47 protein-coding genes, 4 tRNA genes, 3 rRNA genes and 1 pseudogene (2 of these 55 only partly in view) are annotated in these 57,671 nt (G+C 48.4%); 34 read left to right on the plus strand and 21 right to left on the minus strand.

Going from position 1 to position 57,671, the window contains the following annotated elements; genetic code table 11:
- Together wrbA and JMW05_RS09400 are read left to right on the plus strand one after the other, a co-directional pair.
- Positions 1-310, plus strand: the end of a protein-coding gene (wrbA, locus tag JMW05_RS09395) for an NAD(P)H:quinone oxidoreductase (protein WP_201505020.1). The gene continues 323 nt to the left of window position 1, outside the view; 310 of the gene's 633 nt are visible here — the last part of the coding sequence; its start codon lies off the left edge, out of view; the stop codon is at positions 308-310.
- 42 nt (positions 311-352) lie between these two features.
- The gene (locus tag JMW05_RS09400) at positions 353-832 is read left to right on the plus strand and encodes a hypothetical protein (protein WP_201505021.1); all 480 of its coding nucleotides are present in this window, start codon (positions 353-355) and stop codon (positions 830-832) included.
- 102 nt (positions 833-934) lie between these two features.
- On the opposite strand, the gene JMW05_RS09405 is transcribed toward JMW05_RS09400, so the two are convergent.
- On the minus strand, positions 935-1,618 hold the full coding sequence (locus tag JMW05_RS09405; protein ID WP_227691572.1) for a DUF3108 domain-containing protein: 684 nt from the start codon (positions 1,616-1,618) through the stop codon (positions 935-937).
- A gap of 453 nt (positions 1,619-2,071) precedes the next feature.
- Between JMW05_RS09405 and JMW05_RS09410 the strand changes: the two genes are divergently transcribed.
- Positions 2,072-2,362: a co-chaperone GroES gene (locus JMW05_RS09410; RefSeq protein ID WP_201505023.1), complete on the plus strand. Its 291-nt coding sequence runs from the start codon at positions 2,072-2,074 to the stop codon at positions 2,360-2,362.
- Positions 2,363-2,424: 62 nt separating this feature from the next.
- Entirely contained in the window at positions 2,425-4,074 is a 1,650-nt protein-coding gene (gene groL / locus JMW05_RS09415) for a chaperonin GroEL (RefSeq protein WP_201505024.1), read from the plus strand.
- A gap of 120 nt (positions 4,075-4,194) precedes the next feature.
- On the opposite strand, the gene yaaA is transcribed toward groL, so the two are convergent.
- The gene (gene yaaA / locus JMW05_RS09420) at positions 4,195-4,992 is read right to left on the minus strand and encodes a peroxide stress protein YaaA (RefSeq protein ID WP_201505025.1); all 798 of its coding nucleotides are present in this window, start codon (positions 4,990-4,992) and stop codon (positions 4,195-4,197) included.
- Positions 4,993-5,333: 341 nt separating this feature from the next.
- Here yaaA and JMW05_RS09425 point away from each other — a divergent pair, with 341 nt between their 5' ends.
- The 5 genes and pseudogenes from JMW05_RS09425 to JMW05_RS09445 form a co-directional block, all read left to right on the plus strand.
- On the plus strand, positions 5,334-6,488 hold the full coding sequence (locus JMW05_RS09425) for an NAD(P) transhydrogenase subunit alpha (RefSeq protein WP_201505026.1): 1,155 nt from the start codon (positions 5,334-5,336) through the stop codon (positions 6,486-6,488).
- Between the two features lie 100 nt (positions 6,489-6,588).
- Positions 6,589-6,918, plus strand: coding sequence for a proton-translocating transhydrogenase family protein (locus JMW05_RS09430; protein ID WP_201505593.1), 330 nt, complete (start codon positions 6,589-6,591; stop codon positions 6,916-6,918).
- Positions 6,919-6,923: 5 nt separating this feature from the next.
- A complete protein-coding gene (locus tag JMW05_RS09435) occupies positions 6,924-8,312 on the plus strand; it encodes an NAD(P)(+) transhydrogenase (Re/Si-specific) subunit beta (protein WP_201505594.1) in 1,389 nt (462 codons plus the stop codon).
- 485 nt (positions 8,313-8,797) lie between these two features.
- A complete protein-coding gene (locus JMW05_RS09440; RefSeq protein WP_227691497.1) occupies positions 8,798-9,190 on the plus strand; it encodes an acyl-CoA thioesterase in 393 nt (130 codons plus the stop codon).
- Between the two features lie 48 nt (positions 9,191-9,238).
- Positions 9,239-9,484 (plus strand): annotated as a pseudogene (locus JMW05_RS09445) (PhzF family phenazine biosynthesis protein); the annotation flags it as partial.
- A 172-nt stretch (positions 9,485-9,656) separates the two neighbouring features.
- Here JMW05_RS09445 and JMW05_RS09450 read toward each other — a convergent pair.
- From JMW05_RS09450 to ptsP, 3 genes are read right to left on the minus strand one after another with little or no spacing between them, the layout of a single operon-like run.
- Positions 9,657-11,453: a fructose-specific PTS transporter subunit EIIC gene (locus tag JMW05_RS09450; RefSeq protein WP_199507847.1), complete on the minus strand. Its 1,797-nt coding sequence runs from the start codon at positions 11,451-11,453 to the stop codon at positions 9,657-9,659.
- Between the two features lie 4 nt (positions 11,454-11,457).
- Complete coding sequence (gene pfkB / locus JMW05_RS09455) at positions 11,458-12,414, minus strand: 1-phosphofructokinase (protein ID WP_201505027.1); 957 nt, start codon at positions 12,412-12,414, stop codon at positions 11,458-11,460.
- A gap of 3 nt (positions 12,415-12,417) precedes the next feature.
- Positions 12,418-15,312, minus strand: a complete 2,895-nt coding sequence (ptsP, locus tag JMW05_RS09460; protein ID WP_201505028.1) for a phosphoenolpyruvate--protein phosphotransferase — start codon at positions 15,310-15,312, stop codon at positions 12,418-12,420.
- Positions 15,313-15,900: 588 nt separating this feature from the next.
- Here ptsP and iscX point away from each other — a divergent pair.
- Complete coding sequence (gene iscX, locus JMW05_RS09465; RefSeq protein ID WP_201505029.1) at positions 15,901-16,101, plus strand: Fe-S cluster assembly protein IscX; 201 nt, start codon at positions 15,901-15,903, stop codon at positions 16,099-16,101.
- A gap of 112 nt (positions 16,102-16,213) precedes the next feature.
- On the opposite strand, the gene dapE is transcribed toward iscX, so the two are convergent.
- Complete coding sequence (gene dapE, locus JMW05_RS09470; RefSeq protein WP_201505595.1) at positions 16,214-17,413, minus strand: succinyl-diaminopimelate desuccinylase; 1,200 nt, start codon at positions 17,411-17,413, stop codon at positions 16,214-16,216.
- 119 nt (positions 17,414-17,532) lie between these two features.
- Complete coding sequence (locus JMW05_RS09475; protein WP_201505030.1) at positions 17,533-18,243, minus strand: 2OG-Fe(II) oxygenase; 711 nt, start codon at positions 18,241-18,243, stop codon at positions 17,533-17,535.
- Between the two features lie 94 nt (positions 18,244-18,337).
- Here JMW05_RS09475 and JMW05_RS09480 point away from each other — a divergent pair, with 94 nt between their 5' ends.
- The 20 genes from JMW05_RS09480 (at position 18,338) to JMW05_RS09575 (ending at position 37,718) form a co-directional block, all read left to right on the plus strand.
- The gene (locus JMW05_RS09480; protein WP_201505031.1) at positions 18,338-19,213 is read left to right on the plus strand and encodes a 23S rRNA (adenine(2030)-N(6))-methyltransferase RlmJ; all 876 of its coding nucleotides are present in this window, start codon (positions 18,338-18,340) and stop codon (positions 19,211-19,213) included.
- Positions 19,214-19,222: 9 nt separating this feature from the next.
- Positions 19,223-20,107 carry a CDP-diacylglycerol--serine O-phosphatidyltransferase gene (gene pssA / locus JMW05_RS09485; RefSeq protein WP_201505032.1) on the plus strand — a complete coding sequence of 295 codons (885 nt, stop codon included), beginning with the start codon at positions 19,223-19,225 and terminating at the stop codon, positions 20,105-20,107.
- Positions 20,108-20,909: 802 nt separating this feature from the next.
- Positions 20,910-21,941 (plus strand): ubiquinol oxidase subunit II, encoded by a 1,032-nt coding sequence (gene cyoA / locus JMW05_RS09490; protein WP_201505033.1) that lies wholly within the window; start codon positions 20,910-20,912, stop codon positions 21,939-21,941.
- A 14-nt stretch (positions 21,942-21,955) separates the two neighbouring features.
- Positions 21,956-23,959: a cytochrome o ubiquinol oxidase subunit I gene (gene cyoB, locus JMW05_RS09495; protein ID WP_265090601.1), complete on the plus strand. Its 2,004-nt coding sequence runs from the start codon at positions 21,956-21,958 to the stop codon at positions 23,957-23,959.
- Entirely contained in the window at positions 23,956-24,663 is a 708-nt protein-coding gene (gene cyoC, locus JMW05_RS09500; protein ID WP_227691498.1) for a cytochrome o ubiquinol oxidase subunit III, read from the plus strand. Before cyoB ends, cyoC begins: the two co-directional genes overlap by 4 nt.
- A complete protein-coding gene (cyoD, locus tag JMW05_RS12110; protein ID WP_201505034.1) occupies positions 24,660-25,235 on the plus strand; it encodes a cytochrome o ubiquinol oxidase subunit IV in 576 nt (191 codons plus the stop codon). The genes cyoC and cyoD overlap by 4 nt, the downstream gene beginning before the upstream one ends.
- Positions 25,236-25,388: 153 nt before the next feature.
- On the plus strand, positions 25,389-26,291 hold the full coding sequence (cyoE, locus tag JMW05_RS09510; protein ID WP_201505035.1) for a heme o synthase: 903 nt from the start codon (positions 25,389-25,391) through the stop codon (positions 26,289-26,291).
- Between the two features lie 753 nt (positions 26,292-27,044).
- Positions 27,045-28,583 (plus strand): 16S ribosomal RNA (locus JMW05_RS09515).
- Positions 28,584-28,735: 152 nt separating this feature from the next.
- Positions 28,736-28,812 (plus strand) — tRNA-Ile (locus JMW05_RS09520).
- Between the two features lie 7 nt (positions 28,813-28,819).
- A tRNA-Ala gene (locus JMW05_RS09525) sits at positions 28,820-28,895 on the plus strand.
- 314 nt (positions 28,896-29,209) lie between these two features.
- Positions 29,210-32,069, plus strand: a 23S ribosomal RNA gene (locus JMW05_RS09530).
- Between the two features lie 109 nt (positions 32,070-32,178).
- Positions 32,179-32,292 (plus strand): 5S ribosomal RNA (gene rrf / locus JMW05_RS09535).
- The 16S, 23S and 5S rRNA genes sit together here with 2 tRNA genes alongside, the layout of an rRNA operon.
- A 119-nt stretch (positions 32,293-32,411) precedes the next feature.
- Positions 32,412-32,942 carry a shikimate kinase gene (locus JMW05_RS09540; RefSeq protein ID WP_201505036.1) on the plus strand — a complete coding sequence of 177 codons (531 nt, stop codon included), beginning with the start codon at positions 32,412-32,414 and terminating at the stop codon, positions 32,940-32,942.
- 111 nt (positions 32,943-33,053) lie between these two features.
- Positions 33,054-33,476, plus strand: a complete 423-nt coding sequence (locus JMW05_RS09545; protein WP_201505037.1) for a GFA family protein — start codon at positions 33,054-33,056, stop codon at positions 33,474-33,476.
- A 618-nt stretch (positions 33,477-34,094) separates the two neighbouring features.
- Entirely contained in the window at positions 34,095-34,817 is a 723-nt protein-coding gene (locus JMW05_RS09550) for an FRG domain-containing protein (RefSeq protein ID WP_201505038.1), read from the plus strand.
- A 1-nt stretch (position 34,818) separates the two neighbouring features.
- Positions 34,819-35,325 (plus strand): YfbU family protein, encoded by a 507-nt coding sequence (locus JMW05_RS09555; protein ID WP_201505039.1) that lies wholly within the window; start codon positions 34,819-34,821, stop codon positions 35,323-35,325.
- 102 nt (positions 35,326-35,427) lie between these two features.
- Positions 35,428-36,084: a hypothetical protein gene (locus tag JMW05_RS09560; RefSeq protein WP_201505040.1), complete on the plus strand. Its 657-nt coding sequence runs from the start codon at positions 35,428-35,430 to the stop codon at positions 36,082-36,084.
- A gap of 31 nt (positions 36,085-36,115) precedes the next feature.
- Complete coding sequence (locus JMW05_RS09565) at positions 36,116-36,532, plus strand: OsmC family protein (protein ID WP_201505041.1); 417 nt, start codon at positions 36,116-36,118, stop codon at positions 36,530-36,532.
- Positions 36,522-36,995: a flavodoxin family protein gene (locus JMW05_RS09570; RefSeq protein ID WP_201505042.1), complete on the plus strand. Its 474-nt coding sequence runs from the start codon at positions 36,522-36,524 to the stop codon at positions 36,993-36,995. The genes JMW05_RS09565 and JMW05_RS09570 overlap by 11 nt, the downstream gene beginning before the upstream one ends.
- A gap of 54 nt (positions 36,996-37,049) precedes the next feature.
- Positions 37,050-37,718, plus strand: coding sequence for a DUF938 domain-containing protein (locus tag JMW05_RS09575; protein ID WP_227691499.1), 669 nt, complete (start codon positions 37,050-37,052; stop codon positions 37,716-37,718).
- Positions 37,719-37,806: 88 nt separating this feature from the next.
- Here JMW05_RS09575 and JMW05_RS09580 read toward each other — a convergent pair whose 3' ends face one another.
- On the minus strand, positions 37,807-38,601 hold the full coding sequence (locus JMW05_RS09580; protein WP_227691500.1) for a dienelactone hydrolase family protein: 795 nt from the start codon (positions 38,599-38,601) through the stop codon (positions 37,807-37,809).
- Between the two features lie 344 nt (positions 38,602-38,945).
- Between JMW05_RS09580 and JMW05_RS09585 the strand changes: the two genes are divergently transcribed.
- Positions 38,946-41,033: a catalase gene (locus tag JMW05_RS09585; RefSeq protein ID WP_201505043.1), complete on the plus strand. Its 2,088-nt coding sequence runs from the start codon at positions 38,946-38,948 to the stop codon at positions 41,031-41,033.
- 301 nt (positions 41,034-41,334) lie between these two features.
- Positions 41,335-42,105 (plus strand): MBL fold metallo-hydrolase, encoded by a 771-nt coding sequence (locus JMW05_RS09590; RefSeq protein WP_201505044.1) that lies wholly within the window; start codon positions 41,335-41,337, stop codon positions 42,103-42,105.
- 93 nt (positions 42,106-42,198) lie between these two features.
- Here JMW05_RS09590 and JMW05_RS09595 read toward each other — a convergent pair.
- The 7 genes from JMW05_RS09595 to leuS form a co-directional block, all read right to left on the minus strand.
- A tRNA-Lys gene (locus JMW05_RS09595) sits at positions 42,199-42,274 on the minus strand.
- 22 nt (positions 42,275-42,296) lie between these two features.
- Positions 42,297-42,372, minus strand: a tRNA-Lys gene (locus JMW05_RS09600).
- A gap of 171 nt (positions 42,373-42,543) precedes the next feature.
- The gene (locus tag JMW05_RS09605) at positions 42,544-44,550 is read right to left on the minus strand and encodes a MacB family efflux pump subunit (RefSeq protein ID WP_201505045.1); all 2,007 of its coding nucleotides are present in this window, start codon (positions 44,548-44,550) and stop codon (positions 42,544-42,546) included.
- A gap of 66 nt (positions 44,551-44,616) precedes the next feature.
- Complete coding sequence (locus tag JMW05_RS09610; protein ID WP_201505046.1) at positions 44,617-45,921, minus strand: efflux RND transporter periplasmic adaptor subunit; 1,305 nt, start codon at positions 45,919-45,921, stop codon at positions 44,617-44,619.
- A 188-nt stretch (positions 45,922-46,109) separates the two neighbouring features.
- Complete coding sequence (gene holA / locus JMW05_RS09615) at positions 46,110-47,174, minus strand: DNA polymerase III subunit delta (protein ID WP_201505047.1); 1,065 nt, start codon at positions 47,172-47,174, stop codon at positions 46,110-46,112.
- Between the two features lie 19 nt (positions 47,175-47,193).
- Positions 47,194-47,865 (minus strand): LPS-assembly lipoprotein LptE, encoded by a 672-nt coding sequence (locus tag JMW05_RS09620; RefSeq protein ID WP_201505048.1) that lies wholly within the window; start codon positions 47,863-47,865, stop codon positions 47,194-47,196.
- A gap of 34 nt (positions 47,866-47,899) precedes the next feature.
- Positions 47,900-50,578 (minus strand): leucine--tRNA ligase, encoded by a 2,679-nt coding sequence (gene leuS, locus JMW05_RS09625; protein WP_201505049.1) that lies wholly within the window; start codon positions 50,576-50,578, stop codon positions 47,900-47,902.
- Between the two features lie 250 nt (positions 50,579-50,828).
- On the opposite strand from leuS, the gene JMW05_RS09630 reads away from it, so the two are divergent.
- Complete coding sequence (locus JMW05_RS09630; RefSeq protein ID WP_201505050.1) at positions 50,829-51,197, plus strand: Spx/MgsR family RNA polymerase-binding regulatory protein; 369 nt, start codon at positions 50,829-50,831, stop codon at positions 51,195-51,197.
- Positions 51,198-51,321: 124 nt separating this feature from the next.
- A complete protein-coding gene (locus JMW05_RS09635; protein ID WP_201505051.1) occupies positions 51,322-51,690 on the plus strand; it encodes a hypothetical protein in 369 nt (122 codons plus the stop codon).
- A 92-nt stretch (positions 51,691-51,782) separates the two neighbouring features.
- On the opposite strand, the gene JMW05_RS09640 is transcribed toward JMW05_RS09635, so the two are convergent.
- The 6 genes from JMW05_RS09640 to JMW05_RS09665 all read right to left on the minus strand — a co-directional run.
- Entirely contained in the window at positions 51,783-52,016 is a 234-nt protein-coding gene (locus JMW05_RS09640) for a hypothetical protein (protein WP_201505052.1), read from the minus strand.
- A 37-nt stretch (positions 52,017-52,053) separates the two neighbouring features.
- Positions 52,054-52,965, minus strand: a complete 912-nt coding sequence (argB, locus tag JMW05_RS09645) for an acetylglutamate kinase (protein WP_201505053.1) — start codon at positions 52,963-52,965, stop codon at positions 52,054-52,056.
- Between the two features lie 72 nt (positions 52,966-53,037).
- A complete protein-coding gene (locus JMW05_RS09650; protein WP_201505054.1) occupies positions 53,038-54,768 on the minus strand; it encodes a phosphohexomutase domain-containing protein in 1,731 nt (576 codons plus the stop codon).
- Positions 54,769-54,789: 21 nt separating this feature from the next.
- Positions 54,790-55,254, minus strand: coding sequence for a dUTP diphosphatase (gene dut, locus JMW05_RS09655; protein ID WP_201505055.1), 465 nt, complete (start codon positions 55,252-55,254; stop codon positions 54,790-54,792).
- A 125-nt stretch (positions 55,255-55,379) separates the two neighbouring features.
- Positions 55,380-56,780: a magnesium transporter gene (mgtE, locus tag JMW05_RS09660; protein WP_201505056.1), complete on the minus strand. Its 1,401-nt coding sequence runs from the start codon at positions 56,778-56,780 to the stop codon at positions 55,380-55,382.
- Positions 56,781-56,937: 157 nt separating this feature from the next.
- Positions 56,938-57,671, minus strand: the 3' end of a protein-coding gene (locus JMW05_RS09665; RefSeq protein WP_201505057.1) for a UvrD-helicase domain-containing protein. Its footprint extends 1,300 nt past the window's final position; only the last 734 of its 2,034 coding nucleotides appear in the window; its start codon lies beyond the right edge, outside the window — the gene reads right to left on this strand; its stop codon occupies positions 56,938-56,940.

Genomic DNA, 57,671 nt, shown 5'->3' on the forward strand with positions numbered 1-57,671 from the left:
CGGCAATCTGCAAAACAAGCCCGCGTGTGTGTTTACAACGTCAGGCTCGACCCATGGCGGGCAAGAAACCACGCTACTGACCATGATGCTGCCCTTAATGCACCACGGCATGATGATGATTGGCTTGCCGTATTCTGAGCCTGCGCTTAAACGCACGGTGCGTGGCGGCTCACCTTATGGTGCCAGTCATGTCAGTGGCGTGATGCATGATCAGCCGATTGAAGAAGATGAGCTTGAACTCGCCGTTGCTCAAGGGCATCGTCTGGCCATCAGTGCCGAGGCGCTTGCACAAGCCAACTGGACGCGCTAAGCTGCGCACCTTATACATTCGACTCAATGAGCAGACCCGCCCATGCCCGATACCCCAGATAACGCCGCACGTCCTGTCACCCTGCCGAGTGCTAAGAGCACACCGCCTGCTGCCCAGCGCATCACGCCGTGGCTGCAAGGGGCGTGGCTGACGTGGCTGGTCTATCGTTTGCTGTGCCTGCCGACGCTCGTGCACTTGGTTAATGTCAATCATCCAGATATCTTAGGCGGCATGGTGTGGCAGGGATTGTGGCTGTTGCCCGCGTTTATACTCACGCCATGGATGTGGCGTGCGCGTTCGCCTTATGCGTTATTGCTCGGCAGCATGCTGACGCTCATCTATTTGGGTGCCAGTGGCGTGGTACTCTTTATCCGCGTTTATGGTAGCGGCATGGCGGAGCTGATGATTTATATCGTTGATTTTGTGCTGCTGCTGCTTATCAATACCTGCTTATTTATTTTATTAAAGCGCTTGCCGTCGATGAATAAAGTGGTCAAAAAACCACGACCACCGCGTTACTAGACGCTATGTCTAGCAGTATTGATAACATACAAACGAAAAAAAGCGGCTTATTAATAAAGCCGCTTTTTTTATAGATTGTTTTTGCCTAACGGTGTTGATGGTTTAGTTGACCTTGGTCAATTCCAAGTCCATTTTTTTACCGTCATTGACCTGCATGACTTTTACAGGCAAGTAGTCGAGACTGGGCGCAAGCCAAAAGCTGGTGCTGCGGCTGCTGTCATCATGGACGCGGTCGACACGCACGGTATCAAAAGTCCCTGCGGGCACGGTGATTTTGGTTGAGCCTGACTTTTTAAATGGCGTCTTTTCGACCTTGTCTTTTTTGGCAAGGTAATAGTTGCCTGAGAACTTACCGTTTAACAGCTCTTGGCGAATTTGCGCCTCTAGGCTTAAATCATCAAAGGCTTGCTGCGGCATCGATAGGGTATTGCTATCGCCCTTATAGCTGCTGACCACTTGTTTTTTGCTGTTATTAAAGCTCAAGTTGTGCGTGCTGCCGATGCCAAATACTTTGTAGGTGGTGCTGGCTTTGGTTGGGCGCACTTGATTGCCACTGATACTAAAGCTGCTGCTTTGCGCAGCACTTGCCACACCCGCCACGCGTGCTTTGACATTGTACTGCCACGTGTTGCCCGAGTTGCTCAAGGTGCGGGTCGCCGTGCCTTTGTATTTGTCCTCAACCGTGAAGTTGTAGCTTGCGCTGCTCGGCTCCAAGGTTTTGGCACTCGCGATGCTAGGAGCGGTGATGCTGGCGATACCAAGCGCGGCGACGCCCATACCTGTCATGCAGGATTTTAACCAAGTTTTTGTCGCAAGATTGACCTGCGCGCTGCGATGTCTTGTCATAATCCATCCTTATTGTCTGGTGCAAAAGCGGGGTAATTGTGCCCTCTATAGTGGTTATACTTTGTTACATATTCAAGCCCGCTGCCTTACAGCGCTGTGGCGTTTTTGTTGCCGATATTGCTACAAGCTCACCTGGCGGCGTGTTCAAAGCATCCGTACTTTCGCCCGCGCCAGATGGTGTGGCGGCTGGCGCCGTCTTGGGTCTTGAAAAATAAGCATAGCTGAGCGCGTAAATCTGCGCCGAATACGTGCAAATTTTTTGCCAAAAATTTATGGATGCCACTTGAAGCAACACGCCTAAGTCCCCACTATTGGCAACAAGCTCGATAAGAAAATCGAGCCCCCTTACTTAAATAATTTCACAATCAACGACTGATTTTTGGAGTCATACAGATGAACATTCGTCCTTTACATGACCGCATTGTTGTTCGCCGCGTAGAAGAAGAGCAAAAAACCGCTGGTGGCATTTTACTGCCAGGTTCAGCACAAGAAAAACCCTCTCAAGGTGAAGTCTTGGCTGTGGGTAATGGTCAAATCCGTGAAAACGGCGACGTCCGCGCCCTAGATGTGAAAGTTGGCGATACCGTATTGTTCGGTCAATATGCAGGTCAAACGGTGAAAGTTGACGGTGAAGAATTATTAATCATGAAAGAAGCCGACGTGCTTGGCGTACTAGAAGCATAAATGCTCGCCGAGTAGCACACGCACAACCTTATATAATTAGATGATTCTTGGAGTAATATCACATGGCAAAAGATGTAAAATTTGGTATTGACGCACGCAAACAAATGATGGACGGCGTAAACGTACTGGCAAACGCAGTACGTGTGACCCTAGGACCAAAAGGTCGTAACGTGGTCATCGACAAATCATTTGGCGCACCAACCATCACCAAAGACGGTGTCTCGGTTGCCAAAGAAATCGAACTTGAAAACAAATTTGAAAACATGGGCGCGCAATTGGTACGTGAAGTTGCCAGCCGCACCAATGACGTGGCGGGTGACGGCACGACTACCGCAACCGTATTGGCACAAGCCATCTTGCAAGAAGGCATGAAGTCGGTCGCTGCGGGCATGAACCCAATGGATCTAAAGCGCGGTATCGATAAAGCAGTACGCGCTGCGGTAGCACAAATTCAAGAGCTATCAACCCCAGCCAACGATGCCAAAGCCATCGCGCAAGTCGGCTCTATCTCTGCCAACTCAGACACCAAAATCGGTGAGCTGATCTCGCAAGCGATGGAAAAAGTCGGCAAGCAAGGCGTCATCACTGTTGAAGAAGGCTCAGGCTTTGAAGACACGCTAGAAGTGGTCGAAGGCATGCAGTTTGACCGTGGCTACATCAGCCCATACTTTGCGAACAAGCAAGACAGTCTGACTGCTGAATTTGAAAACCCGTTCATCCTATTGGTTGACAAAAAAATCGCTAACATCCGCGAAATCGTGCCATTACTTGAGCAAGTCATGCAGCAAAGCAAGCCATTGCTTATCATTGCTGAAGACGTAGAAAACGAAGCGCTAGCGACATTGGTTGTCAACAACATGCGTGGCGGTCTAAAAACGTGTGCGGTTAAAGCCCCAGGCTTTGGCGATCGTCGTAAAGCCATGCTACAAGACATCGCAACCTTGACAGGCGGTACGGTCATTTCTGAAGAAATCGGTCTGAGCCTAGAGAGCGCGACACTTGAGCAGCTAGGTACCGCGAAAAAAGTCACGGTCGGTAAAGAAAATACCGTTATCGTTGATGGCGCGGGCAACAAAACCGACATCGAAGAGCGCGTTGAGTCTATCCGCCGTCAAGTCGAAGAGTCTAGCTCTGACTATGACAAAGAAAAGCTACAAGAGCGTATTGCTAAGCTATCAGGCGGCGTTGCTGTCATTAAAGTCGGCGCAGCGACCGAAACTGAAATGAAAGAGAAAAAAGACCGCGTTGACGATGCCTTGCATGCAACTCGTGCAGCAGTAGAAGAAGGCGTCGTACCTGGTGGTGGCGTTGCGCTCGTACGTGCGCTTAACGCGTTAGCTGACCTAACTGGTGACAACCAAGACCAAGACGCAGGTATCAACATCCTACGTCGTGCGATGGAAGCGCCATTACGTCAAATCGTTACCAATGCAGGCGAAGAAGCGTCAGTTGTAGTGAACGAAGTGAAGAACGGCAGCGGCAACTACGGCTACAACGCCGCATCAGGCGAGTACGGCGACATGCTCGAGATGGGTATCCTTGACCCAGCCAAAGTATCACGCTCAGCGCTAGAAAACGCGGCATCAGTAGCGGGTCTAATGCTCACCACTGAAGCCATGATTACCGACTTGCCAGAGAAAGATGACGCGATGGCAGGTATGGGTGCTGCTGGTGGTATGGGCGGCATGGGTGGTATGGGCGGCATGATGTAATCGTCCCTAATACTGCTATAAAGCTGGTTGAACCCATCAGCCAAACAAAACCCCCGATAGGCAATCGCTTATCGGGGGTTTTTATTGCCAAGCGTATCGCTTTAAATAGGACAGCTGTCCTTACTGCGCATCCGCATCGCGGCGGAACGTCCACGTCTTAGCATCAGACGCCGCTTCGCAGTAATAATAGCCTGCCAAGTTAAACCCCTTTAACCCTTCAGCCTCAGTAATCTTATTCTCGGCGGCGTATTTCACCATCAGACCGCGTGCTTTTTTGGCATAAAAGCTAATCACTTTATAGTTGCCATTCTTTTCATCTTCAAAACGCGGGGTAATCACCCGTGCGCGTAGGGCTGCCTTTTTAATCGCCTTAAAGTATTCATTGGATGCCAGATTGACGAGTACAGGCTTGTCCTCATCGCCTTGTACCGCTTGCACGCGCTCGTTGACCACTTGCGTGATGGCGTCATCCCAAAACGTGTATAGGTTTTTGCCTTTGGGATTCTCTAATGCTGTGCCCATCTCTAGGCGGTATGGCTGGATTAAGTCCAGCGGTTTTAACACGCCATACAAGCCTGAAAGGATGCCCACGTGCGCATTGACATATTCGGCTGCGGCTTTGTCCAGCGCATAGCCGTCTAAGCCTGTATACACATCGCCATCGAACAAGTACAGCGCAGGCTTGGCATTGTCGGTGGTAAATGGCGTTTGCCACTGCTGGTTACGCTCAGCGTTTAAGGTCGCCAAGTCGTTTGAGATGCCCATCAGCTCTTGCAAGTCCAGCGGGTCTTTGTCTTTTAAGACGTGCATCAGCTCGCTGGCGGGTGCAATCAGCTCAGGCTGCGAAAATTCAGTTGCCGCAGCGGGCACAGCGTCTGTTTCGTTCAGTGATTTTGCGGGGGAGAGTAAGAAGTACATGATTATTCCTCATCAGCTAAAACGGGTTTAAAAATAAGTCAGGTCAATATACCAATAAAACGGCGAGCAGTAATGTAAAACCGAATTTATCACTTAGTTTTAAGGTATCGCGCACAGCCAAGACAATACAAGGATTATTTATATAATAAATGTTCGTGATGGCTACTATAATTCCATTTATTTACTTGATAGTATTTGTGAGGTTACTACCTTTGCGAAATGATGGTGTCCGAGTCCTAAAGAATACCGCTCTTTTGCTAAACAATATTGCTCCAATTCTAATCTGAATATCGTCTGATGCATTATCCGTGCGATGCCGTCACTCACTACAAGGAAAGCGTATGAACATAGGTGTTATCCGTGCCACCAGTGCCCTAGAAAATCGCGTAGCACTCACCCCTGACGCGGTCAAAAAATTACAAAAGCTGGGGTTTTCTGTAGTTGTTGAAACAGGGGCAGGTGTGGGCGCTTATTATACTGATGCCAGCTATCAGGACGCGGGTGCCAGTATCGCGCCAACGAGCGCTGAGGTCATCAAGTCCGCAGATATGATTACTGTGGTAGATGATTTGTCAGCCAATTTGGTAGAAGGCATGCGCTCAGGACAACTGCTGATGGGTATGCTCGACCCGTATCGCAATACTCAGCTAAACACGTATGCAGAAAAAGGGGTTTCGGCATTTGCAATGGAGCTGCTGCCACGTACCTTGTCGCGTGCTCAGAATATGGATGTACTGTCTTCACAGGCCAATCTTGCAGGCTACAAAGCCGTGTTACTCGCAGCCAATACCTACTCGCGTCCTTTTCCGATGTTTATGACGTCCGCAGGCACGGTAAAACCCGCCAAAGTTGTTATTTTGGGTGTCGGTGTGGCAGGTCTACAAGCCATTGCCACGGCAAAGCGTCTGGGCGCGGTTGTTGAGGCCAGTGATTTACGCCCTGCGGCCAAAGAACAAGTGGAATCATTGGGCGGTAAGTGGCTGGATGTGCCCATGAGCGAAGAAGAAGCCCAGCAAGCAAAAACCACGGGCGGCTATGCATGGACGCCGTCAGCGCAATACATCAAAGACCAAGCGGCCGTGGTGGACAAAGCCTTGCGTGCGGCGGACATCGTTATTACGACCGCGCAAATACCCGGACGCCAAGCCCCAAGGCTGGTACATAAAACGACGCTCGACACTATGAAAGCAGGGGCCGTAATTATTGATATGGCAGCTGCGACGGGCGGCAATGTCGAAGGGTGCATTGCGAATGAAACCGTCACAACTGAGCAAGGCGTACGCATCGTAGGGGCAGCGAATATTCCGTCCATGCTCGCAGCGCAGGCTTCTGACTTATACGCCAATAACTTGGTGAACTTTATTACAACGCTTATCAAAAGTGAGGCGTCTGATGGTGACAAAACAACACTAACTTTACACCTTGATATGAATGATGACATCCAAGGGGCATTGGCCGTGACCCATGCAGGGCAGATACGCCTCGCACCACGCTAATGACGCAGCGACGCATTGACAACACAGTTTGACAACTTTAAAGGGATTTTAGGAGAATCAGATGATAGCGACCGTTTTGGGTGTAGCGCACGCTGGAGACATGGGTAGCACACCATTTGTAGCGATTTTTACCATTTTTGTGCTGGCGATTTTTGTGGGCTATTACGTGGTATGGGGCGTCACGCCTGCGCTGCATACGCCGCTGATGGCAGTGACCAATGCGCTATCAAGCATTGTGATTGTGGGCGCGATGCTACAAACCGCGACGATTGATGGTAGTGACTTTAGTGCCACCAGTCTGTTGGGTGCTTTTGCTGTATTTTTAGCCAGTATTAATATTTTTGGTGGCTTTGCGGTCACGGAGCGCATGCTGTCTATGTTCAAACCCAAAGCCAAAAAAGTAGCAGCCGACACTGGGAGCGACGCATGAATTCTATGAATGTCATCGCTGCCAATGCAGACTGGTTTTATCTTGTCGGTGCGATATTGTTCGTATTGACGTTACGCGGCTTATCTAGTCCCAAAACCGCTATCCGTGGCAACCGTTTGGGTATGGCGGCCATGACCATTGCGGTGATTACGACCTTTTTCTTAGCGGATGGCCCTATACTTTGGCTGATTATTGGTGCCATGGTGCTGGGTGCGCTAGTTGGTTTATGGAAAGCCAAAACCGTCGCTATGACGCAGATGCCAGAGACCGTCGCGCTGATGCACTCATTTGTAGGTTTGGCGGCAGTTGCGATTGCTTTGGCAACCGTATTACATACCGAGCAAGCACACAGTACGGTAGCGCGTCTTGAATTGTTCGTCGGCTGTTTTATTGGCGCGATTACCTTTTCGGCATCCGTATTTGCCTTTGGTAAACTGGCGGCAAAAAGCTGGGCAAAAACAGTGGCTGGCAGCTGGGTGAAGCCCGTGCAGGCGCTGTTATTTATTGCCATGATTGGCTTTGGTATTCTGTATTTTACGACTGATTCTTTGACCGCATTTTATATCATGACGCTATTGGCGGTAATTTTTGGCTGGATGTGGATTGCACCGATTGGTGGCGGTGACATGCCTGTTGTGGTATCGCTGTTAAACTCATTCTCAGGCTGGGCAGCCGCAGGTATCGGTTTTACGCTTGGCAACTCCATGCTGATTATCGCAGGCTCTTTGGTTGGCTCATCAGGCGCTATCTTGTCGTATATCATGTGCCGCGCGATGAACCGTTCCTTATTAAATGTTTTGTTTGGAGGTATGGGTACGGCTGCTGCTGTTGCTGGTGACGACGATGGCTCGCCAAAAACCTACAAGTCTGGTTCAGCAGAAGATGCAGGTTTCTTAATGGCCAATGCCAGTGATGTGATTATCGTACCAGGCTACGGTATGGCTCAAGGCCGCGCGCAGAATGCGGTTAAAGAAATGTACGCGCTATTAAAAGATGAAGGCGTCAATGTTCGCTTTGCGATTCACCCTGTCGCAGGGCGTATGCCAGGACACATGAACGTGTTACTTGCCGAAGCAGACGTACCTTATGATGATATTTTAGAAATGGATGAGATTAATTCAGACTTTGCCAGTACTGATGTGGTGTTGGTGATTGGTGCAAATGACGTGGTCAATCCATCTGCCAAACAAGACCCAGCCTCACCGATATTTGGCATGCCCATCCTTGAGGTGACCAAGGCACAAACCGTGATGGTTATCAAACGTTCAATGAGTACAGGCTACGCAGGTTTGGACAACAGCTTATTTTATATGGACAAAACCATGATGATATTTGGAGACGCCAAAAAAATTGTCGAAGAAATGGTGCGTAGCATCAACGGTACGGGTCACTAACAGTTATTCACTTACTGTGGCCTCATTGCCGTATTGAGTCTTGAACTAGGGCGTGTCATCATTTAGATAGCGAGGCTTAAAGTGAGATAAATCGTCGCCAAATAAGGAAAAAATTGCAGAGAATATCGGTATATTCACAAGATTTTTGACGCTGTTTGGCAAGATTTAGCCAGTTTAAGACCGCTAAATGATTTCATGGGCTAATTGATGATACGCCCTAGATTTTATCATCAGCCTAAAAGACTGCTTCGGCAGTCTTTTTCTTTTATACTTTATAAAAATAACCAAAAACATGACAAGGACCACCTCAGCACATGAACATGCTTATCCGTTTTTTTATCATGATGGCACTCTTAAAACAGTAGCTAAAGCACACCCAGTCATCAACAACTGAGTCAGCCGCATCACCATCGCAAAGCATTCAGCTTAACCATGAGCAATTGTTTTCGCCCATCTCTCGCAGCTATCGGGTTTTGCCACATGACATGGGCTGGCGTGATCATTTGCCAAACTATCGCTATCTGTCTTTTATTGAGCTGAACATCACCAAATGGATAGTCGAATGCTGTCATCACAAAGGCATACCCAATCTGTTCTGGATTATCTCCATGCAAGAGATGGTCTATTTAAAAGAAGTGCGTTTTTTAGAAAAGCTCACGGTAAAAAGCCAGCTAGAAGGGTGGGATAAAAAATATCTGTATTTTCAGCACCATTTTTTTGTAAATAATAGCTTGATGGCAATTGGCATGACCAAGTTTATGCTAAAAACCAAAAAAGAACTCAAGCTTCCGCAAATTCTGGTCAATGAAGACAGCCATCCCAGTGCCGTGATAGATACGTGGAACGCGCATCAAACCGCCATCAAATCGCAAAATTAAAAAAACTAAAACCTTTAAAAGTACCAAAATAAAAGTATCAAAATATCAGGCATCAATGAAGACCCCGTTTGCGGTAGTGGCAATGGCAGTGTGGCAGCATTTATGAGACACCATGCGGTCTTTGATTATGCAGAAGAAGAGGGGGCAGATGGTCTCACAATACAGTCTAGCCAAGGTCAGGTATTGGGTCGAGACGGGCACATCCGCCTACAGATTCAGCAAGCGGCAGTTTTGGTCGGCGGTCAAGCGGTGACCTGCATTGATGGCAGCATCCAATTGCCGTCGCTTAAATAAGTTTGCCCTTATGTGATGGCGCATTAAACGCATTTTTAGCTACCCTTAGCTACTTTAGGCAGACACAAAAAAAGCTGGGATAAGTCCCAGCTTTTTTATCGAAGGTCAATGGTTTTTAGCAGTACAGGTATAAAACAGCCTATACCTCGTACAGCGCATACATAGGCTGTGCTTATACAGGTTGAGTCTCCAGACTGGGCGCAGCTTCTTGCCGTTTTTTAACAACTGCATACACCACACCAGTAACAATACTACCGGCAGCAATCGCCAACAAATACAGCATGGGCTGAGTGATGGCATTGGGTATCAACAGCACAAACACCCCGCCATGTGGTGCCATTAGCTGGTTGTTAAATAGTGCCACCAGACCACCAGTCAACACTCCACCCACGATACAGCTGGGAATCACCCGTATCGGGTCTTTGGCAGCAAAGGGTATCGCCCCTTCCGAGATAAAACACAGCCCCAATACAAACGCCGCCTTACCCGCATCACGCTCTGGCTGGCTAAATTTATTTCTAGCGACCAAAGTCGCAATGCCCATACCAATCGCAGGCACCATACCGCCCGCCATGGTTGCCGCCATTGGCATATAAGTTTGCGTGGTCAGCAGCCCAACGGTAAAGGTATAAGCAGCTTTGTTAATTGGACCACCAAGGTCTATACACATCATGCCAGCCAGCACCATACCCATCAGTACCGCATTGGTCGTGCCCATATTGTTCAAGAAGTTTTGCATGGCTTCAAAGATTTGCGCCACAGGGTTGCCAATCACATAAATCATCGCCAAGCCAACAATCAAAGACGCCAGCAGGGGAATGATTAAAATGGGTTTTAAGGCCTCCAAACTGGCGGGCATTTTTAACTTTTTGGCGATGAGTAATGCCACATAACCGGCCAAAAATCCAGAGACAATCCCGCCCAAAAACCCTGCTTGTAGCTGACTTGCCAGCACCCCACCTATCAATCCGGGCGCCAGCCCTGGACGGTCGGCAATGGAGTAGGCGATGTAGCCAGACAGCATAGGCACCATAAGTAAAAATGCCGCATCACCCACTTGCTTGAGTGCTGCCGCCAGTGTGCCCGGCTCTTTAAATGCCTCGATACCAAACACAAACGACAGCGCAATCAACAAACCACCGGCAACCACCATAGGCAGCATGAAAGACACACCTGTCAGTAGGTGTTTATAAACGCCTGCTTTTTCTTTTTTCTCAGCGCCTTGAGCGCCGCTACTGACATCAGCAGCTTGATTGGCAGCAGTCAGCACTTTGGCTTCAGTGATCGCTTGCGCAAAAGCTTTATCGGTCTGTTTTAAGGCAAATCCGGTGCTACAGCGGTACACACGTTTGCCCACAAAGCGGTCAGTATTCACTTCAATATCTGCCGCCAGTATCACAATATCTGCCTGCTCAATGTCTTCATCAGACAAAATATTTTTTGCCCCCACCGAGCCTTGGGTTTCCACCTCAATTTCATAACCCAGCTTTGCGGCGCCTTGTTCCAAGGCTTCAGCCGCCATAAAGGTATGCGCGACCCCAGTTGGGCAGGCAGTGATGGCAACAAAACGGGTAGGGTCGCTTGTCGAGGGATTTATAGAGGGGCTGCTTGAGGGGCTACTAGAGAGGCTTGCTGCTGGCTCGCCTGCTTGACCTGTTTCCAAGTCTGCTTCATTAACGCTTGCATGACTTAATGCCGTCGTTAATAACGCCTGAGCATCTTGCTGGGCATTGGCTAAATGAATATTCGCCACAGGCTTGCCTTGTAGTTTTCCGACAGACTTTAGCGGCTCGCCCACCACAATCACCGCATCCACCGCACTGGCATCAAAGGTTTTGGCAGACTCAGAAATAAAATGCTCATAGCCAAGCTGGGTTGCCACACTGGCAAGTTTTCTGGTCAAAATCAACGCATTAATGGGCTGCGTGCTGCTATGAGGAATAAATAAAATGTGTTTAATATCTTGCATCATACTAGCCTAATGGGTGGACAGTGACTTGCTGCTGCAAATCGGTAATAGAAGAAAAATCAGAAATGCTAAAGCCCACTTGCGTCACCGCATGACTGGCAATCGCAGTAGCTTGAGTCAAAATTTGTTCGGCACTATCATCGGACAACAAGCCATGCACCATACCGGCTAATAGCGAATCGCCAGCGCCCACGGTGCTTTTCACCGTCACATGGGGTGCTTTGGCATACAGTGGCTGTTGTGTATTGAGCCAGTTAACCCCTTGCTCCCCCATCGAGATGACTACATGCTCAATGTTCTGGTTAATCGAGGCAAATAGCTTTTGTTGTTCTCGAAACGTTGCCGCAGGTCGGTGAAAGGTTTCTGTCAGCTCGTCGGTATTGGGTTTTATCAGCCAAGGACTGGCAGCAATAGCCGCACTCAGCGCCTGACCGCTGGTATCCACGGCCACTTTCTTGCCTTGTGATTTAAGCCATTCAATCAGTGCAGTCAGCTCTTTGGTTTTATAACCTTGTGGTAAGCTGCCAGCAATGATAACCACATCCACTTCATTGCCGCCAGTTTCTGCATCGCTTTGCAAAACAGCACTGAGCTGAGCTCGCAGCTGGGTTTTGGCGTTGTCATCCACCCAAAATCCTTTGCCATTAATGTCGGTCATGCGTCCTGACGCTTCAGCAATTTTCAGGTTTTGCCGAGTCTCACCGGACACATACACAAACTGATTATCAAACCCTTCACGAGCAAAGTGACTTTCAAATATCTGACGGTTCTCATCCCCCAAAAACCCACTGACAACAACTTCATGCCCCAAGTCTTTGAGCACTTGTGCCACATTCAAGCCCTTGCCAGCTGCATGGGTGATGACAGACTGCTGTCGGTTCACAGCACCTACCATCAGCTCATCAATGCCCACCGTCAAGTCAATGGCAGGGTTTAGGGTAATGGTTAATATCTTTGCCATGCCTTATTCCTGATTTGCTTGTGAGTTATTTGCCGCTCGGTTTTGCTCAGCGCTCACCAGCTCTCTGACAGCGGTAGCGCTATCACACGCCAAGGCTTTATGCACCAGCTGTTGGCAATTGGCAAAGTTCAGCGTGCGTATCTGAGCTTTAGCCAGAGGAATGCTGGTGTTTGACATGCTTAGTTCATCCACACCCAGTCCCACCAGCACGGGCACTGCCAAGGCATCCGCCGCCAGCTCACCGCACACACCCACCCATTTTCCATGAGCGTGTGCAGCTTTCACAGTTTGGTCTATCAGCATTAGCACACTGGGGTGCAGTCCATCCGCTTCTGCCGAGAGTAGGGGATGACCACGGTCTATCGCCATGGTGTATTGGGTCAAGTCATTCGTACCAATGCTAAAGAAGTCCACTTCTTTAGCCAGTATTGGCGCAAGCAATGCCGCAGCAGGCACTTCAACCATAATCCCCACTTGCAAATTTTCACATGGGTAGCTGACCAACAGCTCATCCAAGATGGCTTTGGCAGCCCGCCATTCTTCCAGCCGCCCAACCATTGGAAACATAATGCGCAATGGGCGATTATCTGAGGCTTTCAGCAATGCCGTCAGCTGTTGACGCAGCAACTCAGGACGACGCAAGGTCAAACGAATGCCCCGTAGTCCTAAAAATGGGTTTTCTTCACTGGGCACAGGCAGGTAGGGCAATGGCTTATCGCCACCCACATCCAAGGTACGCACCACCAAAGGGCGTCCGGCAAGCGTGTCTAACACGTGGCGGTAGTCTGCCTCTTGCGTTTGCTCATTGGGTGCACTGGCATGCGCCATAAACACCAGCTCAGTACGCAACAGCCCAATCGCTTCTGCACCGGCGCTCACTGCGTCACGGACTGCTTGAATCTTACCAATGTTCGCCGCCACCTCAACCTGATGCGCATCTGTTGTGATGGTAGGGTCTTGGCTAGATTTTTCTGCAATAAGGCGCAATTGCTGCTGGCGAGCACGCTCTTGTATGGCGTTGTCAATCAGCGCTTGTTCTGGGCTGATGACATATTCACCGTTGTCACCATTTATAAGTACCGTCGTTTGCGTCTCTATGTTTAGCACTGCCTCACCAGCACCAACCACCGCAGGAATGGCAAGTGCCCGAGCCACAATGGCACTGTGTGCGCTTGCCCCACCCACCGCAGTGAGTATGCCCGCCACACGGTCTTTGTTGAGGCGTGCCACATCGCTTGGGCCCACATCATGCATGATTAAAATATATGGCGCGTCAGGCTCTTCGGTTGCTGCCACCCCACACAGTACCGCCAGCACCCGCTCCCCAATGTCTCTTAAGTCAGCCGCTCGTTCAGCCAGCACCTTATCCTTTAGAGCCTCTTGAGCATCGGCAGCCGCCTCTATATGGGCATGCCATGCGGCTGGGGCAGACAGGTCGTGTACCAAATGCTCATTCACCCCTTTCACCAGCTCAGGGTCATCCAGCATCTCTAAATGCGCCTGAAAAATCTGCTGAATCTGCACCGCTTCGGCACTGTCTATGTCATCTTGGAGGTGGCGTTTGACTTCAGCCACGGCGTGTTTTAGTTTTTGCGTTTCTTTTTCTACGCCATCCCCAAAGCGCTCATAGCTAAACTGCTTTGGTTTAATCACATGGGCAGGGCCAAATGCCAATCCCGCAGAGGCAGCAATGCCAATGCTTTGATCGTTGCCATCTATGCTACGGGCAAACTCCAGATCAGGCGCTTGTGCCGTGAGTGTGGCTTGCTCATCAACGGGCTCTACCTCTTCACCCAATCCAGACTTCACCGCCTGTACAATTTTAGCCAAACCTTCCACAGCGTCGGTCTCTGGCTGAGCAATAAAGGTCAGCACCTGACCACGTCTGCAACCCAAAGACAAAAGCTTGGTCAGGCTTTTGGCAGAAACATAACTGCCGTCGTCCAGCGCTACCAAAATCTCACCATCATATGCCTTGGTCAGCTTCACCAAGTTGGTAGCAGGACGCGCATGCAGTCCATGCGCATTGGCAACCACCACCTTGCGGCTGGGCCAGTCAGGATTCACCTCAGCGCCTATCAGATCAGCAATTTGACGGCGGTCTTGTTGTTGGTTTAATCGTTGAAATTGCTCAGGGTCAAACAAGATATCCATCAGACGATGCAGCTGTGGCATGTCGGTCTTGTCATTATTGGCAATACAGATGAGCGTACCAAAGGGCTGCTCATTATAAGTGACTGGATTTTGCGCCTTAACAATACTGACCGCAGGACTCAGCACGTGGTTGTTACTGGTAATAGACCAGATGTCACCACCTAAGGGTATCAGTTGATTTAAGTTCAACCCCGTTAAAAACCCGCAAGACACTAAGTTTTGTTTTTTGAGCAATTGCGTGCTGTGCCAAAGCAAATCTTCGATGTCGTCGGCTGGCACTTGGGTATCAATCAAATTTTCGTGGAGGGCAAGAGAAGGGGGGCTGGCTTGGAGTAAGTCGATAATTTCTTCAGCAGAGGTTGATGTTTTTACTTGTTCAGAGATGTCTTCAGACAGCGCACGGGTCAATATCTGTAGCACTTGCAAATGCTCATCAGATTTGGCAGCAATGACCACCGCCAGATACACTTTGTTTTCCCCGTCCCACAAGACACCCTCAGGAAAATGTGCCAAGCGCACGCCAGTTTGTAAGATGTGTTGTCTGGAGTCGGGCGTACCATGGGGTATGGCAATGCCTTGACCCAGATAGGTCGGGCTTTGTTTTTCTCGGTCTTGTAGCCCAGTCAGATACTCTGGTGTCACCAGATTGTCTTCTACCAAAATATTTGCCAGACATTGCAACGCCTGAGATTTATCCGCAGCCTGCTGCTGCATACGCACATGACCTGTCTCTAACGCTAACATAACAAATCCTTGTATAACATCATCAATTACTCTCAAACTAAAAGGCGTCTAATCAAATCAAATCAATGACTAAAACCATCGTCTTAATTGGGTATGGTAAAAATAACAGGGGATTCTACAATAAATTAGACGAAAAATCAGTCAACATGAGACTGAATCTGTATCGAATCGGCAGATGAATATCGCCCAAAACTTGGCGTGTAGATGTTTTTTTATCAAAAAATAATGACAACTTCCTTGTCAGTGCTCAGTGTAGCAAAAAAAATCAAGGAATTTCGACAGAGGTAGAAAAAATTTGCTAGCATTAACAACCAAGAGAGAATACCATTCCCAAAAATCAAGATATCTAATTTATCGAGGAAGAGGAGCGAAGATAGTACAGTCAGTACAGCAAGCGAGTCTGATAAAGGTAGGTTGTTTTTAGGGATTGGTATAATGAAGGTTGAAGCCCACTTTGTCGTGCATACATTTTAAACATAGCTTTAAATGACAAGGTGGTTTTGTAGTAAGCCTAAATAAAAAGCCTAAAACCAAAAGTTAACCTGCGTTTTGATGCGTTATAAATCAGCCACTTAAAAGGAGTGCTACATGTCTTTAAAATGGTCAGACAGCTTAGAGATTGCTATCCAATTGTCAGAAAAATATCCCGATACCGACCCACAATACGTGCGTTTTACCGACTTGCATCGCTGGGTGACTGAGCTCGAAGATTTTGACGACGACCCACAAAAATCAAACGAGCGCATCTTAGAATCGATTCAGATGAACTGGATTGATGAAGCGGAATAAGTGCTACGCGTATGCTGCGTGGTAGTAACGCGCAAGCTAGTCATAAAAAAGCGCCCCAGTCTCCCGAGGCGCTTTTTTTATACGATAATAATTGGTGAAACCCAATCAACGATTAATCCAGCAACAAACGCTCCAAAATCCCTTCATAAATCTGCGCCAAACGTCCAAGGTCGTCCACCTCGATTTTTTCATCGACTTGGTGAATGGTGGCATTACGTACGCCAAGCTCGACCACTTGCGCGCCCGTTGGCGCAATAAAGCGCCCATCAGACGTACCGCCTGAGGTAGACAGTTTGGTTTCTGTACCCGTTACCGATTTAATCGACTGCTGGCAGGCAGAGACGAGCTTACCTTCTGGGGTTAAGAACGGCTCGCCTGAGAGTTTCCACTCAATGGCGTAGCTGGCATCGCTGTCAGCAAAGTGCTTATCAAAGATGGCGTGTGTCTTTTCTTTTAGCGCGTCTGCCGTGGTTTCGGTCGAAAAGCGGAAGTTAAATACCACTTCTACGGTTTCAGGAATGACATTGGTCGCGCCTGTGCCGCCATTGATGTTTGAGACTTGTAGTGATGTGGCGGGGAAGTAGTCATTGCCATTGTCCCATGTTGCAGCCGTCAGTTCCGCAAGGGCAGGCAAGAGCGCATGGATAGGATTGAGCGCCAGATGCGGATAGGCGACGTGACCTTGTTTGCCCGTCACCGTCAATACCGCTCCCAAAGAGCCACGGCGACCGTTTTTAATCACATCACCCAGCGTATCGGTGCTCGATGGCTCACCGACGAGGCAATACGTGATTTTCTCAGCGCGCGCTTCTAAGGTTTCGACCACTTTGACCGTACCATTGACCGACGGACCTTCTTCATCCGAGGTAATCAGTAGCGCGATAGACCCGTTGTGCTCAGGATGACGCTGGACAAAACGCTCCGCCGCCACGCTAAATGCCGCGATGCCTGTTTTCATATCTGCCGCGCCGCGTCCCCACAGATAGCCGTCCGCGATGGTCGGCTCAAACGGTGGGTACGTCCAGTTGGCTTCGTTGCCCGTTGGCACGACATCGGTGTGCCCTGCAAAGCAAATGACAGGATTGCCCGTACCACGGCGTGCCCATAGGTTTTTGACCTCGGCGTGTTGTCCTTGCTGCGCCGCGTCGCCAAAGTACATAAACTCGCAATCAAAACCCACGCTGCCCAAACGCGCCGCCAAGACATCTTGGCAACCGATGTCTTCAGGAGTGACAGACGCACGCGCTATCAAGTCTTTACTGAGTGCCAAAGTTGCCGCTTGTGGGCAGTCATCAGGGGTGCTGGCATGCATTACCGCAGCATCGGCGTGTTGTTGAGTGGACATATGAAACCTTTTTTAATCAAAAACCAAGGAAAAAATCAGTAACTACAAAAAATAAAACCGTAAAGGAAGTAAAAATAAGAGATGGGTTAAGGCGTATCGTTGACAAAGGGCACCAGACCATCACGGCGCATCCATGTGGCGATAGAGTAGCGCTGACGGTGCGCGGTCTGCACTTGATGGCGTAAATTGCTGTCAAAGATGACCAAGCGATTGGCGACAGGGTTGACTTCATGATGGACGCCATGATTATCCACCACTTCTAGCGCGCCGCCGTCGGCATCCGTCCAGTCATCATTTAAATAAAACACCGCCGAGATAACGCGCTCATCGCGTCCCGCAGGGTTGTCGCTGTGCCACTGATAGCCAAAGCCGATTGGATAGCAGGCATAATGCGCCTCGCTATGACGTATCCCCGCGAACAAGTAGCGGTTGAGTAGGGCAGCCAACGCATTAATACTGCTTAAATAATAAAAGCCTGCAAAAAAATCTTGGCTAATCCAGCGGATACGGTCGCCGCGAATGTCTTTGATTTGAATGCCTGCAGTCAGTGCCGCCGCACGGTAATCGACAAAGCCGCTTTCTTCTTGCAATGCCGCCAGCGCCTCGGGCGAAAATACCTCGTCCAAGACCACCCAGCCATTACCCGTCAAGGCGTCTAGTGCTTCATTGTCCAGACGCGCTTCCCAATCGACGGTGAAGGTCTCGGCGGATAACGCCTGCTGCGTTTCGGGGACGAGTGACAAATCATCAGTCAGCGCGGCACGCGTCAGTTCTAGATTGCTGGTAATCGTTGTCATCGTCTAAAGCGCCTCTTTACCAAAACCATCGTTATCTTTTACCCAGCCTATGCTACCATAGATACAATTTTTCTGACTTTAAACTTTTATACTTATGAACTATCAACACGCCTATCACGCTGGTAACTTCGCTGACGTGGTCAAACACATCTTATTGGTACAACTTCTGAATCAACTCAGCCAAAAAAACAAGCCCTATTATGTGCTTGATGCTTATGGCGGGCGTGGATTGTATGCACTAAACAGTATTGAAGCGCGCAAAACAGGCGAGGCCAAAGGTGGCATCGAAGCCTTGTTGCAAGCGGACACCGAAAAAGCCCCGCAAGCGGTCAAAGACTATATCGACGGCGTCAAACAAGCCAAACAAACCTACGATAAAAACGTCTATCCAGGCTCGCCTTGGTGGATTGCCAACCATATTCAGCAAAACCCAGACGTTGCGATTCGTGGCGAAGCTTTTGAAGCCAAAGCCAACGAATATGACGCGCTGAACTATCAGGTATATCAGCTGCCCATCGGCATTCATCACCGCAACGCCTACGAAGGCATCCCTGCGGTTGTGCCACCAAAAGAGCGCCGTGGTCTGATTATGCTGGATCCGCCGTATGAGCAAGAGCACAGAGACTTTACGCAGCTGGTCAACCTACTGGTAAACACCTATAACAAATGGCCACAAGGCGTCTACGCACTGTGGTTCCCCATCAAAAACGTCGATGCGGTCGAGCTGTTTTATAAAAAAATGAAGCGTACCGACATCCGCCGCCAGTTGGTGTGTGAGCTGAATATTTATCCAAACGACGTGGCAGTCGGTCTTAACGGCACAGGCATGCTGATTATCAATCCGCCTTGGCAATTTGACAACCAAGCACGCGACATCGTCCGTTTCTTGCAGCCTATCTTAAAAGCTGCCGACGCCCCACAGCTATCGCCTGACAGCGCGACCAACGTACGCTGGCTGGTCGGAGAGTAAGGACTTATCATGACACCCAAGCAGCCGCCCAATCACCCCTCGGACACCGACCTAGCGCCCACACCGCATGCGGGTACCAAGCCGCCATTTACCGATGACAGCGAGCACAACCTGCATCTGGCGGACACTGACAACTATGACGGTCTGACCTTTGAAGTGATTGAACAAGAAGTCGCAGAAGGCAAGCAAGTGGTGAGTCGTGGGGTGTATCTTGCGCCCAACCTCATCACCACCTTATCCTTATTGTCTGGCTTTTTCTCTATCCTTGCCAGTACGCAAGGGGAGTTTTACAAGGCGGCGCTTGCCATCTTCTTATCAGGTATTTTAGATGGCATGGATGGTCGTGTCGCACGTATGTTAAACGCCCAAAGCCCATTCGGTGAGCAGTACGATTCGCTCGCCGATATGCTCGCCTTTGGGGTGGCGCCTGCCATCTTGGTCTATAGCTTTGCGCTAGAGCCATTAGGTCGTATTGGTATTGGCTGCGCGTTTGTCTTTACCGCCTGTGCAGCATTTCGTCTGGCGCGCTTTAACGTGCAGATTGGCGTCGTCGATAAAAAATACTTCGTTGGCTTAGCCAGTCCACTCGCCGCGATTTTGGTCACCTCCGCCGTCATGGTTGCTGTTGACCACAACGAATGGGTCGGGCAGTTTGATGCCATCGTCATGACTTTGTTTGCCGTTTGGATTGTCGTCTGTGGTCTGCTTATGGTCAGTAACGTCAAATACTACAGCTTTAAAGAATTTGATAAGAAAAAAGTTCCTTTCGTCGCGCTAATTATCGGCGTGCTTGTCATGAGCATCGTGCTGTATGACATTCCAGTTGGCATCTTAGCAATTGGTATTATCTATGCGCTATCTGGTATTGTGACCACGATTAAAGCAAAAATATAAAAGTAATTATGAACCTTACTAAGGGACTTACCGATAGGTAAGTCCCTTTTTTTATACGTTATTTATTATAAAAACAGGGTGTTATCGAAAAATATTCAGATTTTATATACCTTTCATCCTTTTTTAAAGCCATTCATCGCGGTTTCTAAATGCAATACACATTCAAACGACTATTCATATATATGAAAGCCATAAGCGCAAATTTATAGAATTTTCAAGCTTTATTTATAGATTTTGGATAGTAAAAACTTGTAGTTTTATTTCTGCTTTGTTGCAGATAAGATTTTCTAAAAAAAGAAGCGTATAGTGCCTGTCAGCTAAAAAGGGTTGCATTTGATGGCTTTATACCCTACAAACAGCATGGAATAGTGCTGTGGTAGCCAGATAAAATTTAGCCTCAAAATAAGCCATTCTTAAATATTACATCCCTTTTTAGTAAAGCAATTTGCCCATCTCCTCAGTCTTTTAAACCGATAGAAACAGTACCTTATTGCTACTGTTTCGTTATTCTGTGCGGCTGTTTTGATTGGGCAGATAGCGTTAAGACCTACTCTATTGATGATTGTTGCAATCTAGTGACCGAATGCACTCTTTGCCGCTTAAAGTTGTCAGCAGTGTTACCCACCAAATTTTGATTGGTAACAGTGCTGACATAATGATAGCCAACGCGATAGAGAGTATTAATAAGGTCAAAACTGAACGTCATCTCTTTACTGTCCATTGTAAAAATGTGACAGCCATGGAGTGTTTCTGACATTTAACATGTATTAACAAAACTGACCGAATATAAGGTTAACAAGGCATGACGTTTTTCAAATTACCGATCTGGCTAAAAGCCAACGTAGTGGTATTGATAAGCAGCTTGCTCCTGACCGCCTGTGATAAAGGTGTATTGCATCCTCAGGGTGCAGTTGGCGTGCAAAATAAAGAACTTATCATTGTCACTACTGCCTTGATGTTGATTGTGGTTATACCAGTCATCGTCATGGCGCTCTGGTTTACTTATCGTTATCGCGCGAATAGACCAGATGCTGATAAAGACTTCGACCCGCAGTGGTCACACAACAGTTGGATTGAATTTTTAATGTGGACGATTCCCATTATTATTATTGCAATCTTAGCTGTGATTACTTGGCGCAGTACTCACGCGCTGGATCCCTACAAGCCACTAGAGACTCAAAAAGACAATCCGCCGCTTGAGATTCAAGTTGTGGCACAAAACTGGAAATGGCTATTTATCTACCCAGAACAAAATATTGCCGTTGTCAATGAGCTTTATCTACCAGTAGACCGTCCAGTTAGCTTCAAAATTACCTCTGATACGGTAATGAATTCGTTCTTTATTCCTAGACTGGGCAGTCAAATTTATGCCATGTCGAGCATGGTGACACAGCTGCATTTGATCGCGAATAAGCCTGGTGTCTATAACGGACTTTCTGCCAACTATAGTGGTCCTGGCTTCTCGGATATGAAGTTTTTGGCGCATGCTGTCGATAAGCAAGGTTTCGATGATTGGGTTTCTAAGATTAAAGCTGGAGACAATAAGGTTCTCGATACGGCGGTTTATGAAGAGTTATCAAAACCTTCAGAGAACCATGCCATCGAATACTTCAAATCAGCACAACCTGGCATGTTTGACTATATCGTGAATCAATATAGCTCAGATACACAGCAACAAAATCAGTTTGTAGCGCCAGATGAGGTCAATCAGCGTGATAATCCAAACGCTGTGAATAAGGGCTTAGAGTCTGATCTGAAGGATGACGGCGAAGGTAGCATTAACCCAGCAGCGCCATCGAATAAAGATGATGCGCAAGAAGCTGACGCTCAATAATAGGAAAGCTGATTATGGAAGCAATATTCGGTAGATTGTCCCTTGAGGCAATACCTTACCACGAGCCTATCATTATGGCGGCAGGTGGTATGATGGCCTTGGCTGGGCTAGCGGTTTTAATTTTTCTAACCAAAAAGAAGCTTTGGGGCGTTTTTTGGCGCGATTGGCTGACCTCGGTTGACCATAAAAAAATTGGTATCATGTATATCGTCGTCGCAATCGTCATGCTATTACGCGGCTTTAGTGACGCTATTATGATGCGTACCCATCAGATGCTGGCCAACTATCCTGAGACAGGGTATTTGCCGCCGCATCATTACGATCAGATTTTCACCGCCCACGGCGTGATTATGATTTTCTTTGTTGCCATGCCTCTGGTTGTGGGACTTATGAATGCGATCATACCGCTACAGATTGGGGCGCGTGATGTGGCTTTTCCGTTCCTAAACTCACTGTCATTTTGGCTATTCGTTACAGGTGCCTTGTTGGTCAACGTGTCACTCGTCATTGGTGACTTTGCGGCAACGGGTTGGTTGGCTTATCCGCCACTGTCAGAGCTGACATACAGTCCAACAGTGGGGGTGGATTATTACATTTGGGCCTTGCAGCTGTCAGGATTGGGAACCTTGCTGACGGGTGTCAACTTCTTAGTGACTATCTTAAAGATGCGTGCGCCTGGCATGAAGCTGATGCACATGCCAATTTTTACGTGGTCAGCACTTTGTACTAACATTTTGATCGTTGCCGCTTTCCCTGTATTAACGGCAACGTTGGCAATGCTAACGCTGGATCGCTATCTTGGTATGCACTTTTTTACCAATGATGCTGGCGGCAACGTCATGATGTATATCAATCTGATTTGGATTTGGGGTCACCCAGAGGTATATATCTTGGTATTGCCTGCTTTTGGTATTTTCTCAGAAGTCATCTCGACGTTCTCGCAGAAAAAACTGTTTGGCTACGTCAGTATGGTCTATGCCTTGATGGTTATTGCCATCTTAAGTTTCATTGTTTGGTTGCATCACTTCTTTACCATGGGTTCAGGCGCGAACGTCAATGCCTTCTTTGGTATTACCACCATGATTATTGCCATACCGACTGGGGTGAAGGTCTTTAACTGGCTCTTTACCATGTATCGAGGCAAGATCGTCTTTGGTACGCCAATTTTATGGACACTTGGCTTTATCATTACCTTTACCATTGGTGGTATGACAGGTGTCATGCTCGCGGTTCCTGGTATTGATTATGTCTTGCATAACAGCCTGTTCTTAATCGCGCATTTCCATAACACCATTATTGGTGGTGCTGTCTTTGGATACTTTGCGGGTATTACCTTTTGGTGGCCAAAAATGTTTGGCTATCGTTTGGATGAGAAGTGGGGCAAACGTGCGTTTTGGGGTTGGCTCATCGGCTTCTTTGTGGCGTTCATGCCGCTGTACGTTTTAGGATTCTTCGGTATGACGCGTCGTACCAACCATTATGCCAATGATGTTTGGCAGATCTGGTTGATCGTTGCTGCGGTTGGTGCCTTTATTATTCTATTCGGTATTTTCAGCCAATTGATGATGTTCTATGTCAGCTATCGCGATCGTGAGCGTCTTGCTGATGTGAGTGGGGATCCTTGGAATGGTCGTACGTTAGAGTGGAGCACGCCATCGCCTGCACCGTTTTATAACTTTGCTCAACTGCCTGTTATTAACGATCTTGATGCCTTAGCGCATCTTAAAGACAGCGGTTGGACGTCAGATAAAGCGCCCAATTACTATAGCCCAATACATATGCCAAAAAATACAGATTCTGGTGTGATTATTGGTTTATTGTCGTTCGTCTTTGGTTTTGCTTTTATCTGGCACATCTGGTGGTTGGTCATTGCCTCTTTCTTAGTCATGATTTTCTTTGTGATTCGTGAAGCCAACAAACGTGATATCGATTACATCGTGCCCATTGATGAAATTGAAAAAATTGAAAATGCTTATTATAAGCGTCTTCGTACGGTTCACGCAGGAGACGGATTATGAGTAATACCGAAACTATGAATAAACATGACGTAAATAGTAACTTACCAGATGATAACGGCGAGGAGTTGTTGCCCTCTGATGATCATCACGAAGGCAACATAGATTACTTTAACCACAGTGATCCTCATCATCCAGACCATTTGGATGTGCAGGGCAATAAGGTACTCGGTTTCTTTGTGTACCTAATGACGGATTTGGTTCTGTTTGCCACGTTTTTTGCCGCTTATGCGGTACTCAAGGTTGGCGTAGCAGATGGTCCAAGTCCTAAAGATATTTTCGACCTTAAGTTTGTTTTGGTTGAAACGTTCTTGCTATTGATCAGTAGTATTACCTTTGGTTTTGCCATGCTTGGTGCTTATGACAAAAACATGTCAAAGCTTAAGCTATGGCTGATTATTACGGCGCTATTTGGCATGGGCTTTGTTGGGATGGAAGTTTATGAGTTCCACCATCTCATCGTCGAAGGCTTCGGACCTGATCGCAGTGCCTTCTTATCGAGCTTCTTTAGTTTGGTAGGTTTGCACGGTATTCACGTCACGGTCGGTATCTGCTGGTTATTGTTTACGTTGTTCCAGTTGAGCAAATTTGGTCTTTCTGAGCGTATGATGACGCGTTTAAGATGCTTAAGTCTGTTCTGGCACTTTTTGGATATCGTGTGGATTTGCGTCTTTTCGCTAGTGTATCTGGTAGGAGTGGCAGTATGAAGAATGAAAATTTACATGCAGCCGAGCAGGCTCATGCACATGGAGACGTAAGTCACGGCCAGAGCAGTCACGGTAGTAAAAAGAGCTATCTCATCGGTTTTGTATTATCAGTAATCCTGACTATCATTCCTTTTGGACTAGTCATGGGTGAGATGATGTCAGGTACTAGCGCGATTTGGATGATTGCTGTCTTTGCTGCGGCACAGGTTGCTGTGCAAGTGTACTTCTTCTTGCATGTGGACTTTAGCCCTGAGCAGCGTAATACACTCTATAGCTTCTTATTCACCTTGTTTGTGGTGGCGATTGTGATGATTGGTTCATTGTGGATTATGCACAATGCCAACGAAAACATGATGCCTGGCATGGGTAAAATGCAGATGGACATGGGCATGAAAATGCCAACCAATGCCGATGGTACACCAAGATTGGATCGTGAGCTTGAAGGTTTTGAAGACAAGTTAGATCTACCAGAGACTTACCAGCCGTCTCATCAAGGTGCGCCTGCTGCTACAGCACAAGAAGACCACTCGGACATGGCTGATCATTCAGACATGACCAATATGCAACAGTAAGTTCCTACCTTTCTTATGTGCGCGGCAAACTTGCGTGTATAAGTTATCGCAAATGTCTAATGATGAGCTTTTATATCTAGGCTCATCATTCCTAAATGGCAATGTTTCATCCATAGGGTACAGACATTTGAAGATATTAACTGATGGACTATCATGAATAAACTTGCACAGTTAAAACTCGATGTCGCCAAACAACCCCTTGTTCAGGTCATCAAACCTGGCATTGTGTTTGGTAACGCTATCACCGTTTTGGGTGGCTATTTTTTAGCCGCCAAAGGCAACCCCGATTGGTTGATATTGCTTCAAGCCTTGATTGGGACTTTGACAGTGATAGCGTCTGGTTGTGTAATCAATAACATCATCGATCGTGATATTGACTCGAGGATGCAGCGCACCTGTGACCGTGTTTTGGTTACAGGTGAACTCTCTATTACCGGAGCCATGCTCTATGCAGCCGTACTGCTAGGTATCGGCGTCGTATGTTTGACCTTTACCACGCCATTGGCTTTATACTCAGCGTTGTTTGGTTATGTCGTTTACGTCGGATTTTACAGTCTGTACTTTAAGCGGCACTCCGTCTGGGGAACATTCATTGGTAGTTTTTCTGGTGCTATTCCGCCAGTGATTGGCTACGCTGCTTTGACGCCGTCTATTGATGGTGTGTATTGGGTACTATTTGCCATGTTTGCTATTTGGCAAATGCCACATGCGTATGCCATCGCTGTCTTTCGTAAAAAAGACTACAGCGCGGCGAGTATTCCTGTATTACCAGTCAAACGCTCCTTTAGAACGACTCAGTGGCATATTACCGTTAGTATTGCCATTTTCTTAGTCGTGGGCAGTTTGCTCACAGCGTTGAACGCAACTGGCTATTGGTATCTGGGCGTCCATCTACTGTTGTCAGGCTATTGGTTACTTGTTGCTATGAGACCGATCAAGGTCACCAATGAACAAGACCAAATTCAGCAGCAGATTAAGTGGGCGTATAAAGTCTTTGGACTATCCATTATCATCATGATGGCGCTATGCTTAATGATGGCGATTGATTACGTATAAAATTGCGTAGTAAAAAATACTGTTCATTCATACCACCAAAAGCCACTAACACGAGTAGTGGCTTTTTTATGTCTATCGCTTTAATAGCAGCACTTTAGAATAGTAGTAGCCTCTTAAAAGTAGTGCTAAATCCTGTTTTTCATAATTTTTGTTAAGTCAGTAAAGCGATTAAAGTATATAAACTATTGAAATGTCTCTACAATTTGATGTCTATCAAGGCAGTGAGAAAAATCCTCAAAATAATCCTTGACCCAGTTTTAAATCCGCTTATACTGCCTCCCAGTTGAAAAGGAAGTGGGTTAATAGTGTAGCCAAGTAAAATATTTGAATAAAATATCAAATGCTGCTTGACACACAAAATAAACTCTCTATAATACGCCCCACTGACGAGGCAAAGCAGCTGATAGATAGCTGGTTTGCGAAGTTGGTAAAAAAAGGGTTTGACAGTTTATAATTTTATGATAGACTAGTCAGCTCGCCCATGTAGCGAAGCGTATTAGCTTAGTGAGAATGGGTAATAAATATTTACTGGACGACAGTGATATTACTTTTTAAAAGCATACTAAAGAACAACTTGTGTGGATTTTTGCTGACACAGAATGTTAGTTATTCAGCCAGTAATGGCAAAGAAGATTATCATTCAAGATTAGCAAATAACTCAAGTTAATTCATATACGAACATACGAAAAGTTAAATGCGAGTGATTGAATGAGCCAAGATTAGGGACCATCTTAAAAGGTCTCAAACAAGATTAAACTGAAGAGTTTGATCATGGCTCAGATTGAACGCTGGCGGCAGGCTTAACACATGCAAGTCGAGCGGTAACATTGGTAGCTTGCTACCAGATGACGAGCGGCGGACGGGTGAGTAATGCTTAGGAATCTACCTAGTAGTGGGGGATAGCACGGGGAAACTCGTATTAATACCGCATACGTCCTACGGGAGAAAGCAGGGGATCATTAGACCTTGCGCTATTAGATGAGCCTAAGTCGGATTAGCTAGTTGGTGGGGTAAAGGCCTACCAAGGCGACGATCTGTAGCTGGTCTGAGAGGATGATCAGCCACACCGGGACTGAGACACGGCCCGGACTCCTACGGGAGGCAGCAGTGGGGAATATTGGACAATGGGGGGAACCCTGATCCAGCCATGCCGCGTGTGTGAAGAAGGCCTTTTGGTTGTAAAGCACTTTAAGCAGTGAAGAAGAAGTTATGGTTAATACCCATAATGGATGACATTAGCTGCAGAATAAGCACCGGCTAACTCTGTGCCAGCAGCCGCGGTAATACAGAGGGTGCGAGCGTTAATCGGAATTACTGGGCGTAAAGCGAGCGTAGGTGGCTTAATAAGTCAGATGTGAAATCCCCGGGCTTAACCTGGGAACTGCATCTGAAACTGTTAGGCTAGAGTAGGTGAGAGGGAAGTAGAATTCCAGGTGTAGCGGTGAAATGCGTAGAGATCTGGAGGAATACCGATGGCGAAGGCAGCTTCCTGGCATCATACTGACACTGAGGTTCGAAAGCGTGGGTAGCAAACAGGATTAGATACCCTGGTAGTCCACGCCGTAAACGATGTCTACTAGTCGTTGGGTCCCTTGAGGACTTAGTGACGCAGCTAACGCAATAAGTAGACCGCCTGGGGAGTACGGCCGCAAGGTTAAAACTCAAATGAATTGACGGGGGCCCGCACAAGCGGTGGAGCATGTGGTTTAATTCGATGCAACGCGAAGAACCTTACCTGGTCTTGACATACACAGAATCTTGCAGAGATGCGAGAGTGCCTTCGGGAATTGTGATACAGGTGCTGCATGGCTGTCGTCAGCTCGTGTCGTGAGATGTTGGGTTAAGTCCCGCAACGAGCGCAACCCTTTTCCTTAGTTACCAGCGGTTTGGCCGGGAACTCTAAGGATACTGCCAGTGACAAACTGGAGGAAGGCGGGGACGACGTCAAGTCATCATGGCCCTTACGACCAGGGCTACACACGTGCTACAATGGTAGGTACAGAGGGCAGCTACACAGCGATGTGATGCGAATCTCAAAAAGCCTATCGTAGTCCAGATTGGAGTCTGCAACTCGACTCCATGAAGTAGGAATCGCTAGTAATCGCGGATCAGAATGCCGCGGTGAATACGTTCCCGGGCCTTGTACACACCGCCCGTCACACCATGGGAGTTGATTGCACCAGAAGTGGATAGCCTAACTTAGTGAGGGCGTTCACCACGGTGTGGTCGATGACTGGGGTGAAGTCGTAACAAGGTAGCCGTAGGGGAACCTGCGGCTGGATCACCTCCTTAAATACGACATTCGGTCAGCAAGAATTCACAGCAAGTTGTTCTTTAGTAAAAGCGAGTATTAAGCTTAAGAGGTTTGAGTTTGGAGAAAATTCTATTTAAAGAATTTTCCTTGCGCTCGGGTCAAAGCAGTGCTTTGACAGTATCCTCGCTCAGGGTCTGTAGCTCAGCTGGTTAGAGCACCGTGTTGATAACGCGGGGGTCATAAGTTCAAGTCTTATCAGACCCACCATATATATGGGGCCATAGCTCAGTTGGTAGAGCGCCTGCCTTGCACGCAGGAGGTCAGGAGTTCGACTCTCCTTGGCTCCACCACATGGCTTAATACGAGAATATAAAATAGAAACAAGTGATTGGTAAATGATTATTTGCTTTCTGTTTTATACAGATACTGCGACTCGATGAGAGCGTAGGTATTATTTAAAAACATAGATATGAGTCTGGGTTAGTGATGACATTTCACGTGTCGTCATTAACCTTGGTAATCAACTCTTTAATGACATCAGTTGTTATCCCAGGGGTTGATTGCCAAAAGTAAAGAGAACTGAATCAAGCGTAAACATAGGTGATATCGTTATCATTCATGATGATGCAAGCTTTAGTGGTTGAGAGACTGCTTGGGGTTGTATGGTCAAGTAATGAAGCGCACATGGTGGATGCCTTGGCAGTCAGAGGCGATGAAAGACGTGACAGCCTGCGATAAGCTTCGGGGAGGCGGCAATATCCTGTGATCCGGAGATTTCTGAATGGGGAAACCCACTTAGCATAAGCTAGGTATCTTATATTTATATAAGAGGCGAACGAGGGGAAGTGAAACATCTCAGTACCCTTAGGAAAAGACATCAAATGAGATTCCCCAAGTAGCGGCGAGCGAACGGGGAGAAGCCGATGTTTTTTAGTGTAGAAGAACAGCGTGGGAAAGCTGACCGTAGTAGGTGATAGTCCTGTATTTTAAACACTAAAGAGCACATATTAAGTAGAGCGGGACACGAGAAATCCTGTTTGAAGATGGGGGGACCATCCTCCAAGGCTAAATACTCCTGACTGACCGATAGTGAACCAGTACCGTGAGGGAAAGGCGAAAAGAACCCCTGTGAGGGGAGTGAAATAGAACCTGAAACCGTGTGCGTACAAGCAGTGGGAGCCTTAATTTATTAGGGTGACCGCGTACCTTTTGTATAATGGGTCAGCGACTTATATTCTGTAGCGAGGTTAACCGTTTAGGGGAGCCGTAGGGAAACCGAGTCTTAATAGGGCGAATAGTTGCAGGGTATAGACCCGAAACCGAGTGATCTATCCATGAGCAGGTTGAAAGTGCCGTAACAGGCACCGGAGGACCGAACCCACTGTCGTTGAAAAGCCAGGGGATGACTTGTGGATAGGGGTGAAAGGCTAATCAAACTCGGTGATAGCTGGTTCTCCCCGAAAGCTATTTAGGTAGCGCCTCGGACGAACACCATTGGGGGTAGAGCACTGTTTCGGCTAGGGGGTCATACCGACTTACCAAACCGATGCAAACTCCGAATACCGATGAGTGATATCCGGGAGACACACGGCGGGTGCTAACGTCCGTCGTGGAGAGGGAAACAACCCAGACCGCCAGCTAAGGCCCCAAATTCCTAGTTAAGTGGGAAACGAGGTGGGAAGGCATAGACAGCTAGGAGGTTGGCTTAGAAGCAGCCATCCTTTAAAGAAAGCGTAATAGCTCACTAGTCGAGTCGGCCCGCGCGGAAGATGTAACGGGGCTCAAACTAGGAGCCGAAGCTGCGGATTTGATAATTGTTTCAAGTGGTAGGGGAGCGTTGTGTAAGCCTGTGAAGGTGTGTTGTAAAGCATGCTGGAGGTATCACAAGAGCGAATGCTGACGTGAGTAACGATAATGCGAGTGAAAAGCTCGCACGCCGGAAGACCAAGGGTTCCAGTCCAACGTTAATCGGGGCTGGGTGAGTCGACCCCTAAGGCGAGGCCGAAAGGCGTAGTCGATGGGAAATCGGTTAATATTCCGATACTTGTTTATGATGCGATGGAGGGACGGAGAAGGTTATGCCAGCCTAGTGATGGTTATCTAGGTGGAAGGATGTAGGTAGACAGTTTAGGCAAATCCGGACTGTTATATACCGAGATCTGATAGCAAGCTGTACTTGTACAGCGAAGTGGCAAATACCATGCTTCCAGGAAAAGCTTCTAAGCGATAGTCATAAACGAATCGTACCCGAAACCGACACAGGTGGTCAGGTAGAGAATACCAAGGCGCTTGAGAGAACTCTGCTGAAGGAACTAGGCAAAATGGTACCGTAACTTCGGGAGAAGGTACGCTGCTGATGGTGAAGGACTTGCTCCGTAAGCTATTGGCAGTCGCAGATACCAGGCTGCTGCAACTGTTTATTAAAAACACAGCACTCTGCAAACACGAAAGTGGACGTATAGGGTGTGATGCCTGCCCGGTGCTGGAAGGTTAATTGATGGGCTTAGCGTAAGCGAAGGTCTTGATCGAAGCCCCAGTAAACGGCGGCCGTAACTATAACGGTCCTAAGGTAGCGAAATTCCTTGTCGGGTAAGTTCCGACCTGCACGAATGGCATAATGATGGCAGCGCTGTCTCCAGCAGAGACTCAGTGAAATCGAAATCGCAGTGAAGATGCTGTGTACCCGCGGCTAGACGGAAAGACCCCGTGAACCTTTACTACAGCTTTACATTGAACTTTGACCTGACTTGTGCAGGATAGGTGGGAGGCTTTGAAACCGAGACGCTAGTCTTGGTGGAGCCATCCTTGAAATACCACCCTGGTCATGTTGGGGTTCTAACTCAGGTATAACAATACCGAGGACAATGTATGGTGGGTAGTTTGACTGGGGCGGTCTCCTCCTAAAGAGTAACGGAGGAGTACGAAGGTGCGCTCAGAACGGTCGGAAATCGTTCAAAGAGTATAAAGGCAAAAGCGCGCTTAACTGCGAGACCCACAAGTCGAGCAGGTACGAAAGTAGGTCTTAGTGATCCGGTGGTTCTGTATGGAAGGGCCATCGCTCAACGGATAAAAGGTACTCTGGGGATAACAGGCTGATACCGCCCAAGAGTTCATATCGACGGCGGTGTTTGGCACCTCGATGTCGGCTCATCTCATCCTAGGGCTGAAGCAGGTCCTAAGGGTATGGCTGTTCGCCATTTAAAGAGGTACGCGAGCTGGGTTTAGAACGTCGTGAGACAGTTCGGTCCCTATCTACCGTGGGCGTTGGAAATTTGAGAGGATCTGCTCCTAGTACGAGAGGACCAGAGTGGACGAACCTCTGGTGTTCGGGTTGTTACGCCAGTAGCATTGCCCGGTAGCTACGTTCGGATGGGATAACCGCTGAAAGCATCTAAGCGGGAAGCCCACCTCAAGATTAGATTTCCCTAAAGAGCCGTTCAAGACTAGGACGTTGATAGGTCAGGTGTGGAAGTGCAGCGATGCATGTAGCTAACTGATACTAATTGCTCGTTTGGCTTGACCATACAACACCCAAGTGGTTTGTATGTCAATCATGAATCTATCTTGCATGTTAAGATAAAATCGATATCACCATATAGCTTGATTCAACAAGACTCATATCTAACCCCCTTTGCTGACGACAATAGCACGATGGAACCACCTGATCCCTTCCCGAACTCAGAAGTGAAACATCGTAGCGCCAATGGTAGTGTGGTTCGCCCATGTGAGAGTAGGTCATCGTCAGCTCCTTATACTTAAAAAGCCCCCAATCTGCTGATTGGGGGCTTTTTTTTGCCTATAACTTTCTGTAAAATCCGCTTCCTTTTATATTTCTACTTTACTCAAAGTTTTACGGAAGCGAGCACATGAAAAAAATAAATGTAATCGGCACCAGTGGTAGCGGTAAATCCACGTTTAGCCGTCTACTGGCAAATAAATTGGGCTACCCTTATCTGGAAATGGATGCTATATTTTGGAAACCTAATTGGCAAGAGTCTACTGATGACGAGTTTTTCTGTAAGTTGAAACATTCTCTAGCACAAGAAACTTGGGTGCTTGATGGTAACTATAGTAGAACGACTGATATTAAATGGTCTAATATTGATCACGTGATTTGGATAGATTACCCATTCTCTCGTACGATGTACCAAGCGATAAAGCGTGCTTTCATACGCTCAGTGACTAAAACCGAGCTTTGGGGTACGGGCAATACTGAGACGTTTGCTAAGTCATTTTTTAGTCGTGATTCAGTTATCTTATGGACATTAAAAACGTATAAACGCAACCGTGTTCGCTATTCCAAAATACTTCACGATCCTAGATATCGTCATATAAAATTTATCAGACTCACAAGTCCAAAAATGGCTAAGAAATTCATAGAGGAGTTAAACCGATAGCAGTAAGTTCACTCGAACTTATCTTATGCTTAACTCTATGGTTACCAATCTTCATATCAGTTTAACTTATTCGAAAAGGCGCTGAATGACCTCTCATTTTAAAAGGATTAGATGATGCACGGTGAATGTCTTTGTGGCAACGTAAAATTTGAAATCAAAGAAGAGATACGCAATTTTTATCAATGTCACTGTTCTTTATGTCGCAAAGTGACGGGTTCGTCATCGAACACCGCAACTTTCGTCAACGCCAGTGCTTTTCGCTGGATTTCGGGTGAAAGTGACATCCGTTCTTACAAAAAGCCTAGTGGCTATCAGAGTGATTTTTGTTCGGTGTGCGGAAGCTTGGTTCCCAATAGTTTAAGAGACAGCGCAATGATGTGGGTACCTGCTGGTTTGCTTAGTGAGCCGATCACTTCTAAAATAGCTGTTCATTTGCATACCGAATCTGCTGCCACTTGGGAGTACGATTCTGCCGAGTGCGTTCGATTGGGTGGTGGACCTGAGAGCTTAGAGACGCTTAACAAATTGCTGTAGTTTGCTCAACCTTGTAGAAAGCAAGTGGTAAGAAATATAAAAGTACGTAAAGGGGATTAGAGGAAAGTGTAACTAAATCCTCAAAACACTAAAAATTATTTGGACAGCTAAGAGGTCTACAGTGCAACACTATAATAACTGAAGACGTCAGTGCGAGAGTAATAGACAAAGGTGAAAGTCTACGTTTTACTATGTGATTTGTATTGATAAAACGGGGTGAGAAAGGTGTAGAATGGTAAGCTGATAGTCAGAAAAGACAGCCGAAGTAAGAGTTTGTGCTATTTAAATCAATTTTACTTCTTAACTGGAACTCTCTTAGATGTCTCAGGTGGATATAAGTGGTATAAAAGGTTTGAAAGTAGTGATAAGTACATAAGTTTTTTGCTTGGTTCATTTGAGAGTAGGTCATTGTCAGATCTTCATTCTAAGAGCAACATTTCTCCCCTCTTCGTAAGCAGAGCGAGGGAGAAGGTACACGTGTTATTTAAATTTAGCGATACTTTCGTTGATATTACACTGTGCATAGTGTGACTTTTGTTGGTATGTGAAATCAGCGATAAACTTTTAAGATGATAAATTACTAGTATATACTCTGATTCTGTAAAGGTAAGTTATTTTATGAGTGCTTGGAATAGGTTTTTAGAAGAGGTGAAGCAAGCTGAGATTGAGCTTGGTAATCCTCGCGAGATATGGTACCGAGGACATTCTCAAGAGTCTTGGAAATTAAATCCAAGTTTACTTAGATATAGCGATTGGAAAACCAAAGAAAAGGAATTGTTCTTTGAATTCAGTCAAACGGCTTCTAGACTTTTTGATAAAAGGAATAATGATTGGGAAATATTATTCGATATGCAACATTACTGGATTCCTACGAGGCTACTTGATTGGACAACTGTCATGGGTGTTGCGATCGCATTCATTCTGCATGCTGATTATGAAGGTACAGAAAATAGCTGTTTATATATTTTAGATCCTAGATCTTTAAACCAGTTGAGTGGTCGTAACGAAATTATAAGTTTGCCCGATGACAAAAAGTTTGATTACAAATCTATTTACTGGGAGCACATCCCAGTAGAAATTGAAAAACCAATCGCAGTTCTTCCGCAACAGCAAAGTCCTAGGCTATTAGCTCAGAAAGGTGTGTTTACTGTACACGGCAACTTAAATGATAGTTTTGAAAACAGTGCAACTGATTGCTATCGAAAAGTGGTGCTTCCAAACGAAGCTAAAGAAGAAGCTAGAACTTTTCTTAAATGGGCAAATCTTGATGAGTATACTATTTATCCAGATATAGTGGGTATGTCACAACATATTAAAAGAAAGATATTAAGAGGAGAGTGAAGTGAATTTTACTGAAAAAGAAAGATTGAACCTAATTAATCAGTATAAAATTTTATCAAAGTTGTATCCTGAAGATTCAGAGCATTATGATGAACTTCGTGAAATATTGGAAGATGGTTACGAGATTTTTTACTCACAGATTAGCGAGTGGATTAGTCAGGGTATGCCTAAAGATGCAGGTAAGTTTGTATTAGATGTATTAGATCTGTATAGAGCTATTGAAGACTATAAAAGAATGTCTAAAGACCAAGAAATTATTGACAGCCGTTATTCATACTTTAGAGGATTTGATGGTAATAATGAAGGACAATACATGCATTTCGCAAGATTCCTTATCCACAAGCAAAATAAGTTCTCTGAGCAGAAAGATTATTTAAGAAAAAATGATAATTTGAATAGCCATATGCCAATGGTTAGCACTTATGAGAAAATGTTATCAAAGTGGGAAGAAATAGGTAAACCGTGGAATCTAAATGCTCAAAATATTAATGATATCCTTAACATTTAGGTTGTAAAATCTTAGAAAAAATTTACACCTTTTATTTTTTTATTCTAAAACCTCTTTTATTTTGCTAAAAATGTAAATAAATCCTATTGAAGAGTAGAATGGATGCTTGATAAAAAAATTACTACAATCTTAAATATTCTTACATTAATATTTTTGGCTATTGCTGTAAAAACTGTAGATGGCATCGGTTACGATAGTATGCTTTATTCTCTGAGTATGGGCTTTATCGTCAGTTATATTTTTTATTTCCTTGTAGTATATATTCCTGAATATAAGCGTAGGAAGATTCTACGTGAATCACTCGAGAGTCAATACTTACAGTTCAAAAAGTCATGTATAGACGTGTTCTTAATAATTAGCGAATCTCAAGAATTCTCTAATAAAGAAGAACTTCTGTATCTATCTAAATTTCGTAATTATTTTAACAAAGAAAATAAAAATGGAGAAATTCGTTGGGGTGTTATAGTAAACTGTCTTCAGGAAAATGAGTATTATCTCAAAGAGATTATTTATTATCTTCAAATGTTAAATGAAGAAATAAAATATACACGTTATTCCGTAAGCTTGAGTGATCCTGAAGTATTCGAATTTCTTAATAGGCTTTCGCAGCTCATTGCGAGAATGAAGTCAACAGAAAGAGATTATGATGATATAAAGTCATTTTGTGGATTTCTTTGGTCCATATTTACAGGATGGGACTGGACTAAAGGTTACAGTGAGTCAGATATCATAAAAGATATTATAGGACGTGCGAAATAAAGATTAAAAATCATTAACTGAAGAGAACCCCATGACTACATCAAAAGTAAGATACGAAGGGCAGTTGCGCACTGCCGCAGTACATCTCCAATCAGACAACCGCATCATCACCGACGCACCGACTGACAACCACGGCAAGGGCGAGGCTTTTTCGCCGACCGATTTGCTGGCGACCAGTTTGGCAAGCTGTATGCTGACCATCATGGGCATCAAAGCCGAGCAGATGGGCATTGATATCGCAGGTACGAGCGCCGAAGTGACTAAGATTATGGCGGCTGACCCGCGCCGTGTGAGCGAAGTGCATGTGATTGTGACCTTTCCGCAGCCGCTAGATGACAAGACGCAGACCATTTTTTATAACACTGCATTGACTTGCCCTGTGGCAAAGAGCCTACATCCAGACATCACGCAAAATGTGACCTTCCGCACCGCACGCCATGACGACTGAGCGCAAAAAGGTGTTGCTGATGGTGATTCATGCGCCATCAGCGAACACAAAGCGCTTGCAGCACGCCGCGTATCAAGCCGTAACCGATGCGGACGTTGATATTGAGCTGGTGCTTAAATCACCGCAAGACACCCAGCCCGAAGACGTATTGGCGGCAGATAGTCTGCTGCTCGGTACGACAGAAAACCTTGCCTATATGTCAGGGCTGACCAAAGATTTTTTTGATCGTTGTTATTATCCCATTTTGGAGCATACTCAAGGTTTGCCGTGTGCGGTATATATCCGTGCGGGGCACGATGGCACGGGCACAAAAAATGCCTTGATGACCATTGCGACGGGACTGCGCTGGCAATGGGTGCAAGCGCCCTTGATACTGCGCGGTGAGTGGCAAGAGAGCTTTATTGATGAGGTAAGCGAGCTGGCATTGACCTTGGCGGCAGGACTGGAGGCGGGCATTTATTAATGCTGCCAGTCGTTTTTGACTGAATAATAATTGATAAAAAAATAAGGAGCGCGCATGTCTGATATGCCAAATGCTGCACGCGGTAATACGGATGTCTCGATGCTTGCCGCGCTGCCATTTTCGCAAGCGTGTGAAAACAACCGCGAGCCGATTTTAAGTGTCCTTCGCGAGTTATTGACGGACAGCAAGCGCGTCTTAGAGATTGGCTCGGGAACGGGGCAGCATAGCGTCTATTTTGCGCCGCGTTTGCCGCATGTGTCGTGGCAGACCAGCGATGTACCCGCCAATCACGCCGCCATTCATGCGTGGCAGCAGCAGTACCCTGCGGACAATGTGCAGCCGCCTTTGGTGTTAGATTTAACCTCGCTTGATGATATTCGTGCTGTGACGGCGCGGCCTTATGATGCGGTATTTACGGCGAATACTTTGCACATCGTCTCGTGGGATTTGGTGCTGCGGTTGCTTGGCGTGGCGGCATCGGTGTTACCTGCGGATGGCTTACTCATAGTGTATGGTCCATTTAACGAACATGGCGACTACACCAGTGCGGGTAATCGCCAGTTTGATGCGGCATTGCAAGCGCGGGGTATGGGCAGCGCCATTCGGGATATTGAGACGGTGACGGTAGCGGCGGGGCAGATGCAGCTTTCTTTAATCGACCGCTACGCCATGCCTGCCAATAACCAACTGCTGGTCTTTCAAAAGCAGCCTGATACGCTGTAATTTACGTCTTAAATCCTGCCTGTTTTCTTTGCTTTTATTTACCCAAGATTTACTGGGGCGCTTTTCCTTTCTTATCATTTTTCAAACATTAAGGCATTAGCATCATGTTATTTGGGTATTTTTCATCCAAAAATGCCATATAACGCGCCCAAGAGCGTTTGTCCGCGCGGGCATCATAGCGCTCGCTGCCCATGACACTAAAGGCATGCGGCGCGCCGCTATAGGTGACCATCTCGTGTGGCACGTCGGCAGTCTCTAGCGTCTTGCCCAGTGTGGCAAAATCATCCATCGATACCGATTCATCTGCCGTACCGTGTAGTACGAGGATTTCGCCTTGGGTCTTGCTGTAGTCTTGGCGTGGCGGGGTGTCTAAGCCGCCATGAAAGGAGACGAACGCCTTTTGTGGGAAGCCTGCGCGTGCCAGCTCCAATGCCACCGAGCCGCCGAAGCAATAGCCCATAGTCACACCTTGACGCACGTCATTGCCCTCAGCGCGCCCAGCGTTCAGCGCCCCTGTCAGTATGCGGCGCATTTTGTTGCGGTCGTCGTACAACTCGCCTGTCAGGCGTTTTTTATCGTCCATTGTGGTCGGACGCACGCCTTTACCAAACATATCGGCAGCCAAGACATTGTAGCCACGCTCGGCGAGCATGTCGGCGCGCATACGCTCATAATCGGTCAAGCCGTCCCAGTCGTGAATCAATAGGATAAACGGCGCGTTTGGTTTGTCGGCACGGGCGTAGTAGCCTTCAAAAGTTTGGTTGTCAACTTGGTAATCGACGTTTTGGGTGGTGATGGCAGCGGCAGATTGACTGAAAGTAAGCAATCCTGCGGTGGCAAGGGCGCTGAGCGCGGGGGTGGTGACGCGAGCAGATGGCAACATGACATACCTCATAAAATAAGTGATAAAAATAGGGGCTAATAAGGTCATAATAAAGCAATACAGCAGGGGTAATAAACAAAAGAAGCGTCTTTGATACTAGCACGCACTTTTATGCAAGCACACAAAATATACCGCTCGGATGCAAACTTTAACCAAACGCGAACAAGGTTTGTCATAAGTGGGTCATGGTTTTTGGCTAGTATGGGGAGTTGATAAGGGATTGCCCTTGTTTGCGCTGGTGCAGTGACGCAAAAGAAAGATGGCGCACGATACAGACAGCGGTAAGACGAATACGATAAAAAACGATTGGAACAACGATAAATAACCATAAGCTAGGAACCATTATGAACAAGAATATTGATCATACCGACCCCGCCAAAAACATGAACCCAACACGCGGCAACGGCGGCGAGACGCATCAAGGTGCCGAGCAAGGCGGCAAGGTGTTGACCACGCAGCAGGGCGTACCTGTTGGCGACAACCAAAACTCGCTCAAAGCAGGCAGCCGTGGTCCTACGCTGTTAGAAGACTTTGTATTGCGCGAAAAAATCAATCATTTCGACCATGAGCGTATTCCTGAGCGTATCGTTCATGCTCGCGGTAGCGCGGCGCACGGTTATTTTGAGTTGACCGAGTCGTTAGAAGAATACACCACTGCAAAAGTCTTGACCGAGACGGGCAAGCAAACGCCACTATTCACCCGTTTTTCAACCGTAGCGGGCAGCACTGGCTCAAAAGATACGCCACGTGACGTGCGCGGCTTTGCGGTAAAAATCTACACCGAAGAAGGCAACTGGGACATCGTCGGCAACAATATGCCGATTTTCTTTATCCAAGATGCCATTAAATTTCCAGATTTGATTCATGCGGTCAAGCCAGAGCCCGACCGCGGTTTTCCGCAAGCGGCATCTGCACACGATACGTTTTGGGACTTTGTGTCTTTAAGCCCTGAAACCATGCACAACCTGATTTGGCTGATGAGTGACCGTGGTCTACCGCGCAGCCTACGTATGATGGAAGGCTTTGGTATCCATACTTATCGCTTGCTGAACAAAGAAGGCAAGAGTACCTTTGTGCGTTTCCATTGGAAGCCTGTACTCGGCGTACAGTCAACCACATGGGACGAAGCGGTCAAAATCTCAGGCGCGGATCCTGATTATCATCGCCGTGATTTGTTCGAAGCGATTAATAACGGCATGTACCCAGAGTGGGAATTTGGCGTGCAGCTATTCACCGAAGAAGAGGCGGCAGAATTTCCGTTTGACCACCTTGACGCCACCAAGATGATTCCTGAAGAATTGGTACCTGTAAAAATCGTCGGTAAAATGGTGCTTAACCGTTATCCTGATAACTTCTTTGCCGAGACCGAGCAGGTTGCCTTTTGCCCATCGCACGTGCCACCAGGCATCGACTACAGCAATGACCCATTATTGCAAGGTCGTCTGTTCAGCTATCTAGACACTCAGCTGTCACGTCTAGGCTCACCGAACTTTGCGCAGATTCCAATCAATGCGCCAAAATGTCCGTTTGCCAATATGCAGCGTGATGGTCATATGCAAATGCAAGTGCCCAAAGGTCGCGTTGCCTATGAGCCACAAAGCCTCGACCCTGATATGCCACGTGAAGGCGGCAAAAAAGGCTATCAGTCGTTCGCCGAACAGCTTGATGACAATGTAAAAGGTCGCATCCGCGCAGAAAGCTTTGCTGACCATTACAGCCAGCCACGTCTGTTCTATCGTAGCCAGACGCCGATTGAGCAAGCGCACATTGCCTCAGCGTATGCTTTTGAGCTGGGTAAAGTCGATACCGCACACGTACGCACGCGTATGCTCGGTCATTTGCAGCATATCGATGACGATTTGGCAGAACGCGTAGCGACTGCACTGGGTATGGACTTGCCAGAGCCAGCGGACGCAGCAGCGCCTGTACAAGACTTGGGCACCTCAAAAGCGGTACAAACCATTGGTTTATCGCCAGAGAACCTAGAGGGGCGCTTGGTTGGTATTTTGGTCGCTGAAGGCTCGAGCCACAGCGAAGTCAAAAAGTTTGAGACTGCGGCGAAAGAAGCAGGTGCAAGTGTGAAAATCGTCGCGCCGAACAAAGAAGTCACGCTCGATGACGGCACGCGTATCCAAACGGATGAACGCTTGGCTGGCGCGCCATCCGTGCTCTTTGATGCGATTGTTAGCATCATTATGCATCCACCTGCTAAGAAATTGGCAATGGACAGCGCTGCGTTAGACTGGTTCAATGATGCTTATGCACACTGCAAAGCCATTGCGTATTGCCCTGCGACGGAAGAGCATATCTTGAGCAAGCTGCCTATTGAAAAAGACAGCTTCGTCACGCCACTTGATGATGTCGATGGCTTTATTGAAAACGCCAAAACCCGTCTGTGGGAGCGTGAGCCAAAGGTACGTGACCTTGCGTAATTGGTACATAAAATTGATATGTAATAGATAAAAAATATTTGATGAGAAACCCAGCCTAAGCGCTGGGTTTTTTTATGCCTAAAATATGAGCAAACCGCCCAAATAAGCAATTGCAATGGGTAAACGGAGTACAAGCGTTCATTGAAAGTCACGCTCTGCGCAGGTTGCTGTACTACAATCAAGGTAAGGGATTGACGCAGGATTATTGGTATAAGCAGTGCCAAAGAGGATTGAACCCTTATACAAGGTAACGCCTTGGACTTCGAAAATGCAGCAATAAACGAAAACTCAAGGATGACTCATGAGCTTAGATAAGATTGTGCGCTTGGACGGCTATATTCAAAGCATTTATTTGGCGGTATATACTGATAAATTGCTGCTGCTCGATGGCTGCTGCCGTGCTGATGTCTCGATGGTGCTGGCGTACATCACAGACACGCTACAGCGCCCGATAAGCCAGCTCAAAGTCGTGATGGTGACGCACATGCACCCTGACCACGCAGGCGGCGCAAACGCGCTTAAAAAAGCCACAGGCTGCCGTATTGTATCGGCAGAAAAGTCGCGGCAATGGTATGCAGGTATCGGCGGGCAAATGATGCATCTGATTGATACGGGGCTCGCGTATTATGTCGCGCATCGGCAACAGCGCAAGCTTAAAAACCTCTGGTATCCCGCGCATCTGTATCCTGATGTGACGGTGAGCGAGGGTGACAACATCCCTGACTTTAGCGATTGGTTGGTACTTGAGACACCTGGGCATACCGACCGCGACTTATCGCTGTTACATCTGCCCAGCCGCCAAGTGTATACTGCCGATTTAATTATTAAATTGCGGCATAAGTTTGTTGCGCCATTTCCGATTTACAGTCCGCCTGCGTATGCCGCGTCGCTACAAAAAATCAAAGACATGCAGCCGAGTAATGTGATGATGGCACACGGGCGCGAGCTGGCGATTGATGCGCCGACCTTTGATACGCTGATTGCCAATGCGCCCACAGAACGGCGCACCATAAAAGACACGGTGATGCACAAGCTATTATGGCGGGCAGGCAAGCGACCGATATTTGGTTAAATGCTTTACTAGTACAAAGCTTGTGATAACCAGAGAAGAAATAACAGACGAAAAAAAAGCCCAATCATTAATATGACTGGGCTTTCTTAAATATGGTGGGCCGACCGCGACTCGAACGCGGGACCAATTGATTAAAAGTCAACTGCTCTACCAACTGAGCTATCGGCCCTAAAATGGTGTGAAAGAAAAGGTGGTGGGCCGACCGCGACTCGAACGCGGGACCAATTGATTAAAAGTCAACTGCTCTACCAACTGAGCTATCGGCCCTAACTTTTCTTTCTCGTTTAAGAAGTTCTGTATCCCTAAACGTGAGAGCATAGTATATAGATAATTATGAGGAATGCAACCCTCATTTTAAAAAAAATGCCCTTTTTTGCAAAAAACCGCTTTTTTTCTTAGTCTGCCGTAATATTGGTTATAGTTGCCCCTGATTTTGCCCTAATCACGCGATAAGGCGTCGACGGGGTCAAGTTTGGCGGCGTTGCGTGCGGGCAAGAAACCAAAGATGATACCAATCAGGGTCGAGCAGACAAAGGCGGCAATGATAGAGGTGGGTGAGTAGATGACCTGAAAGCTGTCACCCGCCACGCTGTTAATCAGCTCGCCGATGGCAAACGCCAGCCCAATACCGAGCAGACCGCCCAAGACACAGACCAAAATCGCCTCAATCAAAAACTGCTGCATAATGTCGCTTTGGCGTGCGCCGACCGCCATGCGTACGCCAATCTCGTTGGTGCGCTCGGTGACCGATACCAGCATGATGTTCATAACGCCAATACCGCCAACAATCAAAGAAATAATGGCAATCGAGGACACCAACAAGGTCATGGTTGAGGTGGTGGACTCGATGGTCTGGCGAATCGAGTCGGAGTTGCGCACGCGAAAATCATCCGCACCGTGCCGCTCTTCAATCAGCTGCGAGATGGCAGACTCTGCCGCTGATGACGAGATGCTCTCGTCAATCAGTGCCACAAAGCGCTCAATATACGCGCTGCCCTCGATGCGCGACATGACGGTGGTGTAGGGCATATAGATGGTCGGGGAGTCGGAGCTGGGACCAAAGCCGCTGTCTTTGGGCGCAAGCACGCCAATCACCCGCCCAGGTACAGCGCCAATCAGTAAGACTTCACCGATGGGGTCGTCCATATCTGGGAAAAAGGTCTTTTTGGCATTGTCATCCAAAATCACATCCTGCATGCGCCGTAAGATGCTTTGCTCGTCAAACGCCTGTCCTTGCGCGAGCGTTTCGCCCGTGACACCTAAATAATCTTCACCCACACCGCTGATGGTCGCGGACTCTTGGATACTGCGATAGCGCACGGCAGCGCTGCCATCCAATTGAGGGCTGACACTGACCACATAGGGCTGCGCGGCAACGGCATTGGCATCCTCTGGCGTTAAGTTGTCATCATTATAGCTGCGCCTCGGGTCGCCCCATGGGTAGCCGTCGGTGACGGTGATGGTATTGGTACCAAGGGCGCTGATATTGGTCAAAATCTGCTGCTGTGAGCCTTTACCCAAGCCGACCACTGAGACCACCGAGGCAATACCAATGATAATGCCCAGCATCGTGAGCAGTGTGCGCATTTTGTGCGCGCGCATGGCAAGCAGCGACATTTTAAAGGCTTCAAGCAGACGGTCAATGAAGCTGCCAAGGCGGCTTTTTTTATGCTGCGCTAAGATGGCTTCGGGCTGCTGCGTGCTGTGCTGATAGTGCTCATTGTGATAATCATCAATGATGTAGCCGTCTTTAATCTCAATCACGCGCTCGGCTTGCGCAGCAATATTGGGGTCGTGCGTCACCATGATGATGGTGTGCCCTTGCTCGTTTAACGACTGCAAGATTTGCATCACGTCTTTGCCAGATTGACTATCAAGCGCGCCTGTCGGCTCATCGGCAAGAATAATCTCGCCGCCATTCATCAGGGCGCGCGCGATAGAGACGCGCTGCTGTTGTCCCCCTGAGAGCTGGTTTGGGCGGTTACCAACTTTTTCTGCCAAACCCAAATCACCAAGCAAACGCTCGGCACGTTCGCTGCGCGCTTCTTTATCCATGCCTGCATAGACCGCGGGCACCGAGACATTGTCGCGGGCAGTGATGTCGCCGAGCAAATGATATCGCTGAAAAATAAAGCCAAAATGCTCACGGCGCAAGGTCGCCAGCTCATCGGCTTCGAGTTGATTGACCGATTTGCCATAGATTTTATAATCGCCCGCGCTCGCCTTGTCTAAGCAGCCCAAAATATTCATCAAGGTCGATTTGCCTGAGCCTGATTGCCCGATGATGGCGACCATCTCGCCTTGATAGATGGTCAGGTCAATATCGTGCAGCACCCGCATCATCTGCTCACCTGCGCGAAACTCCTTGATGACGCCTGTCAGCTGCATCAAGGGCGGTGCGTCGTGAGACTCAAGGGGCGTGTGTTGGGTAGTTATATCAACCATCTGTGGTCATCACTGTTCAGGTAGGTTTTGTCGTTGGACACTGTGGTTTGCTGTAGCGGCTGCGTTTTAGAAGGGCGGACGACCGCCACCTTTTTTATCAGCGCCATTGTCTTCACTTAAAATAATCTCATCGCCTGCTTGTAGCCCCGTTAAGATTTGCGCATCCACGCGGTTATTGATACCCACGGTGACAGGCTGTTCTTTTACTATGCCATCCGCTTGCAGCACGCGTACCGTAGCAGTGGTTTTGCCGCTGGCGTCGGTTTTGCTGTTTTTTAGGGCGGTTGCGGGTATCAATAGCGTGTCTTTGGCTTGGTCAATCACGACATACACCTGCGCGGTCATATCGATACGAAAGCGGCGCTCAGGATTGGGCACTTCAAGATAGCCAATATAATAAATGGCGGTGTCGGTCGAGCTGGTGTCGCTGATTTGCTCGGGCGCAGGCTCAATCGCCTTTAGCGTCGCGTCAAATTTTTGCTCAGGATTGCCAATGATATTAAAATATACGGGCATCCCTGCTTGGACATTAATCACGTCGGCTTCGGAGATTTGCGCATTGATACGCACGGTGGATAAGTCAGCGAGGGTAACGATGGTCGGCGCGGTCTGATTGGCATTGACCGTGCTGCCTTGCTCGGTGGTGATAGAGACCACGGTGCCCGACATCGGCGCACGAATGGTGGTGTAGCCCAAGTCTTGCTGTGCGGTATTGACGTTGGTTTGTGACTTGCGCAGTTCGGCTTGCTGGCTGCGGATATTGGCAGTGGCGGTCACCAGTGCGGCTTTGGCATTGTCAATCGCAGCGCGGGCATTGGCGACAGCGGCTTTCGCGGTCTCGACAGCCGTGCCTTGGGTGTCGTACTCTTGCTGGCTGATGGCATCGATGGCGACCAACGACTTTAAGCGGCTAAAATCGGCTTGTGCTTGTTTTAGCTCCGATTGCCGACTTGCCAAATCAGCATAAGCGCTTTTCAGGCTGGCTTGTTTGCTCAGCACCTCGGCTTGTGCGCTTTGCAATGCTGCGGAACTCTGCTCAAGGCTGGCTTGCTGGTTGTCTAAGGTGTTTTTTTGCGTGACTTGGTCAATTTGAGCAATCAAATCGCCTTGCTGGACTTGGTCACCGACATCGACGTACAGGCGTTTGACCTCGCCTGAGACCTGCGCGCCGACCTCAACGGTATTGAGCGCTTTGACCTTGCCCGATGCCATGACGCTGTTTTCAATGTCACCCATTTCGGCTTTGGCGGTCAGATAATTGGGCTCAGGGGCTTTGGGTTTTAGTTTTTGATAAGCGAGGACACCCAGTACCAGCACGACAAGCGCGGCAATCCCCCATTTGATTGCCGTTTTTTTGTTTAGCTTTCGCATGACCACCGCCCCATAACCATAAATCTAAAGCCCTCATGGTAAAGGGTTGTTCGCTAAAAGGGAATGAGAATTAGTTTGCGAAAAGTTAAGCGGCAGACATTGGCAGGGAAAATAAAGCAATTAAGGGCAGCGAGTGATGATAAAACATAGAGGCTCAAAGTAAGCCTTGCTGATCAGCACAATAACAACTAGGTCGCATAAAAAAGTGTCGTACCCGTCAATGCCAGTGCGGCTTGTAATAGCAGCTCCCACGCAGGCTGACGCAAAATGCCTTTGATAGCGGCGTCGCAACGATAAATCAGCGTTGACCACTCGGCAGTACTGGCGGGCGTATGGCGGCGCATGGCGTTCATATACAGCCCTTGTTTGCTGCGCCAAATGCCCAGCGCTTGTGGGTCTTTGCCGTCCTGCAGCGCCATGATATGGCGCATGTCTTTGCTAATCGCCCACAGTATTAAGGTCGGAGGCTCATCGACGGACTTTAATTGCAAAAAGATTTTGACGACTTGTTTGGCGTCGCCTGCGAGCATGGCATCAGACAAGTCAAAGACGCTAAACTGCGCGTCACTGACCAGCGCGGCCTGTAAGTCGTGAATATCTAGGGCAACTGCAGGCGGATGGGCGCTTGGCTGGTCGGCGGCAGCGGCCTTGTCCGCCAGTGCGGGCGCGAACAAGTAAGAGAGTCGCCAAAGGGTCTGATAAGCGCTCAGCAAATTTTGCTCAGTATGAGACATCAGCAGTTGCCACGCGTCCTGCGACAAACGCAGCCCAAAGCGCTCGGCTTGCAGCTGCAAAATCTGCTGGCGGGCGCGCTCGTCATAGACTTGGCAATCAATCACTTGCCCATACTGAGTAAAAGGCGCAAACCAAGCGGCGCTTTGGGCGCGGCGGTCTTGCTTGGGCAGTAGCCAAAGTAAGCTGTGGCTTTGCTCACCGCTGGCGGCAGCTTGGGCAAAACGTACCAGCTCGGCGATGGTCGCTTTATCAGGCTTGTGATTGCCCGTGACAATCAGCGCGCTGGCATCATCAAACAGCGACAGACTGCCAAGCTCGGAGAGCACCTCTTGCCAGCTTTTGGATGAGGTCAGCTCAATGCGCGTGATGGTGTAGTTTTGCTGCTGCCAGTGGCGGCGTAGGGCGGCAATAATCCACTGCTGTAACAGCGGCTCATCGCCATGCGCCAGCCACAGTCCTGCGACCTGTAAGTCAGGTTTTAGGAGCTGTGGATAGCTATGAATAAAGGTCTGTGCCATAAAAAAGGTAACAATCCGTCTATGGCGTGGGGGCGACTACCACAGGTGTGGCAGCCCCAGCGGCAGCGCGTGACTGCTGAACGGCAGGTAAGCCAATCGCCACGTACTGGTCGGTGATGCGCTGCGCTAGGCTGTCATAGAGCCAGTCGCGAATCTGCTCGCCTTGCTGGTCATCGGTACTGACGGACGCCTCATTATACTGATAGCTGCGTGTGACCTGAATCGGGTTGGTCAAAGTCACAGGCTTGCCGTTTTGGATGGTGTTGTAAGTCACATCCGCTGAGAGTACCAAGCGAATCTCAGTCAGTACGCCGACCAACTCATAACGCTTAAAGCGCACGTTTTCTACCGTGATGGTCGCTCTATCTTTACTGCCCAAAAGGCGCGTGGCATCCTCGGTTGAGACGTTGTTCTCAACCAAAGGCAAGCTGTCTACCACATCGACGCCCAAAGACTCTAAGCGACGCGTTAAAGGCAACTTTAAGGGAAAAGAGGTGCGGTCATCATTAATGACAATCGCTGTCTGCTTCGCCTCAAAGTTCATGGGCGCTTGATAGCCTTGCAAATGAAAGCCGCAAGCGCTCAAGCTGCCCGCCGCCACCACAACAGCCCCTAAGGGCAGGGCGCTATAGAGCATAGCGCCGACCAGACGTAACACAGCGGCAGGCTGCGACTTACTTTGCTTTGACATATTCGCCATCCTTGTTTGTGCATCCGTACAGGGCTTAGCCTGCAACCACGATGTTCACCAGCTTATTGGGCACGACGATTTCTTTTTTGATATCGCCTGTTATGAATTTTGCCACACTCTCCAGACTGCGCGCCTGAACCTTGATGCTCTCGCTGTCGCTGTCAGGGGCGACTTCCATTTTTCCGCGCATCTTGCCATTGACCTGTACGACCATGGTGATGGTGTCTTGTACCAAAGCGCTGTCGTCAAGGGCAGGGTAGCTGAGGGCTTGGGTATCGAGACATAAACGCTCAAGCAAATGCTCGCCCACGTGCGGCGCATAAGCGGTCAGCATGGTCAATAGCGCGATAAGGGCTTCATGCTGGACGTGCAAGTCTTGTGCGCTTTGCTGTTTAAAGCCGCCAAGCTCGTTTGCCAATTCCATGAGGCTCGATACGGGCGTGTTCAATGCCAAGCGCTCGCCCAAGTCATTGTCAATCTTCGCAATGGTCTCGTGCGTTTTGCGGCGCAAGTCTTTAGCCGCTTTGCTCAGACCATCCACACTTGGGGTCGCTGCGTTCAGGCTACTCACATCCGCGCCTGCATTATCCAGCGCTGCCAAATGGTCGGTCGCGATACGCCAGACTTTTTTCACAAAGTTGTACGGTCCTTTTAGCGCGTCATCTGACCATTCTAGGGTTTGGTCAGCAGGGGCGGTAAATAGGGTGTACAGACGCACGGTATCTGCGCCATATTGGTCGATGGTGGTTTGCGGGTCGACGCCGTTGTTCTTTGACTTTGACATTTTTTCGATTTTGCCGATGGTCACAGGCTGACCGTCTGCTTTTAGCGTGGCATTAATCGGCTGCCCGCGCTCGCTGTATTCGATGTCCACATCATTGGCAAAGTAATAGGTGGTGCTGCCATCGTCATTACGGCGGTAGAACGTGCCCGCCAAGACCATGCCTTGGGTCAATAGATTGGCAAACGGCTCATCGCCTGACACCAAGTTTTCATCACGCATCAGTTTGTGGAAGAAACGCGCATAGAGCAAATGCATGACCGCGTGCTCAACACCGCCGACGTATTGGTCGACAGGCAGCCATTTGTTGGCGGCAGACTTGTTGACCATGTGCTCGGTATCGTTCGGGCTGGCAAAGCGCGCATAGTACCAGCTTGACTCGACAAAGGTATCAAAGGTATCGATCTCGCGCTCGGCATCGTTGCCACATTTTGGACAGGTGGTGTTCACAAAATCAGGGCGGTTTTTTAGCGGGTTGCCGCGTCCATCAGGAACGACGTCGGTTGGCAAGACGACAGGCAAGTCTTTTTCATCGACAGGTACGGTGCCGCAGTGCTCACAGTTGACCATCGGGATGGGGCAGCCCCAGTAGCGCTGGCGCGATACGCCCCAGTCACGTAGGCGGAATTGGATTTTTTTACTGGCAAGACCTTGTGGCTCAAGCTTACCGAGCATCGCGTCAAAGGCTTGCTCAAAGTCCATGCCATCAAATTCGCCTGAATTGACCAAGGTATTGCGCTCGGTATAGGCTTTTGAGTCGCCATCTTCTGCACCGTCAAAATAACCATCAGGAATCTCAATGACTTGTTTGATAGGCAAGTTGTATTTGCTGGCGAACTCATAGTCGCGCTCATCGTGCGCAGGCACTGCCATGACCGCGCCTGAGCCGTAGCTCATCAGCACGTAGTTGGCAATCCACACCGCAACCTTTTCGCCCGTCAATGGATGGGTGACGGTCAAGCCTGTGTCCATACCGATTTTTTCGGCTTTGGCAAGGTCAGCTTCCGCGACCGAGCCTTTTTTGCACAGGGCGCAGAACTGGGCAATCACGTCATCACGCTCGGCGGCGTACTGGGCAAGCGGATGCTCAGCGGCGACCGCGACGTAAGAGACGCCCATCAAAGTATCAGGACGGGTGGTGAACACGTCTAGGGTATTGCTTTCGCCCTCAAGCTCGTATGGAAAGTGCACTTCCATACCCGCGCTGCGTCCAATCCAGTTGCGCTGCATGGTGATGACTTCTGGCGGCCAGTGACCTTCCAGCTGGTCTAAGTCGTCGAGTAACTCGTCCGCGTAGTCGGTGATGTTAAAGTAATACATCGGGATATCGCGCTTTTCGACAGGTGCGCCGCTGCGCCAGCCTTTACCATCGACGACTTGCTCGTTTGCAAGTACGGTATTGTCGACAGGGTCCCAGTTGACGGTCGAGAGCTTTTTATACACCAGACCTTTTTTGTACAGCTGCAAGAACAGCCATTGCTCCCACTGATAATACTCAGGGCTACAGGTGGCAAATTCGCGTGACCAGTCGATAGACAGACCGAGCAGTTTTAATTGCGCGCGCATGTTGTCAATATTGGCAAACGTCCATTCGGCAGGCGGCGTTTGGTTGGCAATCGCGGCGTTTTCGGCAGGCAAGCCAAACGCATCCCAGCCCATTGGCTGCATGACCTCAAAACCCTTGAGGCGATAATAACGGCTTAACACATCTGAGATGGTGTAGTTACGCACGTGCCCCATGTGCAGCTTGCCGCTGGGGTACGGGAACATTGACAGCATATAGCGGGTCGGCTTGTCTGTTGGCGTGTTGTCCACTTCAAAACGCTTATCATCAGCCCACTTGGCTTGCTGCGCCGCTTCGATGTGCTGCGGCTGGTATTGTTCGTGATTGCTGCTTGCGGAATGGGGTACTTGGGTGCTTGAATTGCTCATTGTCGGCTCAGAATAATTAACACAAAAAAAGGGTGAATTTGATAATGTCATAGGATAGCTTACTTTGCTAAAAATTGCGATGCTTTGCGGTGTATCCGCTGTGAGCCAAGCGCGGTATGTGACGGCGTTATTATCAGCGCGTTTGGGGCGCTTGATTGGTTGCATCAGCATAATTGGGTATACTCGTTGCCACTTTAATCAACATTGAACCAACCCCCAAAACCTATTTTTGATAAAAAAAGGAATACTTATGAGCATCACCATCTACGGCATCAAATCATGCAGCACCATGAAAAAAGCGTTTACCAAGCTGGATGAGCTGGGCGTCAGTTATGACTTTCATGATTATAAAAAACAAGGCATTGATAAAGCTACTGTACAGCGCTGGGTCGCGGATTTGGGTATCGATAAAGTGCTCAACAAACGCGGAACCACATGGCGCAAGTTAGAGGACGAACAAAAAGCGGCTGCTGATGCGAGCGAAGATGCCGCTATTGACTTATTGGTTGACAATACCAGCATGATTAAGCGTCCGATTTGTGAAGGCGCGTACCAAGGGCAGACAGTGCTATTGTGCGGCTATGATGAAGCGCAATATCAGGATGTGTTTGGTCAATAATTGCTGTGTGAAATAACGGTGTATTAATAGATATTTGTTTAATAGACGCCTATAATAATGCTAAAAGTATGTTTGCTTTATGATAAAGGCAAGCCATCAGCATATCAGTACAGTAGAGGTATTTATGACAACATTATCTATTAAAAGTATGGCAGCCGCTGCCTTAATCATGGCGTTTGGCAGCGTTAGCGCACACGCTGCCGAGAGCAGCACCAAAATCACCTTTCCTAAAGACAGCTACTGCGGTAGCTTTGCCGGTGATATACAAGACGGCAAAGTGTTCCGCTTGTGGCTCAGTCCACAACAAAATTTGGTGGTCAGTAATATCGGTGATGACCAAATCAGCGTAGCGTATGCCTCAGACGGCAAGCAGCGCTTGGAAGGCGACCGCTATGGGGCAGACACCAGCTTTTATACCAAACGTAAGGGCAATCATTACGTCAAGGTTTATGGCAACAGCCATCACAGCGCCGTTGATTTTTGTGTGTATTAAGCGATTTACATTAATAAAAAAAGGTCGTTACCCATCATGGATAACGACCTTTTTTATGACGACAGTATTTAGCGCAGGCGTTTTCAGGTATTTTAATAGCCCCTTAGCGCAGGATAGATAAGCCCAAGTACAAACCAGACTGTGCCAAACAGCCAAATAATCAGCACGTACAAGCGGATTTGCTCTGCACTCCAGTCGAGGGCAAACCAGTCAATCAGAAAAAAAGACTTCCAGCCCTCTATCCATCTTGCACCGCCATAGCCGATAATCCACCAAGCGTAGAGGCTATATACGGCAAACAGTACTGTCCAAAGCCAAGTTGCCATAATTTCCTCATGATGGTGAAAAAGTTGTGTGCTGGGTTTAGCTCAGCGCCGAGTCCACATCGCGGCTGATAAGCGTGCCCACACCTTCATTGGTAAAGACTTCTAGCAAGGTCGCGTGCGGCACACGACCATCAACGATGATGGCGCTTTTGACACCGCCACGCACCGCGTCCAGCGCACATTGAATCTTGGGTATCATGCCGCCTGAAATCGTACCGTCTTCAATCAGCTGATCGACTTTTTTAGGGGTCAGCCCTGTGACCACTTCGCCATCACGTCCAAGCACGCCTTTGATGTTGGTCAGCAGCATCAGTTTTTCTGCTTTTAAAAATTCTGCCACTTTACCTGCCACAAGATCGGCATTGATGTTGTAGGTATTGCCTTCGTTATCGACACCGAGCGGGGCGATGACAGGGATAAAGTTGGATGAAATCAGCATACGAATCACTTCTTCATTGACGCTGACCACATCGCCGACAAAGCCCAAATCAATCGCTTGCGTGCTGCCATCTGCGCCGATTTTTTGCATCAGCATTTTTTTGGCGCGAATAAGATTGGCGTCTTTGCCCGTCAGACCGATAGCGCGTCCGCCGTGCTTGTTAATCAGATTGACAATCGATTTGTTGACGCTGCCGCCCAGTACCATCTCGACGACATCCATGGTGCTCTTATCGGTCACGCGCATGCCATCGATGCGGTCAGATTGACGCCCCAGCTCTTTGAGCAAGCTGTCCACTTGTGGACCACCGCCATGCACCACGACAGGGTGCATACCGACCGTTTTTAGCAAAACGATATCGCGGGCAAAAGAGCTTTCAAGCTCAGGGTCGGTCATGGCATTGCCGCCGTATTTGACCACAATCAGCTTGTCTTCATAGCGCTGAATATAAGGCAGCGCCGTGGTCAATACTTCAGCGGTGATTTTGGCTTCATCTAAATTAAGCGACATGATAAAAAGCTCCTTAAACAGTCGGTCGATAATAGTAGCATAAGCGCACCCATTGGTGGGCAGGGGCGCGGCTTAGGTGGCATCAATGGTGGCAATCTGCGCGGCCAGCTCAGCATTAAACGGCTGGCACAAACGCACAAAGCGCGCCTGAATTGAGTGCAAATCCGCCGCACTGTCGCCAGCAAAGCGCACGGTCAGGCTGTGGCTGGTATTTGATTGGCGCAAAACACCAAAGCCACGGGCAAAGTCGAGGCGGATGCCATCAATACAGCAAATGCGTGTGTCTTTGGGCAATATCTCAGCCGCGCTGTCATCAAAAGCGGCCTTTGCCGAGGCAAGACAGCAGCAGGTATCGGCATGCTGCCCCGCTGAAGTCATGGTCGCGCACGCTGCATGGTCGTGCTGTAGATACTGGCATAGGCTGGTGAGGTGCTCGACGATAGAGCAGCTGTCTTGGTGCATGGTCGGCATCGGTAAATAATGGTCAGCGGTACTGACCAGTCGCGGCAAATGCTCGGTAATGTCGGTCAACTGGCGCTGCGGGTTGGTACGCGGTGCGCCCCATACGTCTAATGTCTGGCGCGGCATATTGGCAATCGGGTCGTAGGCAGGCGCGTAAGCCAGCCAAAACAGCAAGCGCAAACTGGCATAGAGGGCGTCGTCATACACCATAAAATAGCCATCATTAAAAATAAAATGCCCTGACAGCTCCCCTGCGAATACGGCGCAGTCAGGGTCAGCTTGTAGATGTTGACGCATCAAGCTGCTGCCCGTGCGACTCATCACCGACTCTGCACCCTCAGCCAGCAGTAAAGTAGATAAATGATGGGCGCATTTGACATCGAACATGACCTTGGGGACATGCTGGCTTACGGGGCGATCGGTAATGGCAATGTGCGCGAGCAAATACAATAAGTGGTCTGGCGCGACCAGCTTGCCGCTATTGTCAATCACCATCAAACGGTCGGCATCACCATCGAACGCCAGACCCATATCGGCACGGTTTAAGATGACCGTTTGCTGTAGCTCGGCAAGGCGGTTGGGCTCAGTGGGGTCAGGGTTGCCTGTCGGAAAGTCGCCATCAGGCGTCTCATTGAGCAATAATACCTGCCGACAGTAGCGCTGAAACACCGCAGCTGCCACCCGTCCGCTGGCGCCATGCATACAGTCGACCACGACCGTCATGTCAAATAAGGATACAGGGTGTGTGGTTGCGGCTTTGCTGGACAGTATAGAAGGTATGCCCGATGGTGCGCTTGGGTAGCGCGCATCGGCTAAGTCTGCCAGCACTTGATGCAGGCTTTGGGTGTAGGTGTCGATGACCTGAGCAGGTGGTAGCGTGACGATATGCGCGGTAAGTTCAGTCAGCGGCGCTACGGGCAGCTGTGGCGTGACCATCAACGCATCACGCATTGCCAAAATAGCCTCACTGCTCGGTGAATGATGCGCGTGCATCCACTTGATGCCCAAAGTGTCTTTGTGCGAGTGGCTCGCCGTCACCATAATGCCGTGCCCCTCATAACGCGCCGCCCAAAACGCCATCATCGGTGTGGTAATCAGTCCAAGGCGAATCACCTGCACCGACGATGCCAGAACGCGGGTGAGCGCATCAGCAATGTGCTGACTGCCGTGGCGGGTATCATAGCCGATGACCACACGCGCTCGAGGATTAGTAGGCTCAAGCTGATATAACGCGCAAAACGCACGCCCTAATGCATCGATAAAATCGGAGGTAAAATACTGCCGCGCACCACGAATATCATAAGCACGAAATAAAGAATGCTGAGCGGCAAAGGCTGGCATTACCCCCTCCTTAATGGTTGGCTACTGGCGACCAGAATGCCCAAAGCCGCCTGCACCGCGTGCGCTCTGTTCGCTAAATTCTGTCACCACCTCAAATTCTGGACGCACCACAGGCACAATCACGTATTGCGCCATACGCTCGGCAGGCGCCAATACAAAGTCGGTATCGCTACGGTTCCAAATACTGACCATCAGCTCACCTTGATAATCGGCGTCAATCAGACCGACCAAGTTACCAAGGACAATACCGTGCTTGTGTCCAAGTCCTGAGCGCGGCAAAATCATGCCCGCATAATCAGGATTGTCGATATACACCGCCAGACCCGTACCCACAAGGTGCGTACTGCCTGCTTTAATGGTCAAAGGTGCGTCAATACAGGCGCGCAAATCAATACCCGCCGAGCCATCGGTGGCACGTGTGGGCAAAGAAAATGCCGCATCTTCCATGATTTTTGGATTTAATACTTTTACTTGTACAGTTTTCATAATACACCTAGAAAATGGTAAAACGGATGGAAATAAACAATTGATAAACACAAAAAAGACGCCGAATGACCGCTTGTCGGACGCATAAGCAAGTAATCCGTGTGTATCGAATCAGCGTCTGCGCTCTATAGCAACAACACGCTGGCAAGTCCTAAAAAGGATAAGAAACCGACAATGTCGGTGACGGTGGTCAAGATGACCGACGCAGATAGGGCGGGGTCGATATTCATGCGTTTTAGCATCAGCGGGATACCGATACCTGAGACATTTGCCGCCGTCATATTGATGGCGATGGCGCAGGCAATAACCAGACTGATTTTGATGTCTTGGAACCACAACTGCGCAATGACGCCCATAATCACCGCCCAAATAACGCCATTGATTGCGCCGACCCACATCTCTTTATTAAACAGCCACCAGCGGTTTGAACCCCCGATTTGACCCATTGCCAAACCACGAATCACCACCGTGAGTGTCTGCGAGCCTGCAATTCCGCCCATGCTGGCGACCACGGGCATCAGTACTGCCAGCGCAACGACTTTTGCCAGCACCGCTTCAAACTGCCCAATCACCATCGCGGCGAGCAGCGCCGTCGCAAGGTTAATCCCCAGCCACACGCTACGGCTTTTGGCACTGGTCAAAATCGGCGCGAACAGCTCTTCATCTTGGCTGACACCCGCTAAGCTTTTCATGGTGCTGTCGACATCATCTTGGATAATCTCCATGATGTCCTCGGCGTTTAGCTGTCCGACCAGCTCATTGTGCATATTAATGATAGGCGCAAAGCGAATGTCCTCAGAACGAAAAATCGATGCCGCTTCTTGAATATCCATACGGTCATTAATGGCAATCGCAGGGTCAATAAAGCTTGAGACCATCTCATGTTGCTCATGTTTAATCAAATCGACCAAACTGAGCAAACCTAAAAGCTGCTGCGCATTGTCCACGACCAGCAGCTCTTGGCTTTGGTCATCGAGCAAGTCTTCATTACCGCGTAGCCAGTCTTGTACTTGACCTAAGCTGATGTTGTCATGCACCTGAATGATGTCAGGGTCCATGTAGCTGCCGACTTCCCAGTCTTCGTAGGTGTCGAGCTTATTGACCTGAATGCGCGTCTCTTCATCAAGCGTCGCCATCACCGAGCTGCGCACCGTATCGTCCACGGTATCTAGAATCTCGGAGATGTCTTGCGCGTCAAGGTCTTGGGTGAATAAGGAGATTTGCTTGGGCGTGATGTTTTCCATCAACGGCTGACGGATGTCATACTCAAGCTCAGCCAGCACTTCACCTTTGAGATGCTCAGGCACTTGCGCCCAAATCAGCTCACGGTCTTGGGCGGGGAACGACTCTAAAAGGTTGGCAATCTCATATTTGGACTGCGCCGCCAAAAACTCGGTAATGGCGGCGTATGCGTCATCTGCCACCAGCCCTTGTAGATATATCAGCTTATATTCGGCGCTATATTCTAAAGGGTTGTAATCGCCCTGTAGCGTGGTTGGGCGCTCAGGGGGTGTGGCAGTTGGCATAATCACTCCAAAATTTATCAATAAAATCAGTAATCACATCAGATAAGCAATCACGTAAACAGTTCTTAAAAAATAGAGGCACTTAAAAAATAAAAGTACCCAAAAATCACATCAACAAGCAGCGCATTTACTTTAAATCAAAACGTTTCAACAGCGCTTAGCGATTGCCGAGCATGGCGCGGATGTTTGCTAGATACTCATCCGCGACCGCCGCAGGGTCTTTTTGTGCTTTGGCTTTTTTGGCTTTGGCAGGCCAATCGATATGGTCTTCGGGCAGCTCTTCTAAAAATCTTGATTCCGAGGTCACGCGCATCTGACCACCGCCGCGACGCTGAGAGGCGAGGGTCAAGGTCAGCTCGCGCCGCGCACGGGTAATGCCCACATACATCAGGCGGCGCTCTTCTTCAATGGTTTCGCTGAGTATCGAGTTGCGGTGCGGCAGCAGCTCTTCTTCTAAGCCCATGATATAGACAAAATCAAACTCTAAGCCTTTTGCCGCGTGCAAGGTCATCAGATTCACCTTGTTGGTGTTTTCTTCTTCTTGCTGCTGCTCGAGCATATCAAGGAGTACGAGCTTACGAATAATAGTATCAATGGTGCGCTCGTCATCCTCATCCGCGTGATTGATCAGCGCTTGAATACTGCTGTACAGCATTTCGATATTATCAAGGCGGTTTTTTTCTTGTTGCGGGGTTTTGGCATCGCCGCGCACAAAGTCAATATAACCCGTCTCATCAATCATCTGCCGCACGATGGGCACAGGGTCGGGGTGCTGGTCAAGCTCGCGGGTATAATGCTCGATAAATTCGCCAAATTCTTTAAGCGTACTGTACGCCTTAATCGGCAACACATGCCCCAAGCCGCCATGCGTACAGGCGGCAAGCAAAGACA

This window comes from Psychrobacter aestuarii, from assembly GCF_904846035.1.
In the GTDB taxonomy this organism is placed as follows: Bacteria; Pseudomonadota; Gammaproteobacteria; order Pseudomonadales; family Moraxellaceae; genus Psychrobacter; species Psychrobacter aestuarii.

Excerpts from the sequence above, each read along its gene's own strand:
- JMW05_RS09580 (WP_227691500.1), bottom strand. The coding sequence starts at position 38,601 with ATGTTGCCATCTGCTCGCGTCACCACCCCCGCGCTCAGCGCCCTTGCC.
- pssA (WP_201505032.1), top strand. The coding sequence starts at position 19,223 with ATGACACCCAAGCAGCCGCCCAATCACCCCTCGGACACCGACCTAGCG.
- ptsP (WP_201505028.1), bottom strand. The coding sequence starts at position 15,312 with ATGTTAGCGTTAGAGACAGGTCATGTGCGTATGCAGCAGCAGGCTGCG.
- JMW05_RS09605 (WP_201505045.1), bottom strand. The coding sequence starts at position 44,550 with ATGGTTGATATAACTACCCAACACACGCCCCTTGAGTCTCACGACGCA.
- iscX (WP_201505029.1), top strand. The coding sequence starts at position 15,901 with ATGTCTTTAAAATGGTCAGACAGCTTAGAGATTGCTATCCAATTGTCA.
- cyoC (WP_227691498.1), top strand. The coding sequence starts at position 23,956 with ATGAGTAATACCGAAACTATGAATAAACATGACGTAAATAGTAACTTA.
- JMW05_RS09570 (WP_201505042.1), top strand. The coding sequence starts at position 36,522 with ATGACGACTGAGCGCAAAAAGGTGTTGCTGATGGTGATTCATGCGCCA.
- JMW05_RS09425 (WP_201505026.1), top strand. The coding sequence starts at position 5,334 with ATGAACATAGGTGTTATCCGTGCCACCAGTGCCCTAGAAAATCGCGTA.
- JMW05_RS09560 (WP_201505040.1), top strand. The coding sequence starts at position 35,428 with ATGCTTGATAAAAAAATTACTACAATCTTAAATATTCTTACATTAATA.
- cyoB (WP_265090601.1), top strand. The coding sequence starts at position 21,956 with ATGGAAGCAATATTCGGTAGATTGTCCCTTGAGGCAATACCTTACCAC.
- JMW05_RS09550 (WP_201505038.1), top strand. The coding sequence starts at position 34,095 with ATGAGTGCTTGGAATAGGTTTTTAGAAGAGGTGAAGCAAGCTGAGATT.
- cyoD (WP_201505034.1), top strand. The coding sequence starts at position 24,660 with ATGAAGAATGAAAATTTACATGCAGCCGAGCAGGCTCATGCACATGGA.
- JMW05_RS09400 (WP_201505021.1), top strand. The coding sequence starts at position 353 with ATGCCCGATACCCCAGATAACGCCGCACGTCCTGTCACCCTGCCGAGT.
- JMW05_RS09630 (WP_201505050.1), top strand. The coding sequence starts at position 50,829 with ATGAGCATCACCATCTACGGCATCAAATCATGCAGCACCATGAAAAAA.
- JMW05_RS09610 (WP_201505046.1), bottom strand. The coding sequence starts at position 45,921 with ATGCGAAAGCTAAACAAAAAAACGGCAATCAAATGGGGGATTGCCGCG.
- yaaA (WP_201505025.1), bottom strand. The coding sequence starts at position 4,992 with ATGTACTTCTTACTCTCCCCCGCAAAATCACTGAACGAAACAGACGCT.
- JMW05_RS09620 (WP_201505048.1), bottom strand. The coding sequence starts at position 47,865 with ATGTCAAAGCAAAGTAAGTCGCAGCCTGCCGCTGTGTTACGTCTGGTC.
- cyoE (WP_201505035.1), top strand. The coding sequence starts at position 25,389 with ATGAATAAACTTGCACAGTTAAAACTCGATGTCGCCAAACAACCCCTT.
- JMW05_RS09590 (WP_201505044.1), top strand. The coding sequence starts at position 41,335 with ATGAGCTTAGATAAGATTGTGCGCTTGGACGGCTATATTCAAAGCATT.
- cyoA (WP_201505033.1), top strand. The coding sequence starts at position 20,910 with ATGACGTTTTTCAAATTACCGATCTGGCTAAAAGCCAACGTAGTGGTA.
- holA (WP_201505047.1), bottom strand. The coding sequence starts at position 47,174 with ATGGCACAGACCTTTATTCATAGCTATCCACAGCTCCTAAAACCTGAC.
- pfkB (WP_201505027.1), bottom strand. The coding sequence starts at position 12,414 with ATGGCAAAGATATTAACCATTACCCTAAACCCTGCCATTGACTTGACG.
- JMW05_RS09540 (WP_201505036.1), top strand. The coding sequence starts at position 32,412 with ATGAAAAAAATAAATGTAATCGGCACCAGTGGTAGCGGTAAATCCACG.
- dut (WP_201505055.1), bottom strand. The coding sequence starts at position 55,254 with ATGAAAACTGTACAAGTAAAAGTATTAAATCCAAAAATCATGGAAGAT.
- JMW05_RS09635 (WP_201505051.1), top strand. The coding sequence starts at position 51,322 with ATGACAACATTATCTATTAAAAGTATGGCAGCCGCTGCCTTAATCATG.
- JMW05_RS09545 (WP_201505037.1), top strand. The coding sequence starts at position 33,054 with ATGATGCACGGTGAATGTCTTTGTGGCAACGTAAAATTTGAAATCAAA.
- dapE (WP_201505595.1), bottom strand. The coding sequence starts at position 17,413 with ATGCATGCCAGCACCCCTGATGACTGCCCACAAGCGGCAACTTTGGCA.
- mgtE (WP_201505056.1), bottom strand. The coding sequence starts at position 56,780 with ATGCCAACTGCCACACCCCCTGAGCGCCCAACCACGCTACAGGGCGAT.
- JMW05_RS09405 (WP_227691572.1), bottom strand. The coding sequence starts at position 1,618 with ATGACAGGTATGGGCGTCGCCGCGCTTGGTATCGCCAGCATCACCGCT.
- JMW05_RS09575 (WP_227691499.1), top strand. The coding sequence starts at position 37,050 with ATGTCTGATATGCCAAATGCTGCACGCGGTAATACGGATGTCTCGATG.
- JMW05_RS09440 (WP_227691497.1), top strand. The coding sequence starts at position 8,798 with ATGGGCTGGCGTGATCATTTGCCAAACTATCGCTATCTGTCTTTTATT.
- JMW05_RS09450 (WP_199507847.1), bottom strand. The coding sequence starts at position 11,453 with ATGCAAGATATTAAACACATTTTATTTATTCCTCATAGCAGCACGCAG.
- leuS (WP_201505049.1), bottom strand. The coding sequence starts at position 50,578 with ATGAGCAATTCAAGCACCCAAGTACCCCATTCCGCAAGCAGCAATCAC.
- JMW05_RS09410 (WP_201505023.1), top strand. The coding sequence starts at position 2,072 with ATGAACATTCGTCCTTTACATGACCGCATTGTTGTTCGCCGCGTAGAA.
- argB (WP_201505053.1), bottom strand. The coding sequence starts at position 52,965 with ATGTCGCTTAATTTAGATGAAGCCAAAATCACCGCTGAAGTATTGACC.
- JMW05_RS09650 (WP_201505054.1), bottom strand. The coding sequence starts at position 54,768 with ATGCCAGCCTTTGCCGCTCAGCATTCTTTATTTCGTGCTTATGATATT.
- JMW05_RS09585 (WP_201505043.1), top strand. The coding sequence starts at position 38,946 with ATGAACAAGAATATTGATCATACCGACCCCGCCAAAAACATGAACCCA.
- JMW05_RS09430 (WP_201505593.1), top strand. The coding sequence starts at position 6,589 with ATGGGTAGCACACCATTTGTAGCGATTTTTACCATTTTTGTGCTGGCG.
- JMW05_RS09435 (WP_201505594.1), top strand. The coding sequence starts at position 6,924 with ATGAATGTCATCGCTGCCAATGCAGACTGGTTTTATCTTGTCGGTGCG.
- JMW05_RS09565 (WP_201505041.1), top strand. The coding sequence starts at position 36,116 with ATGACTACATCAAAAGTAAGATACGAAGGGCAGTTGCGCACTGCCGCA.
- JMW05_RS09640 (WP_201505052.1), bottom strand. The coding sequence starts at position 52,016 with ATGGCAACTTGGCTTTGGACAGTACTGTTTGCCGTATATAGCCTCTAC.
- JMW05_RS09480 (WP_201505031.1), top strand. The coding sequence starts at position 18,338 with ATGAACTATCAACACGCCTATCACGCTGGTAACTTCGCTGACGTGGTC.
- groL (WP_201505024.1), top strand. The coding sequence starts at position 2,425 with ATGGCAAAAGATGTAAAATTTGGTATTGACGCACGCAAACAAATGATG.
- JMW05_RS09475 (WP_201505030.1), bottom strand. The coding sequence starts at position 18,243 with ATGACAACGATTACCAGCAATCTAGAACTGACGCGTGCCGCGCTGACT.